Source organism: Clostridium sp. BSD9I1, assembly GCF_900185645.1.
Classification (GTDB): Bacteria; Bacillota; Clostridia; order Clostridiales; family Clostridiaceae; genus Clostridium_AK.
On sequence record NZ_FYAM01000023.1, the window covers coordinates 749,728 to 806,665 of the forward strand.

Sequence of the window (56,938 nt, forward strand, 5' to 3'; positions counted from 1 at the left end):
ATTGTTTCATCTGTAGTTATGCTTTTTTTAACCTTAGGCAATGCTCTAAATCCATGGTATTTTATAATTTCAGCTGCATATTCGTCAAGTTCATCTAAAAGTTTATTTACCCTTACATATTCATCATAATAATCCTTTGTCGGTCCGTTCTCTATTTCAGCAATTATAAATGGGTTCAGTGCTACTGCAATTGAAATTCCGTATCTATACCCCTCCCTTTGGTTTTCTGGGATATCTTTTAAATCTGCAAATCCAACTATTGAAGCACCTTCTTCAATAAGCCGTTCCCTGATTTCTATACTTAAAGAATTCAATTTTCCCCCCCATTTCATCTATAATTAATTACTACTTTACTATGAATATGACATAGTTATTTAAATCTGCTAAAAACTATGCTTCTATTCTTTCTAATTTATAAATAACTGGATGAAGTCCATCATTACATGAATGTATTGCTGTTCCATCTTGTTTTACATAAGGGCTGTTGCCACCTGAAGCTAAAAGAGCAACCTTACTTTTGAGTCCTTCCCAAGCACCTGCACAAAATTTATCTGGCATCTCACAATTCTTCGATATATACTCATCACCTTCTTGTCCCTTTGCACAAATCACAGGAATATTATCCTTTGCATAATCTTTATGAATATCTTCAACCTTTAATTTCTTTAATATTGTAATTTTAACATCATAACATTTTTCAGTTTCCATATTTATACCCCCATTTTAAATATTACTTCATTATAATTTCTTATAAATATGACTTCATAAAAATTATAGCATATTTTTTACGCATTTCCCAATTACATGAAAATGCAGTTTTTTTAAATATTCATGATTCTAGTGAATAAGACTCTATTTTAAAAGTTTCTTAACTAACTTTAACTGTTTCTCTGTAAATGACGGATATGTAATGGAACTATTTATGCTGGCATGTTTCTTTAATATTCCCCTTCTATGTGAAAATGTAATAAAACTATCCTTACCATGATAAGCACCTATTCCTGCATTACCAACGCCTCCAAATGGAAGGTATGGATTTGCAGTATGCATAATTGTATCATTAACACAGGCATTTCCAGAACTTATCTCGCTTAGCACTTTACTTTCAACGCTTTTATTTCTTGTAAATAAATAAAGCGCTAATGGTTTAGATAAATTTCTAATCTTTGTTATTGCACTATCTAAATTTTTATATGTCATAATTGGAAGAACAGGTCCAAATATTTCTTCTTGCATAGTAGCTGCATTTTCAGAAGATATTTCTATTAATGTTGGTTCAATATACCTCTCTTCTTCATTCCAATGCCCACCAAATACAATGCCACCCTTATCCTTCTCAATCATAGCTTTAATACGATTAAAATGTTTTGCATTTACAATCCTTCCAAAGGAATCATTTTTCTCTATATTTTCTCCATAGTACTCTGTGAGTGCGCTCTTCATTTCCCTAATAAGTTCATCTTTTACCCTCTCATGTACCACTACATAATCAGGAGCTACACAGGTTTGCCCTGCATTAGCTGTCTTCCCCCATATAATTCTTCTTGCTGCTTCTTTTATATTAGCACTCTCTTCCACAATAACTGGGCTTTTCCCACCAAGCTCAAGAGTAACTGGAACTAGATTCTTAGCTGCTGCCTGCATTACTATTTTTCCTACAGCAGGGCTGCCAGTAAAGAAAATATAATCAAATTTACCATTAATTAATGATGTATTTGTATCTATTCCACCTTCCACGCACCCTATATATTCCTTATCAAAGGTATCTTCTATCATTTCTTTAACAACCTTTGATACGCTTGGTGTCATTTCTGATGGCTTTAAAAGGGCTGTATTCCCAGCCGCCATTGACCCTATTAATGGTTCCATAAGTAATTGAAATGGATAATTATAGGGTCCTATTATAAGTATCGATCCATAGGGTTCACTTATAACATAACTCTTTGCAGGCATTAGATAAATTGGTGTTGGCCTTTTTTCAGGTCTTGCCCATTTCTTTAGATTTTTTATCACGTGTGCAATACTATTATATACATACCCAACTTCCGTCATATAGGCTTCATTTTTATGTTTACCAAGATCCTTATTAAGTGCTTTTAATATCTCTTCTTCATACTTCTTTATACTTTCTTTTAGTATCTTTAATTGCCTAATTCGAAAATCAATATCCTTGGTAACTTGTGTATCAAAATATTTCTTCTGTTCTTCTAAAATAAGTTCTACATCTTGTGGACTTAGCTCCTCGATATTCATAATACTTTTCCTTTCACTTAAAAAAATCAACCATCTTATTAATTATTATAGACTATTACTATTCATTAGATACTCTGAAAAAGCAATGGAAATCATCATTTGCTTTTTCCATAAATGAAATAATACAACAATTATAATTGAAATCAGCTCTGGAATTCCAGTTGATTTTTATACCTGTTGAAATTTTATAGATGGCTGCCAATACTGTAAACATTTATTTATTTTTAAAGTCAAAAAAAGATATTTTTTATATGTATGGAAGTCACCTTTTATCAAACTTCTACATAATATATGATATATGAATTTATGAATTTATGGAGTGTGAGTTTATGAAAGGTAAAGTAAGAGATGTCTTCCCAGGAGGAAACACATCAAAAGGTTTTTATTCATTTTATAGGTACATTTTAAGTCAGGAGGAAGCAAGAAGAATAATATGCATTAAAGGTGGCCCAGGAACAGGAAAATCTTCATTAATGAAAAGTGTAGCAGCTTATTTTAATGATAAGGGATACGATGTTGAATTACATCATTGTTCTTCAGATAATAATTCTCTTGATGGTGTTGTAATAAAAGATATTAATGTTGCATTACTTGATGGAACAGCACCACATGTGGTAGACCCTGTAAATCCAGGAGCAGTAGACGAAATACTCAATATGGGGCAATGCTGGAATGAAGAAGGATTTAAGAGCCATAGACGAACTATTATTGACATAAACAAAGAAGTAGGAAAAACTTTCAGACGAGCTTACAGATATTTGGGTGCTGCGAAAATGGTTCATGATGATTGGAGCAATTTTAATAATGAAGCACTAAATATATCAAAACTTAATGCTTTAAAGGAAGACTTAAAGGAAAAAATACTTGGTAAGTCCCCTATTATCCGTCAAGGATTTGATAGGCACTTATTTGCAACTGCCTTTACACCAAATGGTATTATAACCTTTGTAGATACTCTCTATAAAGATTATAAGACTGTTTATGTTTTAAATGGCGGGCCAGGAACAGGAAAAAGCGAGATAATGAATTATATTTCTAAAGGAGCATTAAAACGCGGTTTCTATGTTGAAGTATTCCATGATCCATTTATTCCTGAAAGAATAGAACACATACTTATTCCAGATTTAAGTGTTGCTATTATTTCATCAAACGAAATAAATCAAAGAACCTTTGAAGGAATTCAAATCTCCACTGAAGATTGCCTAAACTCTAATGTTATCAATAAGTACAAGGATGAGATAGAAGTATGTAAAGATTATTTCTATAAGCTTATAAATAAAGCTCTTACGATAATTGCCAGTGCTAAATCACTTCATGACGAGATGGAGAAAAGCTATATTCCAAATATGGACTTTTCAAAGCTTGATTTAGTTAAAGAGGACATCATAAAGAAACTTGAAATGTATGAAAAGGACTATTTAGAAAATAAGTAAAACAAAATGAGGGTTGATTTAATCAACCCTTATTAATCTATCATTTTTTCCACTTATAAAATTCCTCATAATATATGGCTACGTCACCATATATTTTAAATACGTCACAAAAACACCTCAAAAGTTCAATTTGAATAATGCAGTGTTTTTATATCTAAAAAAGATGTAACCCATATTTAAGTAATAAATAAATTCCCAATATAACAAAGACAATGATTGTGCCAATAGCTCTTCCGATAAAAAATCTTTTCACACTTCTATCCCCTTTCAAATCAAATTTAAATACCACTATCCCTACAAAAACAATACCCAAAACAACAATTATTGCTGGCATAAAGTTTGAATGTGAATTTTTGTTTAATGCCATTCCAATAAAAGCTCCAATCAATAATAATGCCGACGTTGCAAGAAATAAATTTTTCTTGATTGAAGATACCACTCTTTTGTCATCAAATTCTGTTGGAATTGGCAAAGTGTGACCTTCAAACTCAAGTTTACAGCTTTCACAACTTTTTAAATGATTCGAAACTAAATTAATGCTGTCCTTGCTAGCAACGCCATCTTTTACAAGCGGTATTAAATCCAATATAACATCACATGATATATTCATATTAATTCCTCCTTTTTCAATATGGATTTAAGCCATTTCTTTGTTCTAAAATCTATTACTCTTGCCGAGTTTTCAGAAATACCTATCTTCTCTGATATTTCGCAGTAGCTTATCCCATCAACACGCATATTTACTATTTTTTGAATTTGAACATCTTTCATTTTTAACAGTTCACACACTCTATCGGCTATTTGCTTTGTACTAAGGATATCAAAGGTGCTATCTGTAATATATAGCTCTAAAAGGTCGCTATATTCTACTGTAGGCCTATCCTTTCGCAAATTTTGCAACCATAGATGACGAGCAATACTAAATAGCCATGTTTTAATTGATGAATTGCCCTTAAAACTACCAATAGAATAAATAGCCTTTACAAATGTTTCAGAAAGCAAATCCTCTGAAAGAGTAGGATTATGAGTTATACTCAACAAATAATTATATATATCTTGCTTATATTCTAAGTACAGTTTTTCTATATGATTCACTTGAATCCCCCTTTCATATAATTAGTCACATTAAGACACAAAATATTACACTACTTTATATAAAATTTTCTATTACTTATTGGTGATTATATCATGCACCTGAAATTAATATATTAAACCTAATACAACAAGTAAAAAAATTATTATTAAAACACCGCATTATTCAATTTTCAAAGAACATTGTTCGTATTTTCATTTTTAGTAGTTATGTCGTGCTATTATCAATTTACGTATTAATCTTTAATCGGTCTATAAACTGTTCCTGTGTAATGCATTAAATAAACATATAACTTTAATATCTGTATTATTCTTAATTGATTTATTTTACATAAATCTCGCTGAATTATAATAAATTATACTAAGTGGAAAAGTGTCTATTTGTTAAGGGAATAGTACTTGCTTCTATGTTTAAAGACTTTATAAATAGCTAAACTATCAAGTGTAGTAATTATGTAAAAACAAGAGGTGATAATATGTTCAAGAAGATTTTTACCAATAATATGATCTATAAAAATCTTTACAATGGTAATTGGATTGAAAGCTCATCAAATAAGTTAATTGAAATAAAATCTCCTGTAGACGGCTCCTTAGTTGGAAAAATTCAAGCTATGAGCAAAGAAGAAATTGATCGTGCTATAGCAAACTCTAAAGAAGCAGGAATACAGTGGGCTGAAACTCCTATTAACAAAAGAGCTGAGATTCTTCATAAGGCAGCAGACATATTAGAAAAAAAGAAAGAAGAAATAGCTGAAATATTAGTACATGAAATAGCAAAGGATAGAAAATCATCTATTTCGGAAGTACAAAGAACTGCTGATTTTTTTAGATTTACCGCAGATGCAGGAAAAAATTTAGAAGGGGAATCAATTATGGGTGATAAATTCCCAGGTGGAACAGAAAATAAAATTTCAATTGTAATAAGAGTCCCCCTTGGAACTGTTCTTGCAATTTCCCCTTTTAATTATCCAGTTAATTTGTCAGGATCAAAAATTGCACCAGCATTAATTGGTGGAAACACAGTTATATTAAAACCACCAACACAAGGTTCTATTAGCGCCTTATACTTAGCACAGGCATTAAATGAGGCAGGTCTTCCACCAGGAGTAATGAACACAATAACAGGAAGAGGCTCAGACATAGGTGATTATATACTTACACATCCTGGAATTAATTTTATTAACTTTACTGGTAGTACGGAGGTAGGAAAACATATTGCCAGCATTTCTACTATGGTTCCGCTGCTTATGGAACTTGGAGGAAAGGATGCCGCTATAGTCCTTGAAGATGCTGACTTAGAGCAAACTGCATCCCATATAGTCTCTGGTGCCTATTCTTATTCCGGCCAGAGATGTACCGCTGTTAAAAGAATACTTGCCACTGATGAAGTAGCTGATAAATTAGTTCCTTTATTAAGAACTAAGATTGAAGATTTAAAGGTGGGAAATCCAGAGGATAACTGCACTATTGTACCTTTAATAGATACCAGATCTGCAGATTTTGTTCAGGAATTAATTGATGATGCAATTAATAAAGGAGCAACCTTAGTTACAGGTAATAAAAGAAAGGGAAATCTAATCTATCCAACACTATTTGATAATGTAACTATAGACATGAGGCTTGCATGGGAAGAGCCATTTGGCCCAGTTGTGCCAATAATAAGGGTGAAAGATATGGATGAAGCCATAGAAATAGCAAATAAATCGGAATATGGCCTGCAGTCTTCTGTATTTACAAAGGATATTAACAATGCCTTCTATATAGCAAAAAAACTAGAGGTTGGTTCTGTTCAAATTAACGGCAAAACTGAAAGAGGACCAGACCACTTCCCCTTTATAGGAGTTAAATCTTCTGGTATGGGTACCCAAGGTATAAAATATAGCATTGAAGCTATGACTAGACTTAAAGGTATAGTTATAAATTTAGATAAGTAAATATTTAAGGTAAGGCTGGTGATAAAACATGTTTACCATCAGCCTTATTATTTTAATCAGTTTTTAAATAATGCTGAGAGTTTTATAAGTAAGAATGTGTTACAAAATATAAATAGTTGATTTTTTCGGAACACTTTAAAAGTTCTACTTAAGTTCTCCTATTATCTCTTCAGCACTATTATTTTTTATAAATTTAACTTGAATATCTTTAGTATTATTGACGGCATACCAGAATCTTTTGTCGCCTTCAACTTCTATTATTTTTGCTTGTTCTTCACCTACCAATACTTTAGAAATAGATTTGTCATTAATTGCTCCCGAATATATATGTGGCATATTACTCATTAAGGTCCAGTTAATAGGCGAATTCCATTTTATTCCTTTTGTTTGCCTCCAATTCCACTTATTATTTTCCTTTTCAAAATATCCTATAAAAATAACATCTTCTTGTGGTCTATTTTCTACAAATACCGCAATAGCATCATTTTCATGAACAACATTCATTTCTGTATGAATGAGTGAATAAGAAAAATTCTTTTCTCCTTCGTGCATCTTCTGTATACTTGTGTTAAAAAAATCCCCGAATGTTTCTTCTTTTGAACACCCAATTAAAAATGCAATACACACTAAAAATATAAAAATAAATTTCTTTTTCATTTTCTCCCCCTGATAATCAATTTTTATAAATTATCTATAACCTTTACATGCTTAAAAAGCAGTAATCTTTTCTTCATAAATAACTTTTCCATCCCTATCTAAACCTTTTAAATATTTTACTTTGCTGCTTTGCATATCTTCATTCCAGTGAAAAATAAACATTTTGCTTTCATCTAAAGCATATCTTAATGTATTTGTCTTACTTTCGTCTTCAAGCAATATTGTAGTTATTTTAGGGTCACTTACATAACCATAAACTTTTGCTATCATTGTATTATCTTTAATTCCTGAGCCAGACAAGCTATAAGATACTTGCTTTGAATGATCTATTGGAGTTCCTGCTACTTGGTTGCCTGGGTACCATTTGATTATTCCTCTTTTAACTGTATTTGCTGAAAACCAATCCTTATATCGGCACAAATATATTTTTTCTCCATCTAAGTCTATAGTTTTAATTATTTTTGAAGGTCCATAATGATATGTCCTTTCTGATTGTTCATGTGCTTTTACAGGTGAAAAATTTCCATAGGAAAAAATTGAATAATTCAAGCATATTACTACAAGTACTATGGCTATAACCCATTCAATAATTGCGCTATGTTTTTCATTTACTGTCATTGTTTTCACCTTCTTTTTCAAGTGAAATTTTCATTTCATTTTTCCTATCATACCAATCAAGTTTAAGTGTTATATACTTTGCGTCTTCATTTATTCTATCAAAACTAATTAATCCATCCTGCCCCCATAGCTTTCCTGAAGACTGTCCTCCATTGTATCGGTACTGATTTCCTTTATCATCAAATATATTAATAGCACCTTCGCTAAGGGACCATCCTTGCTCAAACCTTTCCAATGCGTATCTAATATATGTTTTGTCTTCAGTATTAATAATTCTTTTAATTAATATAGTATCCTTATCTATTTCCATTTTCTTTCCTACTTCAATTACCTGGGCTTTTTTTGTATCAACCAGTGTCTTAAGGCTTTTACTACCATACTTGCTCTCTGGCAAGCTCATAAAAGCACTTATAGTAAGTATACCTAAACAAATTGCAATTATTGTTCTTCTTAATCTTTTAATAACATCCACCACCTTGCTTTTATTTTCCCTTTCCAAATAGAAGTTGTGCTAATTTTAAATTCTAATTTATATAACTTATTATCATGTAATATATTACAATTAATCATTACAAAATTCCATTTATAAGATACCTCGCCTTTTCATAGTCATCCTTACTTACAGAAACAACATATTGTTTTTCATAGTTCATATCGATCCCAAGGCTTCCAAATTTTCCTCTTGTACTACCTGAATGCTTTATGACCTTATAGGTATATTTAATACCTTCCTTTTCTAAAATCCCTCTTACTTTTGATAAATCTTCCATTGAATACCCAATATATACATCTTTCTTATTAAATAAAAACAATACACATATCTCCTTTAATTATCGTTGTTTTATAATACATAGTTATGTCTACACATAAGAAAATTGCGCCTTATTTTTTTATTTTCTGAAAAATATAAGCAACAAAAAATCCCCTATCATCTTGATTTTCAGTATACTCAATTAACTCAAAGAACTTTGTTATATCTTCAAAATCAGTTGGTTGAATTAAATCTTCCTTTCTAATTTTAGAATCAGCTTTATGCTTATGTCCAAAACCACAAACAAATAAAATACCTCCGTCAGTTATATGACTTTCAATATCTTTAAGTTGCTGTTTATTCAATCTATAATGATTAATTAAAATGTTATCGTAAATTCCAATATCATCTAAACAATTTGGCATAGTTAAATCAATTTGAATTGTATTTACTAAATAACTATTTCTTTTAGCAAACATACTCAAGCGTTCAAGCGCTTTGCTGCTAAAGTCTAATCCTGTAACTCTAAAACCTCTTTCAAGTAAAAATAAAGCGTTTCTACCATCACCACACGCTATATCAAGAACAGTTCCTTTTTTAAAGCAATCTATATTGTCAACTATTGATTTTTCTGGACTTAATGGATTGTCACTTCTATTAGCAAATTTTTCATTCCAATATTCTTCATTTCCCATATACTCCATATCATAGCCCCCCGTCTATATCTCTTGCCTTTTTTACTTCTATATTCCAATTATAACATTGTTTTGAAACAATGCCAAAATGCTGAGTCAAGCCATACCTAACTCAGCATCTTTTATTTTTGACTTCTTAAATTAATGAGCGGAACCCTATAAAACTTTTAAAACATAAATATTTTATGTTGCTTAATATATAGTTACGCTTATAAGAATATAATTTATTAGTATAGTTATATATTTAGTAATGCCTTTGAAATTTCATCAAATCTTTCATCAGATATGCCAAGTTTTATCTTAAACTTTTCATCATTCATTCTTTCAACAATTATCTTGTCTGGAGACAACTCCTTAATAACATTTTTTATCTTATTAACAGATTCGTCTGTATCATTATAGCCCTTGATGATTGTTACTTCTAAGATAAATTTTCCTTTATATTGTTTATTAAATAAAATCATATTTGAAATATATTCTTCTAGTTTATATCCTTCAATTGGTCTTTGAATCTTTTGGAAGTCTTCTTCTGAAATTGCTTTTATCTCTCCAATAACTTCATCACACTTATTGGCTATTTGTATATATTCATCCCGACCTAATAAATAGCCGTTAGATAGCAGCCTTACAGGTACTCCCTTACCTTTGATTAGATCAATAATATCACTAACTTGACTATTTACAAGAGCTTCTCCTTTTGAATTAATAAAAACTAATTCTATCTTATTGTTTTCTATCATACTTTCTAATTCTCTTAATGAGTCACCTATTTCATCAAATGATTGTTGTGTATCTACTTTATTATGTGACCTTCCAATAGGGCAGAATATACAGTCAAAATTACAATACTTTTCAGGCAGTATATTTACTTCCAGTACCCTTTTACTATCTTCAATATAAATCTCTTTATAACTAAACCCAGCCATTCCTGTCCCCTCCCAAAATTACTCTATTACTATTTCTTTATTATTAATATCTAAAATTGAAATTTTGCTTGTACCACCTAAATTGTCCTGTACTGCTTTTGCTAAGTCTTTTAATGCGTTTTCAAATTCTGTTACTCTACTTTCATCAATTAATTCAATACATAAAAAAGTATTAGTTGTATTTTCAGTGAGCATTGTTCTTACTGCTTCACGCCAGTTCCAGCACCTGCAAATTGCTCCTTCATTATCTTTATATATTATTTCACCTTCATATGGTGGTTCACTTTTATCTGTTCCTAATGTAACAAAATTTTCATTTCCCTCAGCCGTAGTCAATCTTATACACCCTGCAAATGTATCAATATCCTCACCACCACATGGTAATGCGTATCTTAGTGAAATAGAATTGTAAATATCAACTAGTGGATTAATAGTTCCTATGTGATTTCCATTATGAACTCTTTTTAGCAATGCCTCTATGGATGATCTTGCACCTTTCTTTGTTTTAAATTTTTGGAATGCTTCTCTCCATACTTTTACTACAGCATTTTTACTAAATTCTTCACTTTGTAAATGCTTTAATGCTTCCTTTTCTGCCTCTGAGATCATTTCTGCATATTGATCTTTATCTTTTATACAATTGTCTATACCACGACAAGTGACAATCCCGATCTTTGCATTAGGAAATAGACTCCAAAAGGAATCTTCAATGACAAACTTTTTCATCAAAATACCTCCAGTATTAAAAATTTAAAAATAAAAAAAGCCTATGGAAATATTATTAAATATCTCCCAGGCTTTTATCCTTCCGTGTACACAGTAAACTGTGCGTTTTCTCTCGGACCTGCCAATGATAAATTGCGGAACCCTAGAAAACTAAACTATATATTATTATAATCTGCAAATATAAATGAATTTTAGCATAATATGAAACTTGAATCAATAAAATATTAATTTTTATTAAAATTTTATATGGTGAAATAAAAACATTGAATGTTCAGGTAGTCATTTTATAATAACATCTCACTAATATCCTTAAATAAGTTCCCTTCAGTATCACAGATCTTTACATGAGTTTTATTATTTTCATAGGTGAAGTATAAAATAAGTTTCCTGTTATTATTTTCTTCGTACCTTTCGCTAATTTTAACTGGACCAAATAAATTTTTATCCTCTACAATAACTTTTGGACTTCCGTTATAATTAGCAATTTTTATTTGTCCTTCATGTTTCTCATTATAAGATGTATAGATTAAAGAATAGTCTTCATTAAAGGTAATTAAATTAATAGAAGGAACTGCTCCAAATCTATCTAAGTTAAAAGGAATTGTATCTAATTTTAAAGAACTGCCTTTATTTTCAACATTTCTTCTAATCATAAATATATTTAGTTTATTATTTTCAGAACTATTGCTTAAATTCATTCCAGAATAACCATCACTAAAATGCACTATATCTTTAGTAGTAACAATATTTTTTATAATAGGTTTATTTAACCTACTAACTGGAGTGCCATCATAGTTCATGGAATATAGATGAATTCCATCTTTTTTTAAGGAAGTATACGTTAAATATCCGTCTAATCTATTAGCGGAAACTATATAATAAGGCTTCTTATAATGCTTCATAAAATCTGGTGGTGTACTTTGATTATTAAAGAATGAAAAGCTTCCTCCATATAATTGCTTAACATATATAAAACTATCATCAGGTTTTGTAAAAAAAAGACTACCTTTAAAGTCCATGCTATTTGCATTTTCAAAGTCTTCTATAGTAAGCAAATCATAAGAATAATCTAATTTTTTATTTTCATTTAAGTTAATTTTAGTTCTAATAATACCTTTGTCAAACGTGGTAATTATATCATCACTTGAAAATGAATCATCATGAAATATTGCATTATTTAAAGTTTTATGAGAATAAGATTGATGCAATAATTTTGATTCTCCAGTATCAATATTTAAACAATATAAATAAGACATAGGTGTGCCATTTTCTTCTCTACTGGATAATATTAAAAGAATGTTTCCTGGACGATCTTCCAGCCACGTTATTTCTTTTATTTCTCCAAACTTTTTTGAATTTATATTAATGCTGGGTTGTTTGTATTTAGGTGCTTCTATATTAAAATTCTCATAAGCGTACGATAGAATAGTTAATATAAGCATTATTAATGTAAAAGTGAGCATTCTAAGCTTTTTCATTAAACTCCCTCCATAATGTGGTATAATTTAATTATATTACAAAAAGCTATAAAAATAAAAGGAGAATTCATATGGAGCTAGGAGATAGATTTAGAAGCGGTAGAAAATTTATAAATAAATTTCTTTGGATTATATGCATTCCTATAGTTTTGAATCTAACAGAGCTTTTCTCATATCAACTTATTTATAAAACAAATTATTTGCCAATTACAAAACTATTCATAATAAAGATAGGGATTATCTCAGCTCCTCCAAGTGTAGGCTTCTTATTGGAAGATTTCCCCTCTCCACTACTTCATTATAATGGTATTAGTGGACTTAGAGGCATCATATACGAATTTAATTTGTTTAATGTATTTCTTATGATTACTTTTATTTTGATAACAAGCTTCATAAGTAGCGGATATTTCAGCATCATCAGTGCTAAAGAAGAATCCACACCAGGGATTAAGAATTTTTTTATAAATGGAAATGAAAACTGGTATAAGTTTTTTATACTGCATATTATTGAATTTATACCTTTTGCTTTTGGAATTGTTAATAATAAATTTGTATTCTTAGCGTTTATAAACGTTATATTTATGTATGTAGACTATTCTATTGCTGTTGATGGCGGAAGGTTAAAAGATAATTTTAAGAAAGGAATTTTATTCTTATTCAATAATTTAGGATTAACAATAAAAATGGCATTTTATTATGGAATGATTTTTTCATTATTAAGCATGGCTGTACATTTTTTAGGAAGCTTAGGAACCATAGGAATTATAATTGATATAATCATAGTGGCTTACTTTGGAGTAGCAGTTAATAGAGCGGTTTTAGAAGTATACACTTTTGTGAGCAAATATGATATCAAGTTATTCTTAGACTCAGATGGAGTTTTCTAATGAACTGTTTTTACATTGCTTTGCCTTGTAAAAACAGTTCATTTATAATTCCATATATCTCAGTCCAATTGTAAACTCTTGTAATACCTTCATTTAAGGGCTTCCTATTATAGTTTGTATCTATAAGAAGAACCTTGAAGCCAGCATTTGAAAGCTGAACTGCATTATCATAACTATCTTCTATAAATAAATTACATTTTAATTCTCTAGCTTTATCAACTTTATAATGGCTGCCTAAAACAAATAACTCATTATAATGGATTTCATTTTTTCTTAAGTATGCATGAGTGAGCATTGTAAGGCTTTTATCCCTTGCAGTTACAAAATATATATTATTAAATAAGCTAAGTCTTTCTATAACTGATTTAGCATTTTCTCTAAGTTCCTGCTCTGTGTGCATTTTAACTTTATACTTCTCATAAAACCTTTCATACTCCTTATCCTCTACACCTAATATCTTGTGTACAGCATACTCTGTTACCTGTTCTTCGCTAAAATTGGTTTTTATAACTTTGACAAAACCCATTTTGCCATATTTCTCACATTCTCATTTTCATCCTTACATGCCTTCTGAATGAATGGCAAATACTCAGGTTTGTACCCATTTAGCATTGCATTAAGTGCATTGGTTTTATAACGCCAAACCTTTTCTTGTGGAATATACCAAAGTTTTGGTTGTACAACATTTTCTAAAAAATCATAATCCGCTTCAATTATTTCCTCAAGGGATAACCTTTCACTGAGTTCAGAAAGAAACGGAAATTCTTCATCTTCTGTCCATGAATTTTTATTAAAAGGACAAGCATCTTGACAAACATCGCACCCAAATACCCAACTTCCCATCTGCTTATTAAATTTTTCATGTGGTAAATCCCAACCTTCCCATGTAGTAAGACAAGAGATACAACTTGATCGGTTCATAGTATAGGGCTGTGATAAAGAAAAGGTTGGACATGATTTAATACATAAATTACAGTGTTCAGGACATGGCTTCAATGTTGGTATTTCAACAGATTCTAATTCCTTGTCTATAATCCATGCCTCTAAATACACCCATGAACCGGATTCTGTATAAAAGAAATTATTTTTACGAACTAATCCTAGTCCAGCTTTTAATGCCGCCCAGCGTAATGCAGTAATCCCAAACTTCCTTTCAGTAGCTGTTTTAAGCCCAATTTTTTGTATATATGCTTCAAATTTTAAACTATCTTGATAATCTTGAGAGTTTTCATCCCTTCTACTATCTACTAAATAATACTTAGCAATAGAACCTTCCAAATGCTCAGGGATATGATATTTTCCATATTGTCTTACACAGATAACAATTGATTTTGCCCAAGTATATGTATCCTGCAAGTGAGCAAAACGATAAAATCCCTCGTAATATGGCTTCACTTCTGGAACACGCTCAATTCTTTCATTAAGTTTTTCCTCATAACCTAACATATCAGATATTTTAATAATACCGCACTTTTCATATCCCATGCTAAGTGCTGCACTTTTTATTTGTTCTGCTAATAAGTTCATTTATCTACACTCCTTCCATAAATTAATCCTATCAAACAACTATATATTTGTAAAATTGATATATTCGAATTGACAATTCATTTTTTTAAATATATTATTTATAATATGTAGAATGGAGTGAAATAAATGGACATTAGGCACTTTAAAACATTTAAGAGCATTATAGAGGAAGGTAATTTTTCAAATGCTGCAAAGAAACTGGGCTACACACAGTCTACTGTTACATCACAAATTCAGCAGCTAGAGCAGGAGCTCTCAATCAAGCTATTTGAAAAAATTGGGCGTAACATGGTATTAACTGCCTTAGGAAAAAAATTAATACCCTATACAAATGAATTACTTGATACGGTAAAAAAAATAGAGAGTATCGGCAAACATGGTGATAAGATTACAGGAGAGTTGAAAATTGCAGTTGCAGAATCATTGATGTCTTATAAGCTGCAAAATGTACTGAGCCTATTTAAAGAAAAAGCTCCTAATGTAAAACTTTCTATCATTTCACTCAATTGCTTTGCCATAAAAAACATCCTATCTAAGGGTGAGGTAGACCTTGGTTTGATGTATGATGTAGGGAACCAAAATGATAGTTTGATTACTAATAAAATAGCTGATTTCACTTTAGCTTTAATATGTTCACCTTTATTAGAGAAGAATAAATTTGACTTTTTTAAATCAAATCAAGAAATAAATACAAGCCTTATTGTTCATGAGGCTGAATCCGTTTATCGAAATATAATTGAAGATTATTTTTGTGGTAATGAGATATTATTAAATAATACAATTGAACTTGGCAGCATTGAAGCAATCAAAAGATGTGTTGCAAGCAATTTAGGAATTTCTTTCCTGCCTCGTTTTGCAGTGGAAGAAGAACTGGAAAACGGTAGGCTAAAAGAACTTGAGATAGGCTGCTCTGATAGCAAAATCATAGCAATTTACGCTTATCATAAGAACAAATGGATTACTCCTGCAATGTCACTATTTATGCAATTAGTGAGAGAAAACTTTAATATTGATTAAAGTGATTTCATAATATTCTAATAAGCTGATTATTGATACATTATAGTATATATGCTACAATATAGGCCATATGTACAAGTTTGGGGGTCGTAAAGTGATTGTCTCAATTAAGACAGCCTTCTAAAATCAATCAACGAAACTTTTTAGGAGGCTAAAATTATGAAATTTAATTTAATAGATACTGAACATTGGAACAGAAAACCATATTTTGAACACTATTTAAATTCTGTTAGGTGCACTTATAGCATCACAGCAAATATAGAGATAACAAATTTATTGCATGATATTAAGCAAAAAAAACTTAAACTATATCCTACATTTATTTATATCATTGCAACTGTGGTTAATACTCATAAGGAATTTCGCACTTGTTTTGATGAAAGTGGTAATTTAGGATACTGGGATAGTATGAGTCCAAGTTATACTATCTTTCATAAGGATAACGAAACATTTTCAAGTATCTGGACAGAATATGATAAAAGTTTTTCATGTTTTTACAGTAAGTATCTTCATGATATTAAAAACTACGGGGACATTATGAGTTTTACTCCAAAGTTGAATGAACCCGCCAATACATTTCCTATATCCTGCATACCTTGGGTGAGCTTTACTGGATTTAATTTAAATATATATAATGATGGAACCTATTTAGTTCCTATTTTCACAATTGGAAAATACTTTAAACAGGATGATAAAATACTTATTCCTATATCCATACAAGTTCATCATGCAGTTTGTGATGGTTACCATACCAGCAGATTTATTAATGAGGTACAAGAATTAATATTAAATTATCAAACATGGTTAAAGCATAAATAAACTATGCCATTCTTATAATTAAAATAAGGGAAGCTAGATAGCTTCCCTTAAAAATTGATTACATAATTATATTTTATTTGTTTTTTCCATTCTCGCCATTACTCTGTGCCATAGATCTTTCTCCAAGAAACTTCCCTCTACATTTTCCTCCATATCTAAAAACATCTTGTAAGGAACAGAAAATGAAAGCATATCAGCTTCGACCATAGGACGTATCGTAATATCAATCCCACTACTGCTCTCGGGTTTTTCTTCTTAGATTCAGCATATGGAAGAAGAAAAAGAGACTGACATCCTGATGAAAATGGCATCATAACATTTTCATATCCAGGTCTATAATAGTTTGCAAGTACCGTAAGTGCTGATAACTGATTAGTATTAACGTAAAATATAATTACCTCAGGGTTTTCTTTAGTAATATCAACTTGCGACAAAGGTTTGAATATACATACTGGTATGGAATATCAGTTATTGGCAGACACTTAACAAAGCCATCTCCTAGTTCTGATTTTTTCATATATCCTTCCCCTTCAAATTTACCTTCTTTACCACTGTCAAAAAATATTCAATTCCACCTGGATAATTAGGAGGTTACCCAAAACCCGTTGAATATTACTCCTATATATTTTCTATTTGCTATAAATAAGCTTTACAATATGAGTTTCATTAAATTATCCATCTGTTCATCTTCACCCAATTTGAAAATGTGTGTATCAAATTTATTAAATCCCTGCTTTTCATAAAATTTTATCGCATTAATGTTGTCTTCCCATACACCTAACCAAATGTAATCAAGATTATTAATTTTGCCAATTTCTATAGCCTTTTGTATTAGCAATTTGCCAACATGTTTACCCTTGTATTCCTGCAATACATAAATTCTTTGAACTTCTAATGTATTATCATGCCCTGCCTCTGTTTGAGCTTTGTCAAAATTAACTTTCATATACGCAGCTACTTCTTCATTATTTTCTACTATGTAAAATTTTGAACCATTATTTTTGATTTCGCTATCTAACTTCTCATAAGAAAAATTTTCTTTTAAATAGCTTTCCATATCTTCTTTTGTATTATCATTGGAAAATGTTTCATAGAATGTTTTTTCACCTATATATTTAATTTTTTCTATATCCTTTAAACTACATTCCTTAATTACTAAATTGTCCATAATCCTTATTCCTCCAATTGCAATGAAATATGATAATTCTTCCAATGAATATCCGATATATACATCCTTCTTACTTAAATAAAAACAATACTGAGTCTCCTTTAGATATCATTGATTTATAATATATAGTTATACTATTACATTATAATAATTCCAATATCCTTTATTTTTTAACTGCTAAGCAATAATTTACATTATCAAATGCTGTGATTGGATGTTCTGGATTTGCTTCATTATACTTTTTGAAATACTGCTCTGTTATTTCATTTGGTGTCAAATGCTCATATATCAAGAAATTGTTATCAGCTAATATCTTTTCCAATTCCATATAAGAATAACTCGCAAGCATTTTTTCATTTGCCGCACCAGCCATTAATGCCTGCCTTTTGGCTCGTTCTCCCGCCTTGTCAGTATAAGTATATTCATCTGGATAATCGAAAACTATACTACTACCTTCTGGCACAAATTTTGAAATCGTTCTGATTATTTCTATAAAAACCTGTTTAGACAAATAGTAGCTTATTCCAAGCAAACTGCAAAAGCTTATTTTACTTTGATTAAATTGTGTACATTCAAGCAATTTGCTCTGCCAGTTGTCTTTGGTAAAATCTGCAGATATATAGTGTAAATTTGCAGGTTTATGTATTACTAATGACTGAATGCGTTTTTGTTTGTCTGCACCAGTAGCAAGATGGTCAATTTCAAAGATTTCAATTTTTGATGCCCAGTTGGGTTGTCGATATGCAAACGTGTCATATCCTGCTGCAAAAATCAAATACTGCCTTGCACCCATACGAACAGCATTTTCAAGCAGTCTCTCTGTAAATACTGCTCTTCCTAGTGGAGAAGGAGATAACTGATTATCAACAACCCATCGCAAAGCCTCGTCCTGTGTGCCCACAAAAGTTGGATTGAAGAAACCAATTCCTTTTGACATATTACTTTCTATTTGTTGGTACTCATGCTCCGTTAAGATTTTCCTTGCCAAATAATCATCAAATACTTTTACTTTCTCTGTATTTTGTGTTGAATGGTAAGCTCTTGAAAAGGCACTTACAAGTGCTGTCAAACTTTTTTGTTTCATAAAATTATCACCTCTAATACTTTATACTACTTTGATACCCCTACTACAATACTTGACTTTTTTTGAATTTTATGGTATAGTAAAGACATAAAAATAAAAAAATATGTAAAATTTTTAAGGGAAGCCATTATGACTTCCCTTAATTTACTTCCTAGAATATTTTAATGCTAAATGATTTCTTTACGTTATGGCCAAAAATGAAATAAATCCAGTACAGATGTAAGAATTCCATTACGCCAACTTTTATAAAGCCCTATACCGAAAGATATCGCACCAACTATTGTTAATGGCACCCCTAATGTTGCATTTGTGTTATCTTGAAATGCAAAGTAAAAGCAAATCATGCCCAGAGCAATAAATGATAAACATACAATTACTTTCTTCATTAATACATTCCCCTTCTAAATTATTAAGCAATAAATTCCCACTTATACGTTAATTATAACCTTAATTACAATTTAATGCATATAACTAAACAAATGTAAGATTAACAAGCTCTTTTTCATTTCTACATTCCATACAATTAAAATTTTCTTTGTAATTCTTACAACCTCCACAATATAAACCACAAGATAATAATCTTCTACTTTTCCCAAAGAAGAACTGCTTTTGAGGAATCCTTTAACACTTCTTCTTTAATCATATTTGTAGACATTTTTCTCATATCTGGGTAAACCATAATTCACAGTTTGAATAGAGTTGGATTTAAAATCTCATTCTCATCATAAATAAATAATATAATATACCAGGTAACCCCATCACAGATAGTATTGTGATTACATTATGTACTTTTTTCTCATTTCGTAATATAAGCAATAAAAGTTTATACCCTAAAATACCAATCAATCCACCCAGACAATTTAGAATTATATCATCAATGTCTGATGCTCCAATACCTAAAATCCCCTGAATGATTTCAACAAGCAAACTCACTATAAATATAAACAACAAATTGGTTATTACTCTTTTATCATTTTTCAATAATGACAAATATGTACCAAGAGGAATAAAAATAACTATATTGCCAACCACATTACCAAAAGCAAAAGCTTTTATATTTGCAGAACTACCAGATACATATTCCATTATACTATAAAAAGGGATGAGATTTATAGACCTCTGCTCCAAATGCGAAATTCTTGATAAGAACAATATTTTAATTAACAAAAGTATGTAACAAATGAAAACACCATATAAAAAGACTCTTTTAATTCTCTCCCGTTTATTCATAATACCCCCATCTTTCATTTAATCTCTGCTTATTCTGTGCTGATATTATTTAAACACAGAATAAGGAGCTATGTTGGAATTCTATCTTATGAATTTCTTAAGATTTTCTTATGACGGAAGCTTTACTGTAAATGTAGTATTTTCCGAGTTACTTTCCACAGAGATTGTTCCATGGTGAGCTGTGATAATTTCTTGTGCGATTGCCAAACCTAACCCTGCTCCACCGGTGTTTGTGGAACGTGCAGAATCTAATCGATAAAACTTTTCAAAAATAGTTTCAAGCTTTGCCTGCGGAATTGGATTTCCCTGATTCGTAAAAGTTATAACAATATTTTTGTCCTGCTGCTGAGCAGAAATGTCAATGACGCTGTTTTCATAGCTATAGGCTATGGCATTTTTCAGGATGTTATTGAACACACGAGCCAGTTTGTCTGCGTCTCCACATAAAGTGAGGCCATCAGGCACATTTACGGAGACCTGCTTTTCCTGTGGAGTAAGCATTGGATAAAATTCATCTGCAATCTGCTGGAGCATGAAAAGTAAATTGATTTTTCCCTTATCCAAAACAATAGTTTGAAGATTAAATCTTGTGATCTCAAAAAACTCATTTATAAGCTGCTCTAATCTATAAGCTTTTTCCAAGGTAATACCGACATATTTTGCCTTCTGCTCAGGAGGCATATCAGGTGCTTCATCAAGAAGACTTAAGTATCCTATAACAGAGGTCAGAGGTGTCTTTATATCATGCGCCAAATAAACTACCAAATCATTTTTGCGCTGCTCGGCTTCAAGTGCAGCTTTCTTTTGTTTTTCCAGGTTGTTTTTTATCTGATTAAGCTTATTTTCCATAAAATCCAATTCTGGTGATAATGTAATTTCATCATCGAATTCATCAGCAAGTCTATCCATTCCGCTACTTACTTCATCAAAATATTTAGTAAACCAAGAAATTAAAACTTTAAGTAAAATAACCAAGAATACGAGAATCACAATAAGTGTAATAGCTTCCATATTATTAAGAAATAGAAGATGAGAAATCATTACAGCATCTCGGTCACGCATATGAAACGTATTTTTTAGAAATTGTACAATACTATCTCCAACACTGAAATTTTCTTGAATGAAAAAACGCAGAAAGTAAACTGTTGCAGCTGTGGTAAAAATAATTAGGAGCATTCGGAAAAATATTTTTCTTTTTATTTTTGTATAGTCATTTCTTCTTTTATCCATCTTACTTTTCAATTTTATAGCCAACTCCCCATACCGTTTTGATATATTTGGGATATTCTGCGCTGTCATGCATTTTTTCCCTTAAATGCCGTATATGAACCATTACCGTATTGTTGCTGTTGGTGAAATACTTATCTCCCCATACCTCACGGAACAATTCTTCCGAACTTACCACCCTTCCGCGATTGGAGCAAAGAACCCAAAGAATTGAAAACTCTGTAGGAGTGAGAAATAGCTTTTTTTCATTCAGTGTACATTCATGGGTATCCATGTCTAGTACCAAGCCGGAAAAGGCAATCAAGTGTTCTTCCTGATTTGGCTCTGAAGAATTATATTTGGTAAATCTACGGAGCTGTGCCTTTACACGGGCAACAAGTTCTAAGGGGCGAAACGGTTTAGTGATATAGTCGTCCGCACCTAATGTCAGTCCGGTAATCTTATCGATTTCTTCTTCTTTAGCTGTCAGCATGATTACGGGAAAATTATGTTTTTCCCTAATTTTCTGACACAGAGTAAAGCCATCAATATCCGGCAGCATGACATCTAGTATCGCAAGCTCTAACTGTTCCGACTCAACACACCTTAGCGCATCTTTACCGTTATAAAATTTGTATATTTTAAAACCTTCATTTTTTAAATAAACTTCAATTAGGTCTGCTATGGACTGCTCATCGTCTACAACCATAATATTCATACTCATGAGTTCTATCCCTTCTTTCTGCTTATAAATAAAAACGCCTATTATTATAGTACCGTTAAACAAAAATTTATATAATAATACTTTTCTTTTTATATTTCCATAGTTTTTGCTAATTCATTAAGTTTACTTAATGTTTTCCAATTACGCACAGTTATTGGTACATCTAATTTATAAAGATTATTAGCGAGTTTTGAATTACGAATACTACGATGAAATAAAAGATATACCTCTCTTCCTATAACTTGACACTTATCACTTTCACTTCTGTAAACATCTAAGCACTCAACCTTTTCTTTTAAAGGATTATGTTTCATTAACGCAGCATACAGAGTCTCTACTTCGGATGACGCCTCTGCTTCTATTACTTCATCCTTCGAGAATGGGCAATTCAAAATAATCTGTTCTAACTCAGTAGATGTCCTTAAAATAACTTTTACAGCAATCCCAAAGACAGCCTCAATCTCATGTTCAATTTTGTTGCAAAGAGACTCCTCTACGTCATTTGATTTGAATAGAACATTTCCACTTTGAATATATGTTTTTACTTCACAAAGTCCAATTGATTCAAATACTCGTTTCAAATCTGCCATCTTAATTATATTTTTTCCACCTACGTTAATACCTCTTAACAATGCTATATAAACAGTCATATTGTAAACTCCCCTTTATATGAAAATAAATCGTAATATTATACAAAGTCGCCTTGATTATATGCAAAAAACAAGGCTAACTTTCTCACAGTTAGCCATAAAATCATTATTGAATTCTAACTTACCTTCTATTTAATCTTCAAATTCCTATTTGCCCTTATGCCAATTATAAAAGTCTTTTAGATTTGCTTTACGTTCCTGTGGTAACTCTGTTTTCTTAACACCGTGAATTGCCCCTTCCAGTGCTAACAATCTATGAATACATGCAGAAGCATCAATTTCTTGTATCTTCAGCCATGCCTTTTCTGTACCAATATCTTTTAATTCATCATAAGTAAATATACCTACTTTATTCAACTGCCTTTCAACTTCTTTTCCGATATTAGGCAGATTTGATAATTCTCCCATAATAAAACTCCCTTTCAAAATAAGATTCCAAACAAAGCATTATGGTTCATATCCTCACCTTATAATTACATTTTACCAAATTCTTATTTTATATTCCATAGTTCTTCAGACTTAAAGAGTTTATATAAAATATACCTTCCCAATACGTCTATCTATTCAGCATCAAAATCAATAAAGTAATCTCTCTCTGATGTATGTATCGTGAGGGTTGCTAAATTAATATTGTCCTCTAAAATATCCACTCTGTATTCGAACATGATATCATCATCTTGCTTCTTCATGAATAAGTAACTTCCTTCTTCTTGATCCTCGGCCTCATCACTTATTTCAGCGTAGATTTCTTCGCCACTGACTTCTCCAGGATATCCTGACTTTCTTATCTTTTCCTCTATTGCTTTAAAAAACTTTTCCATTTTTTCGCTCTCTTTCTTTTTTTTAATACCTATTTCTCTTCTAATCAAGTATATATTATATTTCTAAATAACAGTACCCCTAATTATTATTAATTAATGATCAGAGGAAAACCTCACTTATCAAACTCACATGGTTCTCAATGACCTCTAGGCTAATAATTACTTCATATTTTAATTATTCAATTAGATTATTATACCTTCAAAATGATCCATTTCATGTTGAATTATTTGTGCTGTAAATCCAGTAAACACTTGCCTTTGCTTCTTAAAATTTCTATCAAGATACTCCACTTCTATCTTTTCATATCTCTTTGTTTTTCTAAAGCCAATTAAAGATAAACAACTCTCTTCAGTTTCATAAATCTTTTCTTTATTTAATATAACTGGATTTATCATAGGCACAATAAGGTTTCCTACAGCAAATACTAATATACGCTTTTTTACTCCAATCATATTACCAGCCAATCCAACACAATTCTCAAGGTTTGCTCTTAATGTATCTATTAAATCATCAATCACTACTATATCATTTTTAGTTGCATCTTCTGATTTTTGTCCTAAAAACAATATATCTTTTATAATTGGTTTTATCATAATTTATACCTCTTTTTCAATTATATCTTTTATAAATCATACTATATCATATATAAAATTAGCACGTCTAGTTCAAATACCAAGTTAGCAGTTCTCAACCACTTATTTAATTATTTATTCTGCAAAAATATGGCCCGCAATAATCTTCATGTGTGTGAACAAATGTCCAAGACATGTTATTATCAACTATATAAATATCATGTTCACTATTAAAATCTTCAGCCTTAATATCCTTTGAATTCGCTAACTTCAGAGCTTTGTCATCATTTTCATAGAACGCATAGCATTCCTCTTTCTTAATGTTATTAAACGCATCTATAGCGTCTTTTCCGCATAGGTGTTGAACCTTTTCATAACTAAATATATGCCATAGATATTGATCTAAGTATATCTTATGCTTTTGGGAATTATTCAAATCACCTGCAAACTTCTTTTCCCATTGTTTATGCAAGTGTTTCCCTATATTCTCCAAAGTCTCAACATGGACATTTTTTAATTCTAATTTATCCACCAAATCCATTCTCATCCCCTCAACCAAACATCACTCTATTAAGAAAGCATGATTTATTATTCATATTCTACTATTTTGTGCATACAAATATGTTCTCAAATCTCATTGAAAGTTCCTTCGATTATTCCATTCTTTCCAAAACTTGATATATCCATCTCGGTCAAAGTCATCGTCTGGAATATTCTTTGCTTCGCTCTTCTTATAAAACTCCTCTACTTTATCAACAAAGTTGAATACTGTTTTAATATAGTCATTAAGACAAATCATTTTTCAAAATCTGATATATTCCAATTCCATTTTGCATTAATAGTGTCCATAAATGTTCTAATTTGTTCTTCAGTTAAATTCTTTTCGCCAGTTAAAATATTACAATATGATTTTAGTTCCCAAGTTTTATCATAAGGCTTTTGAGGGGCTTTCCACTTTACACCAAATCTATAATCTGTTCCATCAATTCTAGCTTGTAAAGATAATATATCTCCATGAAGTATAAATTTACTCATCTCCATTCTACTTAAACCTCCAATAAAATCACTATAATAATGCACGATTAATCATCTAACTTGCTTCGTCATATATTACAATTGTTTATCATTAAAAAATGTAAACTACTTATAGTTAATAACTCATCTGAATTTCTCACTATATTTAGTGCTTAACTTCCAAAGTGCTTTAGTTGATACAACATTTCTGCTGCTTGTAAAAAAGATACTAAAATAATTTATAAATATATTTATCTTAAAACCTTTGATATTAATACAATTAAAAGCCCTATAATAATTCCGATATCCTTTGGAATACTGCTATCATTTTTACTCTTTTTAATTACAGTTAATATTTTTCCTAGTATGATAAGAGTAAGTGCTGTGCTAATAAGTATTTTGCTAACAAAGGAACTGAAAGCAATTTCGGTAACAAAAACTATAGTTATAGGGATAAGGACCAACAATGCAGCAATTATATATAATACGTAACTTAATCTGTTAGTGCTAATGTTAACCTACTCCTTTCTATCAAATGCTCCTTTTATATAAGGTGTGGTAAAATAAATTGCTACTACATATCAAAATTTTAATATCATGAATCAATTATCACATTATGTTAATCGCTATTTTTTTCAACTCCTAGTTCTCCAAACGTAAACACAAAAGAAAGAATTATGGAATTGACAATCCTATCCGTTATTCTTAATTCACCTTTAATTAAGTAAATAAATAAAATATTTAAAAACCATAAAGTAAATGATCCAATAATAAATTTTATAAACACCTTTTTTATTGTACTCCATTTGGATTTTCTGATATTTAAAAATGCAGTAACTATAAAATATAATCCTACCAATAGCAGACATATTACATATCCCACTACGAATTGAAGAATAAAAGGAAATTCTATATTCTTATAAACGATAAATAATACCATTACAGTCCATATTATAAATACAATATACATACACTTTTTTATATTATCCCACATATTTTGCCTACTTTCATCTTTAGTAAATAGTTTAAACTTTATGAGCTTCTTCAGTATTTATAAATCATATCTTAATTTCTATATTTCAAGATATAAAGATTGTAAATTATATTGGCTTCTTAAAGCTAATTTAAATTGTAAATCCCAGTAAACTCTATTTTTTTATTACGTTCTTTTGCAAATTCTAAAACATATCTTAAATCTGAAAGAGAAAACCATGATACTGGAAATATTAAATATTTGCTACTATACTTATTGCCATATTTTCTACGCTTGATGATTACATAAGATAAGGGATATTCTAAAGAAACTCGACCTATGCGTATTGAATCAATATCTGTTATTAAAATTTTACGTTTAATAAAAACTTTATTAATTTGAATTTCCTTTTCTTTGACTTCTAATTTAATTCGTTTCAGAAAAAGAAATATGATTGTAGTAATAAAATAGAGAGAAATTAAAATCAAAGATAAGTATATAACAATACTATAAAAGACCTCACTTATACTTAAATTATCTGTTAAATTCCCACTGCCACTTAAGTATCCTAGGTATGTACAAAATGCGATTATAAGTAAGCTTAAAATTACGTAACTTGTATATTGTTTTGGATATATTATTCTAATTATTTCATTTGAATGTTTTAAGTTCTTATTTTTCTTCATATAAATCACCATTTTATGTTTAACTATTTTATTTATTCTATAAGAATTATTTTAGATTACCTCGAGATATTCCTCCATTTGTTTTACGGCATTTTTCAGCTTCTCAGTTATGAACTAAGAAGTAAGGTTATAATTTATATGTATTTTCAGTAATAAAATCCTTATAAAGAGAAGTGCAAAATGTTTTAATTGCAGTCTGGTCTGTGGGAAATGTAAAAGTTAAACTATGCTCTATTGAATCTCCATATATTGTTCCTAATATTTTTATATGACCTGTTTTATCTAAATAAAATTGTATGTTAGAGCCATAAGCAATATCATATAATTCAACTTTATTTAATTTAAAATTATATAATTCTCTTATTTCCTTAATAAAAGAAATAAAATCTTTAATGTTGTATTCAAATTCAGCAGTACCTGCAAAATCTCCAGAAATTACTTTAACACTAAAAGATGTATTATAGGGATTTCCGTTATTGAAATCATCGTAGGAAACTCTAATATTACTAATAATTAGCTGCTCATGGGGGTTTCCTGTAGCAATAGAGTATTTCTTCAAATTTATCACCTCTCAAATCTTGCATTATACTGGTTTCATCAAATGTATTCTTACATCTTAGTATAAGAAGATTGTGTATTAGAATTTATTGAACCATTTTTGAAATAGTTTATTTAAACTTTTCTATAAATTCAAGATTTAACTCCCATTGTTCTCTTATAGGCACTATTCTTCTACTACTCAAAGAAATAGAACCCTGTTCTGACCATAAAGGAGGATAGAAGCTTAAGCCCTTATCGCAAGGAATTTTTGTAATATCTTTTGCCCAATCATCGCATCTTAAACCTTTATAGAATGTTTTTAGATTATCATCTAAAATCCATCTGATAAAGTCAGTATATCCCATCGTCATGTCTTCCCACTCCAAAGTATCAGGAGCCAAATAAAAGATATTACCTATTTCACCTTCAAATGCTCCGCCATTTATAGAAAAAAATCCTCCAATAATGTCATAAGCTACAATCATTGAATTTCTGACAGTTCTAATGATATATGAGCTTTTCATGCAATTCCAATAAAGCAAATCGCCGAAAATTTTTTCATTTCCTGCCCCAAGTATTTTTAGCCATCCATAGTCTATCAAAATGCCACCTGTTTTATAGGCTATTGCTCCTAATGTTGATTTAGTTGTTACTTGTAAATTATAAAGAGTCTTTTCAGATTCTTCTTTAGAAGTATCAAGAATTTCATAATTAACAGGACTCGCCTTAAACCAAGATTGCAAAAGTTCCCATGTTTTCTCACTTTCACAGACTAGCTCCTGTAATGTTTTTTTAGTCATATTTATATCTCCTAAAACAAACTAATATGTTTCGTAGTAACTTAAAATAATTTATAGATACATTAATCATTTTGCGTTAATAGTAATTTTTATATCTTTAGCTATTACATATCCACACAGGCCAAGGCTTGAATTAAGACCAAAAACTTTATATTTCTCATTTTTTAATTCTCTCATTAGCTCATCACAATTTCCTGCCTTCATTGATGGAAATCCAAATTTTAAAGCCTCTAATAGATTTTCATTTTCTGCCTCAATAAACCATTCTATTGCCATTTGATACAGTCCAAAAATTATATTTAGGTTAACAACATTTTCAAATTTATGTGCCAATAAACCTGTAAACTCAATTGTTGTATTTTCTTTATCCTGCCAACAAGTATTCATTTTTAATATATCATTGTCAAAATCAATAAAATATGATTTGATTTCATTATCATGCACTTGAGAACTAAAGTCTGCAATATAATTATTCATTGTACCTCTCCCTTATATTTATCTTTGATTATGCCATCCAAAATCATCTTTGAATTTTCTACTCATATTTATTTTCTTTTTTCTCCCAGCAATCATTAATACTTTTTCTTGTAGCAAACCACCCTGAAGGAAGGTCAAATAATTGATTTAAAGTATCATCTAATTCTATACTTTCTTTCATATTTACTAATGTTCTTTTTCCTATTCTTCTATCTAAGATTACTAATATTTTTACTAAAGGGTTTTGGCTTTTAATACAATCATCTATAGAAGCATTAAAGTATTTATGTACTGTTTCAATAAACTCTACTTGTGAATACGTTCCCTCTACTGGTGTTCTATAATAATCTCTCTTTAAAGTACACATATTGTATACTTCTTTATCATCTACAGTTATATAAGTTCTGCCTATGCCATCGTGCATTCTATAATTTGAACAGTAAAAGCTTACTCTGCATTTTAAGGAACTACATAAGAAACTTTCCAATTGTTTTTTTGTTTTGCTCCACATAATAATGTTATCTCCCAACTTGTACATATTGTTATTCTAGTGTCGTTTTCATCAATAGACTCAATATAAATACACTTGTAATATAAGAATATTGCATCATAAAATATTATTTTTTAAAACTAGCCTTTAATAAGGATTGTTATGAAAATACACCCATAGATCAATATTCCATAAATATTATAATTGATAGGTAGTATAAGAGCACTGCGATTTAAATTGCTGCAACGTTTATATCTCTGTACCAAATTCCCATATTTAAATGACATACATCAATTAATATCTTGTATAGTTGTCTGCAAACTTCTTCTATTCAAATGTCCATTTTTCCTTCCAATTCATAATTACAGACAACCAATCTGCATTTTGATTCATAAAATTACTAGCAAACTCGTATATTAAACTTTCGTGAGGTTCATTAACTAATTCTGCATAAGCATTTACAATATCTGAAACTGCAATAGTTTCTTGTTGTCTCTCTTTTATCTTTCCACCTAAACAATATCTTCTTCTTAGCTCGACCACTAAATCATAAACTATGTAAACTTGCTTTTCTTCTTTATTATCAGCATCTTTTTTATAATTTAAAAATATCTTTAATGTGTCTGCCAAAATCATTAGCTTAACACTTTGTGCATTCTGCAGCTGAGGCATTCCTTTAACTTCATATTCTGTAATATGTAAACACTTTTTTATTTGATATTTAAGGGCATCAAACCCGTTCTCAAGAACAACAATTCGAGCAGGCCTGTATTCTTGACCAAGTAAATTAATAACTTCCTCTATCTGAGAGCTTGTAATAAATCTTTGATTGTTTACTATCTCCATAATATTCACTCCTTTCTTGCGAAAGTATTTATATATATTAAATTAGATTTAATGTTTTTATTATAACTTTCATATATTTAGAAACTTCCACTAACTTTATTATTCCTTCTATTACTGTCGTGATATACGTAATCTTACCATCACTCCCAGCGTTCATATCGGAAAATACTATTGTAGTTGTTCATATTCTACATATTTGTGATTGATGAAGAATTTAAGGTATTGCTTATTAATCCTTATTTATTACGTGGTCTGGGTTATTGGGTAAGGTCATTAGTTTTTCTTTTAAAAAACTTGGTCTTATATCTAAGCTGTTTAATTCATCAAAACTAAACCATTTATATATTAGTCTCTTACCTTCTACCCCATTAAAGGAATGCTTCTGATTCAGTAACCTTGATTCCTTTTCAAGATTCACAAGGTATATTGTTGAAATCTCATAATACTGTTTGTCTCCAGATCTAAAGAAATTTTCTACCATCCATAGTAGTCTATTTATATAAATAATCTCGCCTAATTCTTCCTTAATTTCTCGTTTTATTGCACAGTCTGATGGCTCTAGCATTTGTACCCTACCACCAACAAGCGCCCAAAAATCATCATCTTCTCTTGTATGCAATAATATTCTTTTGCCGTCAGATATAACCCCACATGTCCTATAATTAAAAACAGTACTGTCGCTGTTATAGAAGGTAATATCCATATATTCTCCTCCCTTTTATCCAAAGTAATTTGGTTCACATTAAATTACTGTTGTTCAACAATATAAGAAAATTGTTCATTACCTTAATTCTTATTATCTTTGGTAATTTTCTTATGGTAAGTATAAGCACCAGCAAAAAAACAAATACTTGCAATTGCATATAAAACTGGTACGAGAATAAATTGATTACTTTATAATGTTATAATAGTGCTTATTATTAAACAAAATCCAGCAAGTAACGATAGGTTTCGAGAACGTCTAAAATTCTTCATAAAATCCCCCTCAAATTTTGTTGCATAATATTTTACTGTTATTCAACTTTTAAATAATAGTGCGTAGATAAAGGTATATAACAAAGGAAATAACTCCTAAGATAATTCTTAGCATTCTACTTTTCTTGCTTATTGCCGTTTCAATAAATAATACAGCCGTCAATAAAATCCATATCCTTTCAATTAAAAATGCTCCCCAAAGTGTCATAATTGAAAAGCCAAATATAGGAAGCATCAAAATTAATGATACTATAAAAAGCACACCTAAATAGAATAATCTTGTCTTAAGGGAATATCGTTTATAATATGAAAATGCCAAGAAACATATATTAATTAACAACGGTATCCATTGAATAATCATGTGAGAACCCTCCACTTTGTTAAATTCCTAATTATTTTTCTTATTTTTATACCATCTATATATTTTATACGGAAACAGGTATGTAAAAAGTGAAAGTATTATTAAATCTATATCTCTCTAAGAGTTGGCACCTGAAAAAATATTGAGTGAATTACCATTTATTAATTTTATTCGATAAATCAATCAGAATGTCTTTTATAGCACTTCTTATAATAGGATTATGATGGCTTTCATATCTAATAAAAATTGGTATATACTTATGATTGCAAGTATTGCCTAATGCATATAAGGCATACTCAAGTAATTCAGGTTCTGACTCCAACTCGTCTATCCTTGTAGCTAAATAATCTAATGATTTAGTTGCATAGTCTCCTAACAATTGGAGAATATCCTCTTTAACTTCCTTAATATTAGTCAAAAACAAATGCTCTTGAAGAAGTATAATAATATCATCAAAATAAGGTAAATTATATCCATAATAGGGGTCGAGATATTTATCTAAACAAAATAATAAACTTCTTTTCTCTGCTTTATCTGTACCATTTAAAACTTTATTTACTGCTTCTATGCCACCCTTTACAATACAACTATGCTTATTTGTATATGTTACAAAATCAACCTTATCTTCGATCACTCAGCACACCTCGCATAAGTTTATGTTTCTTGTTCGTTTTATAAGCAAGAATGTTTATAATACAATATTATTTAAGAATATTTTACTGCTTTTTTTGATGCTTTTACTTGTCTTCTGCTCACGCCACAAGACTGTCTTTCATACTTACATTTTCTGCATATGTTACCCAATCCGTATTTTCCTTTTTTCTCTTCTGTAAAGTTTTCGATTGTAGCATCAATTATTCTTTTACAATAAATACACTGTTTTACTCTTCTATCTTCCATCTATATGAATCCCCTTACAAATATTTTTGCAATACATGGATTTATTCTCTAATTCTAAAATTCTTTAATTTTACATCATAAATAGTATTATATCGTTGTATATCTTAAATATAAAAAATAACTATAGCATATAAAGTTTTATGTTTTATTTTTATATTATAAAGCGATATACCCGTTACTATAACTTTCTATATCCATAAATAATAAATGCACCATTTTCCTCTTCATAAGGTATAGAATGCTTTTCTAAAATATCTATGAACATCTCTGTTTCGTCAACAATTTCACCATCAATTAAATATCCTCTATCTTTAATATATCTTGGTCTAACTTTTATCCATTCTATGTTAAATAACGGCAATAATAATTCATCATCCCAATTACCAGTATAGCAAACATCTTTATCAAATGGTTCTGGTTCATGAGTATCAGTTACACACTTTATTTCATATGGAGGTAGAAATGGTAACTTGATTACAGACCTTTGCAATTCAAGCCATTTAGTGTTATTCATAATAGAAGTCATACTTTTTTGTTCTAGGAGAAATGTTACCTTTTTCTTTAACTTTTTTATCGTAAATTCTACTTTATTACTATTCATTTCAATACTCACCTTCTTATTGATAAGTTTAATTCATATTTTCAATTTATTACATAAACATTGCTTCATTTAAATTTTATGAATGTATCGTTGTAATCCCATGGACAATACATAATTGAAAAAAATAAAATGCTAATAAGAAGAACCATTAAGTTACTTAAATCAAAGCTTGAAATAAATGCTATTAGACTTAGTAGGATTGTTACAATGTATCCATACATAAAAAACTTTCCAACAAAAGTAAAGAGCTTGCTTTTCTCTTCGAATTTGTCAATCCAAAATATTTTATGTAAAAGCATTTTTAATTTCATTACTATATTCATATATCTAATAACCTCCATAAATCAGATATGCGCCACTAGCCAGTGTAATTGCAGCAATGGCAACTAAACAAAGAACATAGAGAAAACCATATTCCAGTTGCAAAACTATAATAAATCCACATGCAAATTACTAACAATAGTGATATTTTAGATTCAATAGCAACTACTCTTTTAATTAAGTATATATTTTTTTCTGCCATTGATCCTAAATACATCATCAAAGCCAAAGGAAAAAATATAGCGAAAATTAAGGTAAATTATTCCAATGCATATCCCCCTTTGTTTTTTACACTCCACTAATTTAGCATGTTCTACTATCGTAACTCAATATGAGGAAGAAATGTCTTGTTCATATTGTTAGACACATCAAACTCCAAAATAATATTTAATCCTCAGGTCTCCAGTTGTTGTCTTTTTCTCTTCCACCAATTATCCAAGTATATTGATAACTAATGGAGGTAGTTGAAGTATCTGATGTCCCCCATAATATATCTATAAGAATACAAATTGCAGCTGCAAATTCAGGCTTTAATTTACTATTATAAAGAACTTCGTATCTATCTCCATCTCCTATTTTCCAATGGTCATGTGCTATTAAACCTTCTTGTTTATCGTTTAGAAATATGGAGTATTCTTCTCCAGTATGGCTATGTATGTAATACTTGTCATTATGAATTTCACATTCTATAGATGAGTCTATATTTTTTCCCCACCTATTTTCTTTAATAATCCCCTGCTTTATCCCACTTATATAGATGTTATAGGGACACGAAAAATAATCAAACCAACCAATTATTGGCACATAGGAAAGAATAAACTTTATTTTATCCTCCTGTTTTAATATACATACTTCTTGTCCATTTAAATCAGTTATGGTTATTTTTCTAAATTTAGGTGCAATTGTGCGATTAACTGTAGCTGTATACAGTAAATTACCGCTAATGTATATATTATATTTATAATTAAATCTTAATTTGTCTTGTTCAATTATTAGCCTCATCTTTACATCCTCTATTTTTATATAATATAATTATCAATTACCTTTAACTACAATATTAAAATCTATATATTACTTTTTAGACTATGAAAACAAATCTATAACTTTACACTTTTTAGGATCATGGGTACTTACCATTACTTTAATCAAGTCACCTTTAAATACCACATTGATGTTTGTTTAGCAGCATTAACAAGTGCAATTGGTATAAAAAACACTATTGTCATTAATTTAAGGTAGCTGCTACTGCATCTGGAACAATGTGTATTAACTATATCAAATTCATAGAAAGTCCATCCCTATACTTCTTCCTGCTCAACAATGTAAGAATATTGCTCCCAAATCTAATAAAATGCTCAGAATTTTTTTGTTTGTAAATATATTAAGTTAAATATAAAGTAATGCTCTATGGTATCTTTTGTGCTTTTAATCCAAGATTAGTATTAGGTAAATACCATATTATATATTCAGAAGACTCATCTATTTTTTTATATTCATGTTCAAAGTTTATAAATATATATTTGTTATCTAATTTATTAATAGCTGCAATATATTGTACATGCCTAAGACCACTTTGGTAAGTAAAGTCATTTGATTCGACGAAGCACTCTACTTTTGAATAATTTCTACTTAAAACATACGGTAAGTCTTTAGTCATTAATATAGCTTCATTAAAAGTAAAGCTTCCTATCCATATCCAAAAGGCAATAGTTGGAATAACAAGTAAGTAAACAACAGAAAGAAATTTATTTTGTCTTTCTCCTTCTTGCCTTAAATATAGCAAATTATTCATCAATGTAGAATTAGTATCTCTCTTTATTTTTTTTACATATATGATAGTTCCCAGTATTGAGACTATGATGCCTACAATTGATACAATTAAAACTAATAAAGTGTTTAAATATTTACCCCAAAAGAATATACGCTTTGATAAAAAAGCATATGAAAGCAGAAATAAAAATAAACATATTAGAGCTATCTTTTTCCATAATGAAAGCATAAGATTTCCTCATTTCAATTTAATCAAAAGAATAGTATATAGCAACTGCATCTCAACATTGTACAACTTGCTCTCTATTCCTGAGCTTGTTCTCTACTAACTCGTCCCCTAAATGCTCCAAAACCAAAGCAAACAATTGCAGCAATAATTACAATAATTTGATCTGATGGATTTTGTATTAAATACTTAAAATATTCATTTACTATAATTAAAATATCACTTCCCGTAATGTCAGCTCTTTCTGATATTATAATTGTTAAAATAATTGCAGCAGGTACTTGAATTAGGCATATTAATCCCATCAAAAATCTTATAATTAAACTAAATGATTGCTCTAAATAATATTTATTAAAACCTGCAATAATTAAAAAACATCCAAATATAGGTATCATTAAATAATTTTTCTCTAATGCATAAATTGTAACTCCATAGACAGCAGTTGTAATAACACAAAATAAAACTGCAGCAATTATTGCTTTAATTATGTTATTATCCAGCTCTTCATTATCCTCATCTAAACTTTCAATATTGATTTCATCCTCTATGTAAACCTTATTTAATTGCTCTCCTATAGTTAATAGTAATCTTTCATTATCTATTTCACTAAAAAACCTGAGTGGTATTTGAAAAGACTGTGGAGGAATGCCATATAGTGAGGTAAAGTTATTAGATATGGTCCTTTTCTTCTTTTTATTTACATCTTTCTCAAGTAAGATTGCGAGCATAGTATTGTTATTGTATTCATATATTTGTGCTTCATGAATCTCCCTCCAATAAGCCGTTTTAGATTTAAAAGGCATGGAAACTCTTATATATTCTTCTGTCATTTCTATATAAAACCTTTTCAAAATTCTTACAGCTATAAGTATATAAGCAAAGTAAAAACCTATTCCAAGCATAAACAGCCCCACAACTAATCCTAGGGCAAACTCTTCTTTCATAACAGTTACAAGCACAAAGATGCCTCCACCTGCTGTAAAGAGAGTAAGCAGCAAAAGTATAAGTTTCATATGCCACTTTAAGCTTGATTTTTGGTGAAACGGGATATTGTATTCTTCCATAATAGACCTCCATTAATGTAATTAATTTAAATTGTTTAAGTATTGCAGTTTTAATATTAGTAAGCCATAGCTTGTCTTATAATTTAAAAATTTCTAACAAAATTATGCAATATATTACAATTATATAAAGAATTGTTTCTAAATTCTACAAGCATTTTATACCAATTATATTCTTTCATATCTATAGTTTTATTATATTTAAAATTCCCCTCTTAAACTTTATATGTTCTGTAAAATACTGATACAGTAATATACAAAATATGTTATAATTTTCATATGAATCATAAAAGAGGATTTATATGCTAAAATGACTGCTTAATATAAGCAGCAATAAAAAAATAATTATATGGAGGTACTATGAGCGAGAATAGTTTATTTTCAGAATTTCCCCTTATTAAAACAAGTGAGATTTCACTAAGAAAAATAGAAAAATCAGATTTGGATGATCTTTACTCTATATATAGTAATAAAAACTTGTTCAAATATAGACCATCTGAAGCCAAAAAGAATAAATCTACTGTTGAAAATATGATTTCCCATTTTGAAAGAGATTTTAACAAAAGAAAAACAATCTTTCTTGGAATTTGTTTAAATGAAGATTTAAGCAAAGTTGTTGGAGTTGCTGAAATATTTGACTTTGATGCAAAAGTAAACATGGTGACCATCGGATATACTTTAAATGAAGATTACTTCGGAAAAGGTATCGCCGCTAAAACAGTAAAGGCATTACTTGATTATTTGTTTAATACTGTTGGTGTAAATAGAGTACAAGCCTATGTTATGCCAGATAATATAAAATCAAAAAATGTATTAGAAAGAAATGGTTTTACAAAAGAAGGAACCATAAGGCAGGGAGCAATTTGGACAGGAAAAGGTGTTGTTGATTTAGATTTGTATTCATTTTTAAAATCAGATTTATAAACAGTATAAATTTAAAGAGTAAAATAGTTTGTCTACCCTTGTTGAATATAATTTAATAATATATGTTCAGGTAAAGTAAACAAACTATTATGCTATTTATTCGAAACAATATATCTTTAATTAAAATTCATATTCTTCATAGAAGTTCTACATATCCTTCTTTTCCATTAATTCTTATTCTCTGTCCATCTTTTATTAATTTTGTAGCATTTTCAACACTTACCACTGCAGGCAGACCGTATTCCCTTGCAACAACAGCTCCATGAGTCATCATACCCCCTACTTCAGTAACCAAACCTTTAATTGATACAAATAATGGGGTCCAGCTAGGGTCAGTAAATGTTGTAACTAAAATATCTCCTTCTTCTATCTTGGCATCCTCCATCTTTAAAACAACCCTTGCACGCCCTTCAACAACACCTGATGAAACAGGTACTCCCGCTAAGGCACCTTCTGGTATTTTATCTGTATTATACTCACCAGTTATAATCTCTCCATCGGAGGTTATAACACGAGGAGGCGTAAGCTTTTCGAAAATTTCATATTCTTCTTTTCTCTTGGTTATTATATTGTAATCTAATCCACTTGTTTTAATAGCATCCTTAAGTTCATCAAAAGTTAGATAATATATATCCTCTCTATTTTGTATAACACCCTTATTAACTAAAATGTCCGCTTCTTTCATAAGTGCCTCTTTTATAATCCATTCATACCATATCAAAGTGTACTTGTTGAATTCACGGTAACCAACATAATTGCGTAAAACGCTGATTGCTTTCTTTGTCTTCTTAGCTTTTCCATTTCCACCAGGCAGCTTCTGGAGCCTCTTTAAAATTTCCTGCTCTTTCTTCTTTGCTTCCTTAAGTCCCTGCTCAAATTTAGCACTGTGTGCATTTGGGGCAAAAACTTTTATATTGCTAAGAATTGCTGGAATAAGTATAGTAGGATTTTCATTCCATCGAGTCCTTGTGATATCTATTTCAGCTGAACAACGCATACCATATTTTTTAAGAAATGCCTTAATTGAATCACTAACAGCTAGGCCTCCTTCTAAACTCATCAAATCCTCAAAAAAAGTCTCTTCCGTAGGATTTTCAAAATACTCGATTACTTCTGGATACTGCCTTACCACATCGGAAACATCCAAAAGCTCAAGTCCCATTTCAGATGTCACATTATTAGATACAGATTGAGCTAAAATATCAGCTACATTCTTTTCACCTAACCACTTTTCAATATTTTTATTTATCCAGTTAGATGCATAAGCTCCTGCAAAAACTAATCCATAGCTATCTAGTACAATATCTTTTATTTGATTCATACTCTTAAAAATGAAGCGGAATAGTTCATCCCCCGAAACTTTAGTAATGCTTTGCTCCACTTCCATCATCAAAGCCTTATTATTATTCATCTGCCTTTCAACAATAGCTGGATCGTTTGCTCTGTAGTCTTTTATGGTATCCCTTAGCCATTTAATCCCCATTGCCTTTGAAGGCATAGCTGTCTTTCCTTTATGAAGATTTTTGATGAAATCCTCTCGTTTCATTAAGTTAATAAGTGCATTTTTCATTAAAACATCTACTGTATCAAGACCTTTAATAAAAAGCTTACTTCTAAGGGGTGAGGAAATTTCACGGGATGCATCCATATACAACCTTCCACCCATTTCAATCATCCTATAGTTTACCATCTGCTCAAATAAATCTTGAAAGAAGGATAATCCCAGTGGTCTCATAGCTTCAGTCATCATCTGTCTATGCCCAAAGGAAATATACACATGATTCTTTCCATCATTAATTTCTGGCGGTATAGGATATAGCGTTGTGATAGGCCTGCTCTGAACAATATAGAAATTATTTTCATATAGACACCATTCTATATCCTGTGGACAGCCAAAGTATGCCTCAATTTTTCTGCCTATGCCCTCTAGCTGTAAAATACTATCATCTAAAAGAGTCTGAGTATCCTGCTTTGCATCTTCAAGTTCTTTCTCCTCTGTACCTCCATTTTCAGCTTTATAAATTGCCAGTTTCTTCTTAGATATCTTTTTATCAATTATTCTTCCTTCCCGTACTTTATAGATATCTGGATTCACTAGACCAGATACAAGGGCTTCTCCAAGTCCAAAACTTGCATCAATGGATACAACTTTTCTATTAGATGTTATAGGATCTGCAGTAAACATTATTCCTGAAGCCTGTGGGAAAATCATCTTTTGTATTACTACAGATAGATAGACCCTGCGGTGGTGAAAATTATTTTGTATACGGTAAATTACTGCCCTATCTGTATATAGTGATGCCCAGCACCTTTTAATATGCTTAAGTATCTCCTCTTTCCCTATAATGTTTAGATAGGTATCCTGCTGACCTGCAAAGGAAGCCAGCGGTAAATCTTCTGCTGTAGCACTTGAACGTACTGCATAGGCATTTTTTTCACCAAGCTTTGAAAGATGCTTTATAACTTCTTCCTCAATATCCTTTGAAATGGCTATTCCTTCTATTACCTCTCTAATTTTTTTGCTAAGCTTCCCAATTTCTTCTCTGTCATCTACCTTTAAAAGTGATAATTTATCTATTAAAACATTAAATTCCTCACTGCTTTCAACAATTCCTTTATATGCTTCAGTAGTTATACAAAAGCCATCTGGAACACCTATCCCCTGAATTTTGGATAGTTCCCCAAGATTGGCACCTTTACCTCCCACAACTTGAAGCTTTGATTTATCAATATCTTTAAAGTCTAATACATATGAATTCATACATATTCCTCCTTATAAAAATTGTTTCTAAGCAGGTCTATGAACTCCTCAAACTCCTTGAAAAAAGCCTCATAATCAACTTCTTTCCTGTTTGATATTTGATTCATATAACCCTCAGCGAGGCAAACAAGCATTTTCATAACCAGCTTTGGATCGATACCTTCCTTAAACTTGGAATAATCCATACCATCAAACGCAATTTTACTTCTAAAGCCTTCACTCTTTGCTAAAATAGTTTTTATATCTTCATTTACTTCCTCGTCAGCTTCAAAATACATACTTGTTAAAAATGCTGGAATTGCAGGATGTTTTTTCATAACTGAAATTTTAATATTAGCTGAAATCCTAATCCTTTCAAAGAAATCAGTTACTTTATAATCAAATTTTTCTTCAATCTCATTCATAATAGTGTTGCCGCATAGCTCAATTAAATAAAGATATAAAGCTTTTTTTGTACCAAAGTAATGAAACACCATGGCTTTAGAAATTCCCGCAGCTGAAGCTATATCGCTTACTGAGGTTTTCTTATAACCATTGGCAGCAAAGGACTTAAGTGCAGCATCTATAATTGTCTTTTGTTTATCTACAGGTAAATTAAAAAATTTCTCCATGGCTTTCACCTCTTAAAGTTTTTAAACCGAATCGGTTTATGATATTATCATTATATTCCCATAAACCGATTCGGTCAATACTGTTCTAAGAAAATATTTTTAGCTTTAAATTTAAACTTTAACATATAATAGAAAATAAAAATGGCTGTCTCATTAAGGAATGAAACCATAATATATTGTTTGAGAATTTAAAAATCTAATACAATATATTATAGTTTTCATTCTTGATGGACAGCTCCATATCAACATAATTTGCTACTTTGGTACAGGTGTTATTATATTAAAGTTTTGATTTATAGTATCTTGAAGGGATAAGAACATATTCCATTTGTTAATCTCCCCCTGTACTTTTATCTTTGAAGTATCTGGCTTTTCATTAGTTGTTGCCAGCTTATATAAAACTTCCTTTGGCATAGTAACGGTAACTTCAGCATCTTTTGAAAGCTTATCACTTATATATCTAAATATTCCTCGCTTAACTTCTGCCAAAGCTGCTTCATTTCTGTCTGGAATAATAAAGTTGATTTTATAATTTAGATCTCCAGCCTTTACCCCTTCTATTCGTATGCTAAGTAAGTAAAGAATATCCTTTAGAGGTAAATTGTTTAGCACATCCTCTGAAATAAATGAACCACTAACTGGAATAACTCCATAGCGTAATTCCTGCGCTCCCATTAGATATTCATTTCTCCAAGGACCAGATTCAGCAATATAGCCTAATTGCTCCAAAGCATCAGCGCAAATAAGCTTTGCCTCTCTATTATTTGGATTTGCATATATAACTTGTTTTGTAACCTCAGCAACCCACTGATATTCTCCGTCTATGAAGGATTTTTTAGCTTTCGTTAAAACAGCATCTTCTCCCCCCATATACTCTACATATCTCTTTGCTGATTCTTCTGGGAGTAACTTATTTAAATCTACTGGATTTCCGTTATACCATCCTAGATACCTTTGATACACTGCTTTTGCATTATGAATAACAGTTCCATAAAATTCACCATTGTACCATTCATCTGAAAGACTTCTTGGAAGCTTAACCATTCTTCCAACCTCTTCTATTGTATGTCCTTTATTTATAAGCCTCAAAGTTTGGTCATTTATATATTGATATACATCTCTTTGTTTTTCAAGATATTCAATGGATGCTTGATTTCCAAAACGAGGCCAGTTGTGAACTCCAAATACTGAAGTTAATGTACCTCCCCATAAATCAATTGCCTTTTGTATATTTTTTGCCCAAGCAACTGCATCTCTGACTTTAGCACCTCTTAAAGTTAATAAATTATGAATGGTTGCATTACAGTCTTCCGCAATACACAAGGAACGTTCACTTGGTATATATACAAACATCTCTGATGGTGCTTCAGTATCTAAAGCCAATTGAAACTCCATTTTAACTCCATCAATTATATATTCTGCATATTCCTCATTAATTTCATTAATATTTCTCGTAAAGGTTACTGTTCCAATTGATTGTCCCTTTCCAATACCATTATCTATCTGCCCCTTCTCACCTTTAGGCAATTCTACACCGTACATGTATATACCTCGGCGTGCCATTGCAACACCTACGTTTACATTCTCTTCTAAAGCTGAATCAACAAAATTTTTTGGAGCATAAATCTTAACATCTTCTTTTACAAAGCTATCTAGGACACCTAAAATTCCTCCATAATGATCTTCATGGGAATGAGTGATGATAACTGCGCTTATAGGAATTTGTCCAAAATAATCATTGACAAAATTTATTGCCGCTTCTGCCGTTTCTTTTGAACTTAAACAATCAATTATAATCCAGCCAGTATTCCCTTTAACAAATGTCATATTGGCAAAATCAAAGCCTCTAACTTGATATATGTCATCTGTAACTTTAAATAAACCAGTATTTAAATTTAAGTTTCCCTGCACCCAAAGCTTTGGATTAGTTGTGTAAGGTATGCAGTTATTATATAAAAAACTATACCTTCTTAAATCCCACACAGGAATCAATTGATCTTCGCTTTTAATTACAGGCAGGTTCCCATCAACAAGCATTCCTGTCTTTGCTAAGTTATTTTCAGTGGTTATTTTTCTCCAATTCATCTTTTTATATGTTTCTTGATTTATTAGCATAGTTTTGCAAGTGGCATTTTTTCTTAAATCACTGATCTTTCTCTCTTTGTCTTGGCTACCATTGGGCTCCATAAAATACCTCCATAAATTATCCTATCATGATAATTTATGAAGGTTTATATGTAGTGGTTACTTATTTGTGCGGAATAAGAAAATTTGATAAGTGATGTATTAGAAATTTATCCAACATACTACTACCGTTGATATATTGAACAATGAAATATAATTACTTCAGATACATTCTTATTCATTTTTCATAGTTACATCATTAAATAAGGAAATTAGTATAGTTATAAAGATCAAGTAGTTTACTGATAGGCGCACCCAACGCTCTTAAGTATTTTATTGAACTCAATCGTTCAATACAACCTCCATTTCACTGCACAATGTCATACTTCCTTCTATCTCCTCTATTTTTTTATAACAGCTATCCAAACCTCTTGATGATTTTCCTGCATATAACACTCAATAATTGGAAGGTCGGCTAATTCATACCCTGAATTAGGTAACCACTCTGTATAAAATTGTTTATAAACCTTCTGTGTTGCTTCCGGCAATTCTCCATTAGCTTGAAAAATTGCCCATGTTGCTGCAGGATAAGCAAGTTCCTTCATTCCTCCGAGTACAGGAACATGTTTACAGTTTAGTACATCTACATAATTTGTCACTGCTATTATATATTCCATATCCTCTGATTCACCCCACTGCCCTCCTTGGGCAATTCCTAAAAAACCTGCTGGCCTGTAGTCAGGGAATTTTTCCATGAACCTATTCATAGTTCCATCCTTCCAAGCGTTTTCCCAAATCTGTGGAACGGTTTTAAATGCTGTTGCGGTTTTTATTTTGTGTGATACTCCCATTACTCTAAATGCAGGCCATTGCTCAATTTGATAATTCATATGATTTTCTCCTTTTATTGTAATTTGGAAGGAGAGTTTGGGACAAGATTTCAACTGAACTGTTTCGTTCCGTACACTTGAAGGCAGTACCCCATGAAAACTCTTGAAAGCCCTGGTAAATGAGTCTTGCGATTCATATCCATACTTTAAAGCAAGATCAATTATTCTTTCTTTACTATTTAATAAATCAAAGGCTGCCATAGTTAAACGTCTATTTCGAATATACTCAGACAACGGCTTGTCCGCTATATATGAAAACATCCTTTGAAAATTATAAATAGAACATCTTGCAATTCTTGAAATAGTTTCATAGGATATTTCACCTGCAAGATTTTCCTCTATATAGTTTATTGATTCATTTAGTTGCTTAACCCAATCCATTCTTCTCACTCCCATTTCAATCATATCTTCTTATCAATAGCTAAACTCGATATTCTATGCCGTATTCTGTCGGGTCACCATTCCCAATATTTATCTAGAATGATATTGTCTGGAACTTACATAATTATAAAAATAATAATATCAGTTATTATTCTCAATTTAAAAACTGACTTATTTTCCCTTGTGATATTAATAGTGTGGCCTGTTATAAGAAAAAATGTAAATACGATAAATATAGTTAAAACTGATTTTGAATCAAATCTAATTGTTTTATTTATAAGTAAAATATTAAAAATTAAGATTAAGAAAAATGAAAAAGAGTTACTTTTCAGTACATTCTTTAGCATTTTTTCACCCCATCATGTTAAGCTTAGATATATGATTTAAAAATTCGCCTACTAATCTTTCTGCTTCTTTAGATGATTGTATACAATAGTCCTTAGAAAATGGATTACTAAATCCGTGTTTTCCCTTTAACATATAAATGTCAATGTCCAGTTTTTCCAAAAAATTAACTAATTCTTGTACATTAAATGAATTTTCTTTCCTAGGGAAAATCAGTAAAGCTGGACATTTAGGAGTAATATTTTTATAATCTCTAATTCGTGAACCATAATATCCTATGATACCATTACACATCTTTTCTTCACCGCTGCATAACCATGCAATTGTTGCACCTATACTATAACCTAATAAATATACATGCTTGTACTGCTTTTTTGCTTGTACAATCAGCTGCTTTACTTGCTGGACTGCTAAATCAAATCCTATATTATTCATAAAATGCTTATAAGCTTCTTCCTCTAAATTGTAACTAAATGGTTCACTCAGATTAATTAGGTTTGGACAAATAATATCATATCCGTCATTGGAAAATTTTTCACAAACCATCTGTATGTGTTGATTAATTCCATATATTTCATGTAATATTATTATTACAGAATTAGAATTATTAATAATTTTCATCTGATCTCCCCTTATTAAATCGATTAAAATCAACTCATTCTAAGTAATTTGATTTTAAAAAAACTATCCACTCTTTAAATATTTCATTTTCAGTTTTGCCAAAGGTTTGTAAATAGTTCTCAGTTTTTATTAACTGCAAAACCCTTTCAATACCATATGTTTTATCTAGATACTCAATATAAGTATAAGAAATTGGATACATATTATGATTTCCAAAAGTTATAGGATTTGTAATTTTAGTATCTTCATATGACGGAATGTTGTTGAATTTAACAGAGGGTTTTGTATTACCAGAGATATATCCTGCCATACCCTCATTAATAAATTTTGATAATCTTGGATTAATACTCCACATTAAGGTATGTATATATTCATGTAGAGCAGCATCAGCAGTATCCTCATAATTATGCTGCTTTCCGGGAGAATTTGGAGAGACAATAATAACCTTATTTTTTATATTATCTCCAATATACCATTCAGGAGCAATAATTTTACCAACCAGTCCATATTTTTTAATATGAAACTTATCTAAGGTACTGTAAATATAAACTTCAGTTTTATAGTTAGGACTTATGCTAATTGAGTTAGCAACCAGATTATATCCTTTTTCTAATCTGCTGATAATATCAATTGCTGCATTTTCATCTTTTCTTTCGTAATAAACTATAAAATGTGGTTTTTCTATAGATGTCATATCTTTAGTTCTTAACCTTAATGTTGGAATAAAATTCAAAAGAAATATTATAATCAAACTTATAAGGATTTTAAGTAAAATTTTATATTTTCTCTTCATTTATTTTCCCTTTCCCCCTAATATTTATTTTAATAAATGCTCAAGATACATCGCACTATCACTAAACTTTTTAACTCATATTACATAATATTTCACAATTTGAACTATCTCATATACTTTAAGCTCTCTGAAACAGCCCATGCTTGATGCTCTAAAAACAAAGATTTAATGCACTCATTAGGTTCAAGCCATATCAGTTTATGATCTTTCTCAATTGGTGCAGCATAATAATTTTCTAAACTTACAATATAGAAATAGCCAATCCCTCGCAAGTATTGCTTGGTCTTTGATATGTGATATAAAGAGGCTCTTCCTATGAATTTTTGTATTTCAATTTTATATCCCGTCTCTTCGATAAACTCTCTTTCAATACATTCCTTATGGGTTTCTTCATTCTCCATCCCCCCACCAGGGAGAAAATATCCTGCTGGTGTTTTTATTACAGCAACTTTGCCTTCACCATCAGTCACAATTCCATATACAGCAATTCTATCAATATATCCTACTCCATCAAGCTTTTTACCAAATATTTTTTCATCATTGTTTAAGATATTCTCTATCATTATTTACCCCCAATTTATAAACTTTCTTCAAGCATTACTTTAACTAAACCACACACTATGCTCGTTTTGTTAAATAATTGATTACTGATCTATAAGTAATTTAAGAAAGCTATGAACTAACCTTATTATTTATTTTTATCCATAGATACTTATTTTTAAGAAATGTTATATAGATAAGTGTAAATAAAATTTTCCAACCACTCATGGAATTCCCACATTCAAACTCTATTGTTTCGTTGTTAGAAACATAAAAATCTATTTTGTTACTTCTGCACCAATCTATTTTCAGATAATAAGTTGAATATAAAGATACTAATGTACTTTATATTGATATTTTATCTTATATTCACAGCTTATATCGACATTGTTTTTCACCATGTTCCAAACAGGACATGCATATTCCTCCATATTTTTTATTACACTTTCAATATCATCTGGTTGTACATCATTCGATGCAAGTTCAAATCTTAATTGTATATTTTTAAAATATTTCGGTAATGTCTGTCTTCTTTCACCTGATGCAATTACGCTTAATTCAGACACATTCTTATTCATCCTTCTTAGTAGTAAAGCCAATGTCATTCCACTACAGGTTGCTAAACTCATAAGAAACAACTCAAGTGGAGTATATCCATCTCCCTCGCCTAAAGGTTGTACAGCATCTATAAATACCTGATTATTATCACGAGATACCCCTGAGAATTTCACCTCGCCATTTATCAAATCCGCTGTTACTGTTAATTTGTTGCTCATAATAAAACCTCCTAATCATTTCATCTTATAGTTCGCCATTTAGTTGAATTGCCACGTAAAAACACTGTAAAATTCAAATTCGAATAATGCAGTGTTTTAGCAAATTGTTACTTTTTTCAATTGTAACACTAAATATAACGTAAGTGTCGTAGGCTATATGAATTATTTTCTTTTTACTTTTTTAAGTATTTCAACTAAATACTCTTTTGAATATTTTTCAGCTTCAGTGTGTTTTATTAGTTCGGGTGTTGCATGATACTCTCTTAGCTCTAAATAAAATTTAATTATTGCTTGCAGCGTTTCGATGCAACTTTGAGCATCATAGGTAGGTATTGTCTTTAATAATAATGGTAAATCATAAGGTGCGTCATATTCAATTTTTCTTACACCACGAGGAAGTTTCCCATTTTTCATTAATACTAATGGACCTATTACAGTCTGTCTTATGAACGATATGAAATCTATTGCTTCAAATATCTCATTTCTTCCTATTTTGGTTGCACCATAATGTATCCAAACCCAAAATCTATCTTCGATCCACTGCAAGTTAGGTGTTGGGAATTCAGCTTTACCTAATATTAAATTATTTGTAATTGCATTATCTCTTTCCCACAAAACAATTGGATCTTCAACTCTAATACCAATATCCTTTACTGCTACGAACTTAAAATCCACATGTAGCAGTGGTGGCCCATATAAGCATATAACTAATCTTGGTTCGCCAACATGTTCACCAGTAAATGCCGATAATACCCTTCCTAAACTTTCTACTATTTTAAACCTTTCATCCATTACAGACTCATAATGATTAGGATCTACAGCTATAACAAGGTCAATATCTGAGAATTCATCCATTTCATCTGAAATGTATGACCCTCCTATGGCTATACCTAAAATTCTTAGATCATTTTTTAGTATTTCGATTGAATGATTAATAAAGTCACTGTGTATACTTGGTACCATGCAAGTCATCCCCTTTTTTTATAGCCAAATTAAATATATAAAATTAGGCATTACACCAACATATCACATTCTTAATCTCGATACAAGATTTTTTAAATTAGAACAAGTATTTAATTTATTGGTAAAGCACAATTGTTTTATACAATATCTTGCAAGCGTGACTTTAATAATATTAAAATCATCCGATATTTTATAAAAAACATGGAAATTTAAAACACTGTATTATTCAATTTTCAAAGATGCTCATTTTGTTAAATAATTGATTACTGACTTATTAGTAATTCTTAATTGTTCAGGAAATTCATTTGTCCTTTTTGATAGGAGTGCAAAGTATCCTTCTTCCTGAAAATTCTCTTCAAGTCTTGCATTTTCGAATCCTAACCCTGTTATTAATTCATTATAAAAATCCTTATAATTAACTATGTCTTCTGATGCTAAATGAAAAATCCCCTTTAAATTGTTATTTATTATATAGTATGTTTGTCTTGCTATCATCACATTAGTATTTGTATTGCAATAAAACTTTGGATATACAATAATACCTTTATTGTTATGAATGGAGTTTAATAATCCCTTCATTCTTGGAGAATCTTTGTCCCAAACTTGAGCAATTCTTAATATGAAAGCATTATCCTGTAATATTTCAGATATTTTCTTTTCACATTCTATCTTATATTGTCCATAATCTGTTTGAGAATTTGGTAAGTCATCTTCATAATGGGGTTTACTCAAATCATTATCAAAGACATTTGTTGTAGAGAAAAAATATAAACTACCATCATTTTTCTTTAAATATTCAGCAGCTTTTATGTGTACAATCAGTTGTTTTTTAAAATCTCCTCTTAAACATGAAATTATAATTTGGGGCTTTAAAGTATTTAATATTCTATTTATATTATCTTCCTCTTCGATATCAAGTTTAAAACACTTACCTTTGTTCAATAATATTGGATTTTTAAAATACGTTGAATAGACATCAAACTCGTTATATTTGCTTATCTCATTTATTACTGCTGTTCCTACAAGTCCACTCCCACCCAGTATTAAAACCTTTTTCATAAAAATCACTCCTCCCATAACAATATTATTCTTGTTTGGTATATATAGGATTAATCCTTGCCATTAAATACTCATTTTCATATTTCCCTTTTCTGATAGCTGCAAGACGTTTTAGCCCTTCTTTTTCAAATCCAAACTTCTCATATAAATGAATTGCTCTTTCATTATCCTCAAATACCCCCAATTCAACTCTGATAAGCATAAGCCAATTGTCGGCAATATCTATGATAGCTTGCATTAAAGCTGTTCCAACTTCCATATTTTGATAGTCCTTATGAATCATAATTCCGATGCTGCCACTGTGACGTGTACGTGGGTTAGGATTAACTGTTAATCCAACTGTCCCAATTATAATATCCTCACCATTTTGAGTTTTTGTTACTGCAACCAATTGATGATGATTACTATCCATATTCGTGATAAAATCTTCACTGCGCTTCACTCGTTCAGATGGAATGCCAAGAATATTTTCAAATACTCCTGGCATCCTTCTGAGCTCATTAATACCTTTCCCATCACTAATTTCTATTGGTCTAATTAAAAAATCCATTTCCATCCTCCCCATCATAAAAGCAATCTTATCTCGTCATAATATACAACTACATCTTTCTTATATCCTAATTATAACATTGTTTTAAAACAATACCAAAATGCTGAGTTAAGTTATACCTAACTCAGCACCTTTGCCTTCATTAATTAATCACAATTCCATCAATATATTCTACTTCATCAAGTTTTTAAGCAAATATTTTCTCTACTAAAGTTTTTCACATCCCCTAATAAAGTAATTTTGCTATCATGAAAAATTAGTCCCCCAGTATTTGTAATTGCATATATTTTATCTCTTTTTTCATTTAACACTTTATTTATATATTTGTTTTGTATTTCCGTTTCTTCATAATGGACTTCAATATCAAAATCTTTAATCAAATTTAGTCCTACATTGTATGTAAATTTATTATAGTCTTCATCAGGAGTAATGTGGTATTCTGCTATTTGAATCATTGCTCCTGCACTAATACCAATAACAACACCTGTAAAGCTTTCAATATCATTAATCAAGCCAAATTCCATTAGTCGTAGCATGGTTTTGTCTGGTAAGCCACCAGTGAAAAATAGTATACTGCTATTCCTTATCTTAGCTTTTGCATTTTCCTTTGTATCTTTAAAATAATTTACCCAATCTATATTTTCTTCTCTAATTCCATAATTCAAAAATGGCGTAACAATACTTCCATAATATTTGCCATTATCCTTACTATAAACATTCTGCCACTCATTATCGCTACTTATTTTATCACCGAAGGAAAAAGGAATTATTAATACCTTATCATTAAAATTTATATACTTTGAAACAGCATTTCTTGCCCAATCTTCATGAAAATTATATAAACTAAATAACATATTTACCATTAATATTATCCCCCATTAATTTATCAAATTGTACTATTGTGACACATTTTAAGAATAATGCGTACTAACCATGTGGAAAAAAGTCATAAACAATCAAGTTAACGGATTCCGATTAGAGGTTTAAAATTAAAAAATTTCAACGAAACCACAGTTGTAAATTTAACATTTTAAAGTAAGAGCATTTCTTTGTAATGAGAAATGCTTTTTATTTTTGTTAAAATCCCTTAATTGTAAATTGAAATAATATAATAACAATAATAATACAATGTAAAGCGATATAAATTTATTGTAAAACAATAAATTATGTGTTAAAATCATTTTATCATTAAATTAGTGAGGTGCTTTAAATGAATGTTAAACAAGGTTCAACCACTTTCTTAAAGGTAATCATTTTTATGATTGGGATTGCTGTATTTGCTTTATGTATCTATTGGCTGCCTGTGATAGCCATTAATGATGCAAAATCTCATCCAGGGGACTACTCTCTATATCCCCTTTTAGTATATGCGTATGGATGCTTTATTGCGCTTTCTGTTGCATTGTATCAAGTATTTAAACTATTAACATATATTGAAAGGAACAATGCTTTCTCAGTGTTATCACTTAAATCTTTGAAGGTTATAAAGAAATGTGGTTTAACAATCATTTTCTTCTTCGTGTTAGGGATAGTAACCTTAAAGGTAATTGCTAATGCCACAGGAGATGACTCAGCAGGTCCTATAGCATTAAGTCTAATAGGTATTTTAGCAACAAGTATCATCACAGTAATTGTGGACGTGCTCCAAAAACTATTAAAAAATCTTCTAAATACAAAACCAGAAAATGCTTAAGGGTTTGATAAAATTCAATTAGTGAGGTTATTTTTATGCAACAAGTTACAACACACTTTTAAGACTAGCTGTTATTTTTATAGCAACCTTAGTTCTTGCATTGTGCATATTTTTCGTGCCTGATCTGCCTTTTGCGATATCTGATTTTTCAAAGGTTAATTTCTTAAAATATGTTATTTACACCATTTTATATGGAGCTACGATACCTTTTTACTTTGCTCTGTATCAAGCTTTTAAACTTTTAAGTTATATTGGCAAGAATAAAGCTTTGTCGGAACGGTCATCCCTTTTGCTTCAATGGTTATCACCGTTTTTGCTGCTATCCTCCAACGGCCTCTAGAAGAAGCTATTAACATAAAATCAGAAAATGATTTGACGGTCTGACAAGAAATTTACTTAACTAACGGGAGTCGACAGAGAATTTAAGGGATAGCCATTAAGCTGTCCCTTCTTTTTCAAACCCAAATACCCTAATCCTAACATTCTAATCAGTTTGGATAAACATAGACCTCTGACTGCCACTTATCTACCCATCCATCATATACAAACCCCAATTTAAGCAGCAAATTTTTCGAAGGGATATTTTCTTTTTCAGTCATGGCTACTATTTTACAATCAGAATGACATTCTTTAAGTTTTAGTAATAAGGCTTTCAAAACTTCAGTTATGTATCCTTTTCGTGAATAAATTGGATTGATAGAATATCCAATTGTAATAGTTTTTTCTTCCTTTAAAAGATACAAATCTCCTAAAAGATTATCTGTGGTTTTATTTACAATAGCAAGCTGCATTCCCTTTTCCAAATTTAAAGGCACTAATAAGGCTTTTCTATATTCGTCTTTTGTTAAATTCTTAAAACCTTGATACTGCATCCATTCCTCATTATTTCTATAAGTCATAAATGACTCTAAATCTTTTTCTTCAAAAGGTCTTACTATACATCTGTCAGTTTCAAGCACTAAATCACCCCATTAATTTTTTTGTTCACCAGTTATATTAAAATTGTCTCATTAAACAAGAATTAAATTTAATTTATTACTCTAGTACACTATATCTTAATATGGTTTTTAATTTATCTTTTTCTACTTTTCTTGTATCAGATAAATATATTTCCCTGTGAACTAAAGTTTTGATCTTTAACCCATTATTCTCTATAAATTCTTTCATCTTATTAAATGACTCCGGCTCATTATCATAAGAGCCTATGTGCATTATTTGTACAGCCAAACCATCCTCTATCTCATCAAAATATACTTCTTTAAGTAATGGATGCGGCTTTTTCTTGTTTGCAATTTCAAAGGCTTTTTCTACCACTTCATCATTAACAAAGTCAGGTTGCCTAATCATTATGGTATATAATAATTGATCTTTATTTAAAACTTCACTTTTCCTGCCTTCTTCTGTTAAATCCCATAGTCCTTCTAAGGGATAAACAGTATATTCAAAATATCCATCTGGTGTAAATCCATTTTTAGGCATCATTCTAATTGCATAAGCAAGGGAGTACAAAACACCTATCCTTTCAGAAAAATCCTTATCATTAGGATTACCTGCACCCTTTATACAAAGAAATTTTTGTTTAGGAACTCTTACCAACTCTGCTTTATTCTTAGGACAATAAAGTTCTTTTTCATGTTTTCTATATTCATGCTTCATTATTCCATCTCCTCTTATAAATATTTATTTAATAATTTCAAAAACTCGAGAATGAGGGCATAGTGGATATTGTCTGGTTGTTCACTACTCACACTTCATTGATAATTTAAATAAGCATTTTTCATCAGGAAATCTGATAAAGTCATTTGCAATACTATCTATATACAGAGGGCCTTCTGTAACTATTTGCTTCAAAGATAACAGCTTAATGAATAAATTGATAGCTTCAGCAATCTTTCCATTTGGCACACTCTGATATATGCAGGCATAGGTACCAGCAGGTTTAATTGCATTACTGTCATTTATACTGTTTGCTTTTCTGAATATATATTGTGGGCGAGGGCTCACTTTTTCATTGATGATAACACCAAGAGTATATCCATTTGTAAGATAATTTACATAAAGAGGACCTTCCTCTTCTATTTCTTCTGTAATTAAATAAGTATCCTGAATCTTTTCTATAAAAAATTTGCCACAGCCAATCTCTAAATAATGTTCCAGCTGTTCCGTGGTCTGGCTAAGAATTTCTTCAGCATTTTTTAATTCCTCTTGTTTTTCTTTAAGCAGGGCTATTTGATTATTCAAAACAATTTTACAGTGAAGCAAATCATGCTCCTTCATTAATCTCTTTATATCACCAAGAGACATCCCTACAGATTGTAGTGCCTTTATCATGCTCATAGTTTCAAATTGTGCTGCACAGTATATTCGGTATCCATTTTCATTTACTTCAATAGGTTTTAACAAGTCTATTTCATCGTAATAATGCAATGTTCGTTTTTCTACCTTGCACATATCGGCAAATTGTTTTGTACTAAGTTTATCTTGAATCATAAAAACACTCCTTGACTATAACGTAACGTTACACCCTATAATTTCAATTATAGCAAATAATAAGAGGGGTATCAAGAAAATGGATATAAGTATTGGAAATACAAGAAAGACATTATTTAAGTTTGCTCTGCCAATGATACTAAGTTTAATTACTCAACAATTGTATACTGTAGTTGATATGATAATTGTTGGTCAATATTTGGGAGTAAATGAACTTGCAGCAGTAGGCAATGCTGCTGCGGTAGTTCAAATTTTGATAACATTATCAGGCGGACTGGAAATGGGTAGTGAGGTTATCTTCGCAAAATTTGCAGGCGAAAAGAAATATAGAGATATTGTCATAGGAGTAAAAAGTATATTGTTATTCGGCTTAGCCAGCGGCTTATGTATAACTATTATAGGTCTTTGTATTAAGTCACCTATACTTTCCTGGATTAATATACCAGGCCAGCTCTATAAAGATACAGGAACTTACATCAGCATTTATATATCAGGTATTGCCACCATATTCATATATGATATTTCAAGGGCAATTATAGTTGCATTAGGTGATTCTAGATCTTCTATGATTTTAGTAATATTTACTTCATTTTTAAATGTCGTGTTGGATTTGTTGTTTATTTGTGTATTTAAAATGGGAGTTGGAGGAGCAGCATTTGCCACAATTCTTTCTCAAATTATTGGTATGATGATATCTCTGATTATGCTAAGAAGAAAAGTGGTACTATTTATTTTAGACCATGAACCTATTATCTCTATAGAATTAAGCAAAATCAAAGAAATTTTATCAATTTCAGTACCAACAATAATTCAACAGTTAATTTTATCTTTGTCCTCACTAGTTTTACAAGTATTAGTTAATCCCTATGGAAGTGAAGTAATAAGTGGATATATGACTGCGAATAAGATAATGTTATTTCAAATGCTTATAATAATAGGAATTTCTCAAGCATTATCTATTTTTATATCTTCTAATTTTGCTGCAAAACAAATAGACCGTATCAGAGAAGGATATCGAATTAGTTTAATATTCTCCGCCATATACTTGTTATGCATTGCAGCCTCAAACTTTTTAATTCCAAAATATTTGATTGGAACATTCATTGATATAAATAAAAGTCCAGCAGCTTATGAATTTGCAAAGAATTACTTGCAATTCTCCTTCCTTACCTATTTATTTTATGGATGGAAGATACTTAATGAAAGTGTACTTCGTGGGCTTTTGATGATGAAAAAATATTTATATTCTAATTTATCTGACTTAATGGTTAAGATTGTGGCCACATATTTTTTGATATCACAATTTTCTTTGGGCGGATTTTGGATTGGAAATATGCTTGGTAAAGTCATTTCTCTAATTATTAGTATTTTGGCTATTAGATATACTATTCAGCGGCAAAGCCAAGCAGTATACTCAAATGAACACTCATGCTAATCCTGGTTTCAGGGGTAGGCTGTGACGGTGCAACCCGTTATAAGCTATAGAGTATACAATTGATAAAATGATAATGTTTCTTACTGGTTCTTATACCATAAAAGATGCTATAGCATTTCCTCTAATTAAAAGATAATAATAAAATAATATATACAATATAAGAAAAATGACTCATATCACTGATAAAAAGTGTTGATATGAGTCCTTCTGTTGTTATATGTTATTTAATTTTTTATATGTACTTTTAGTTACAAAAAAAGTTAATCTCCATCTGGAACCTGTAATGTAGCATCATTTAATATCCATTATTTTAATAAATTTTGCTGGATTACCACCTACCATAGTATTAGCTGCAACATCTTTGCATACAACTGAACCAGCTGCAATTACTGCATTATCTCCAATCGTCACTCCCGGCAATATTGTACAATTGCCACCAATCCATACATTTTTACCAATTTTAACAGGTTTTCCAAAGCAAGTTGGTGTATTTCTTTCATTTGGATCAAGTGAATGACAAGCAGTATAAATACATGTGCGCGGTCCAATAAAGCAATTCTCTCCTATATGAATTTCACAAGTATCAAGCATTATGCAATCAAAATTTATTATAATTCTACCTTCAAAATGAATATTAAAACCAAAATCGCACTTAAAATCTGGTTCAATAAATGTCATATCAGTGCAGCTTCCAAATAACTGCTTAAGTATTTGAATTCTTTTTTCTCCTTCCTCTGGAGAAGTGTTATTATACTGCTTTGTAAGCATTCTAGCACGAACGCTTGCTTGTACCAATTCCTTATCAAATACACTGTAAACTTCACCAGCAATCATCTTTTCTTTTTCTGTTTTATATTTTTTTATTGTCATTCTCTACACCTCTATTTTAATTTAGTAATTCAGCTTATGAGAATATTGTTTACTAAATTAAGTTTAGTTATTATCTGATATTATAGCAAGTATCTGATGGTCTTCCCATTGGCCATTAATCTTTACACCCTTTTGTTCTATGCCTTCTCTATGAAAGCCTGACTTTTCTAATACTCGCATTGAACCAATATTTCTTAACATTACACCTGCCTCAACACGATGCAGGTGTAATTCATTAAACGCAAATTCTACTGCTAAAGAAACTGCTTCCGTGGTATATCCTCTACCATTATATTGTTTGTCCAACGAATAACCAATTAAACATTTTTGGAGTGAGCCTCGATATATGTGATACAAGGATACATCGCCAACCAATTTCCCGTTATCTTCTAAAAATATACCAAAAGAATAATTTTTATCTTCTTCTCTTTGCTTTACAGAATTGGCGATATATTTACGTTTTGAATCAAGTGTGTAAAAGTCATCACCAAAAGTTGGGGAATACTTCTGAAAAAACTCACCGTTTCTTAAATGCAAATCGAGTAAAGATTCTGCATCTGCATCTTGAAAAAAGCGAATAAAAATTTTGTTATCCATAAGACCCATATTAATTTTACCTCCTGTATATAAAACCTCCTTGTGACACTATTTTCTCAGTTCATTAATTCACAAGGAGGTTATTTTTTCATTATTAAATTTTTACTACTTAAGCTTTATATTCTTTTCTAATCCATATCATTATTGTCATTAGAATTTATATTCTCATCTGTATACACATAGTTTCCATTAAGCTGAGTTTTTT

The 56,938-nt window shown here is 30.3% G+C and carries 70 protein-coding genes, 2 pseudogenes and 1 riboswitch (2 of these 73 running past the window's edge); of the genes and pseudogenes, 9 read left to right on the forward strand and 63 right to left on the reverse strand.

Annotated features, from left to right (window positions below; all coding sequences use genetic code 11):
• The 3 genes from BSD9I1_RS11170 to BSD9I1_RS11180 form a co-directional block, all read right to left on the reverse strand.
• Positions 1 to 314, reverse strand: partial view of a 4Fe-4S double cluster binding domain-containing protein gene (locus tag BSD9I1_RS11170; RefSeq protein WP_242966461.1) — the 5' end (the start) only. Its footprint begins 397 nt before the window's first position; the window shows 314 of its 711 coding nt (coding positions 1-314); it begins with the start codon at positions 312 to 314; its stop codon lies beyond the left edge, outside the window.
• A 76-nt stretch (positions 315 to 390) separates the two neighbouring features.
• On the reverse strand, positions 391 to 708 hold the full coding sequence (locus BSD9I1_RS11175) for a TIGR04076 family protein (protein ID WP_035305233.1): 318 nt from the start codon (positions 706 to 708) through the stop codon (positions 391 to 393).
• Between the two features lie 144 nt (positions 709 to 852).
• On the reverse strand, positions 853 to 2,253 hold the full coding sequence (locus tag BSD9I1_RS11180; RefSeq protein WP_186430367.1) for an aldehyde dehydrogenase: 1,401 nt from the start codon (positions 2,251 to 2,253) through the stop codon (positions 853 to 855).
• Positions 2,254 to 2,582: 329 nt separating this feature from the next.
• Between BSD9I1_RS11180 and BSD9I1_RS11185 the strand changes: the two genes are divergently transcribed.
• Positions 2,583 to 3,686 (forward strand): PRK06851 family protein, encoded by a 1,104-nt coding sequence (locus tag BSD9I1_RS11185; protein ID WP_186430368.1) that lies wholly within the window; start codon positions 2,583 to 2,585, stop codon positions 3,684 to 3,686.
• Positions 3,687 to 3,840: 154 nt separating this feature from the next.
• Here BSD9I1_RS11185 and BSD9I1_RS11190 read toward each other — a convergent pair whose 3' ends face one another.
• Positions 3,841 to 4,296 (reverse strand): zf-HC2 domain-containing protein, encoded by a 456-nt coding sequence (locus BSD9I1_RS11190; protein ID WP_186430369.1) that lies wholly within the window; start codon positions 4,294 to 4,296, stop codon positions 3,841 to 3,843.
• Positions 4,293 to 4,781, reverse strand: coding sequence for an RNA polymerase sigma factor (locus BSD9I1_RS11195; protein WP_186430370.1), 489 nt, complete (start codon positions 4,779 to 4,781; stop codon positions 4,293 to 4,295). Before BSD9I1_RS11195 ends, BSD9I1_RS11190 begins: the two co-directional genes overlap by 4 nt.
• Positions 4,782 to 5,254: 473 nt before the next feature.
• Between BSD9I1_RS11195 and BSD9I1_RS11200 the strand changes: the two genes are divergently transcribed.
• Entirely contained in the window at positions 5,255 to 6,712 is a 1,458-nt protein-coding gene (locus BSD9I1_RS11200) for an NADP-dependent glyceraldehyde-3-phosphate dehydrogenase (protein WP_186430371.1), read from the forward strand.
• A gap of 144 nt (positions 6,713 to 6,856) precedes the next feature.
• Here the strand turns inward: BSD9I1_RS11200 and BSD9I1_RS11205 are convergent, their stop codons facing one another.
• From BSD9I1_RS11205 to BSD9I1_RS11240, 8 genes are all read right to left on the reverse strand, one after another.
• The gene (locus BSD9I1_RS11205) at positions 6,857 to 7,369 is read right to left on the reverse strand and encodes a hypothetical protein (protein WP_186430372.1); all 513 of its coding nucleotides are present in this window, start codon (positions 7,367 to 7,369) and stop codon (positions 6,857 to 6,859) included.
• A 51-nt stretch (positions 7,370 to 7,420) separates the two neighbouring features.
• Positions 7,421 to 7,987, reverse strand: coding sequence for a hypothetical protein (locus tag BSD9I1_RS11210; RefSeq protein ID WP_186430373.1), 567 nt, complete (start codon positions 7,985 to 7,987; stop codon positions 7,421 to 7,423).
• A complete protein-coding gene (locus BSD9I1_RS11215; protein WP_242966462.1) occupies positions 7,974 to 8,486 on the reverse strand; it encodes a DUF5643 domain-containing protein in 513 nt (170 codons plus the stop codon). Before BSD9I1_RS11215 ends, BSD9I1_RS11210 begins: the two co-directional genes overlap by 14 nt.
• A gap of 70 nt (positions 8,487 to 8,556) precedes the next feature.
• Positions 8,557 to 8,799, reverse strand: a complete 243-nt coding sequence (locus tag BSD9I1_RS11220) for a hypothetical protein (protein ID WP_186430374.1) — start codon at positions 8,797 to 8,799, stop codon at positions 8,557 to 8,559.
• Positions 8,800 to 8,869: 70 nt separating this feature from the next.
• Positions 8,870 to 9,442 (reverse strand): bifunctional 2-polyprenyl-6-hydroxyphenol methylase/3-demethylubiquinol 3-O-methyltransferase UbiG, encoded by a 573-nt coding sequence (locus tag BSD9I1_RS11225; RefSeq protein WP_186430375.1) that lies wholly within the window; start codon positions 9,440 to 9,442, stop codon positions 8,870 to 8,872.
• Positions 9,443 to 9,669: 227 nt separating this feature from the next.
• Positions 9,670 to 10,359: a radical SAM protein gene (locus BSD9I1_RS11230; RefSeq protein WP_186430376.1), complete on the reverse strand. Its 690-nt coding sequence runs from the start codon at positions 10,357 to 10,359 to the stop codon at positions 9,670 to 9,672.
• Positions 10,360 to 10,377: 18 nt separating this feature from the next.
• Positions 10,378 to 11,085 (reverse strand): B3/4 domain-containing protein, encoded by a 708-nt coding sequence (locus tag BSD9I1_RS11235; protein ID WP_186430377.1) that lies wholly within the window; start codon positions 11,083 to 11,085, stop codon positions 10,378 to 10,380.
• 61 nt (positions 11,086 to 11,146) lie between these two features.
• A riboswitch (guanidine-I (ykkC/yxkD leader) is annotated at positions 11,147 to 11,242 on the reverse strand.
• 127 nt (positions 11,243 to 11,369) lie between these two features.
• Positions 11,370 to 12,563 (reverse strand): hypothetical protein, encoded by a 1,194-nt coding sequence (locus BSD9I1_RS11240; protein WP_186430378.1) that lies wholly within the window; start codon positions 12,561 to 12,563, stop codon positions 11,370 to 11,372.
• 71 nt (positions 12,564 to 12,634) lie between these two features.
• Between BSD9I1_RS11240 and BSD9I1_RS11245 the strand changes: the two genes are divergently transcribed.
• Entirely contained in the window at positions 12,635 to 13,450 is an 816-nt protein-coding gene (locus BSD9I1_RS11245) for a hypothetical protein (protein ID WP_186430379.1), read from the forward strand.
• Between the two features lie 10 nt (positions 13,451 to 13,460).
• On the opposite strand, the pseudogene BSD9I1_RS11250 reads toward BSD9I1_RS11245, so the two are convergent.
• Positions 13,461 to 13,955: pseudogene (locus BSD9I1_RS11250) on the reverse strand (hypothetical protein); the annotation flags it as partial.
• Positions 13,955 to 14,977: an epoxyqueuosine reductase gene (locus BSD9I1_RS11255; RefSeq protein ID WP_186430381.1), complete on the reverse strand. Its 1,023-nt coding sequence runs from the start codon at positions 14,975 to 14,977 to the stop codon at positions 13,955 to 13,957. The pseudogene BSD9I1_RS11250 and the gene BSD9I1_RS11255, both read right to left, overlap by 1 nt.
• A gap of 126 nt (positions 14,978 to 15,103) precedes the next feature.
• Here BSD9I1_RS11255 and BSD9I1_RS11260 point away from each other — a divergent pair, with 126 nt between their 5' ends.
• Together BSD9I1_RS11260 and catA are read left to right on the forward strand one after the other, a co-directional pair.
• Complete coding sequence (locus BSD9I1_RS11260; protein ID WP_186430382.1) at positions 15,104 to 15,994, forward strand: LysR family transcriptional regulator; 891 nt, start codon at positions 15,104 to 15,106, stop codon at positions 15,992 to 15,994.
• A gap of 159 nt (positions 15,995 to 16,153) precedes the next feature.
• Positions 16,154 to 16,813 (forward strand): type A chloramphenicol O-acetyltransferase, encoded by a 660-nt coding sequence (gene catA / locus BSD9I1_RS11265; RefSeq protein WP_186430383.1) that lies wholly within the window; start codon positions 16,154 to 16,156, stop codon positions 16,811 to 16,813.
• Between the two features lie 66 nt (positions 16,814 to 16,879).
• Here the strand turns inward: catA and BSD9I1_RS18925 are convergent, their stop codons facing one another.
• The 30 genes from BSD9I1_RS18925 to BSD9I1_RS11410 all read right to left on the reverse strand — a co-directional run bounded on the left by BSD9I1_RS18925 (position 16,880) and on the right by BSD9I1_RS11410 (position 36,313).
• Positions 16,880 to 17,020, reverse strand: a complete 141-nt coding sequence (locus BSD9I1_RS18925; RefSeq protein ID WP_242966483.1) for a DUF169 domain-containing protein — start codon at positions 17,018 to 17,020, stop codon at positions 16,880 to 16,882.
• Positions 16,969 to 17,247, reverse strand: a complete 279-nt coding sequence (locus BSD9I1_RS18930; protein ID WP_242966463.1) for a DUF169 domain-containing protein — start codon at positions 17,245 to 17,247, stop codon at positions 16,969 to 16,971. The genes BSD9I1_RS18925 and BSD9I1_RS18930 overlap by 52 nt, the downstream gene beginning before the upstream one ends.
• A 215-nt stretch (positions 17,248 to 17,462) precedes the next feature.
• Positions 17,463 to 17,981, reverse strand: coding sequence for a GNAT family N-acetyltransferase (locus tag BSD9I1_RS11275; protein ID WP_186430384.1), 519 nt, complete (start codon positions 17,979 to 17,981; stop codon positions 17,463 to 17,465).
• A 163-nt stretch (positions 17,982 to 18,144) separates the two neighbouring features.
• Positions 18,145 to 19,065, reverse strand: a complete 921-nt coding sequence (locus BSD9I1_RS11280; protein ID WP_186430385.1) for a class I SAM-dependent methyltransferase — start codon at positions 19,063 to 19,065, stop codon at positions 18,145 to 18,147.
• Positions 19,066 to 19,250: 185 nt separating this feature from the next.
• On the reverse strand, positions 19,251 to 19,451 hold the full coding sequence (locus BSD9I1_RS11285) for a hypothetical protein (protein WP_035305180.1): 201 nt from the start codon (positions 19,449 to 19,451) through the stop codon (positions 19,251 to 19,253).
• Positions 19,452 to 19,770: 319 nt separating this feature from the next.
• On the reverse strand, positions 19,771 to 20,295 hold the full coding sequence (locus BSD9I1_RS11290) for a VanZ family protein (protein WP_186430386.1): 525 nt from the start codon (positions 20,293 to 20,295) through the stop codon (positions 19,771 to 19,773).
• A 108-nt stretch (positions 20,296 to 20,403) separates the two neighbouring features.
• Positions 20,404 to 21,549 carry a vancomycin resistance histidine kinase VanS gene (gene vanS, locus BSD9I1_RS11295; RefSeq protein WP_373419354.1) on the reverse strand — a complete coding sequence of 382 codons (1,146 nt, stop codon included), beginning with the start codon at positions 21,547 to 21,549 and terminating at the stop codon, positions 20,404 to 20,406.
• Positions 21,527 to 22,225, reverse strand: coding sequence for a VanR-ABDEGLN family response regulator transcription factor (vanR, locus tag BSD9I1_RS11300; RefSeq protein ID WP_186430388.1), 699 nt, complete (start codon positions 22,223 to 22,225; stop codon positions 21,527 to 21,529). Before vanR ends, vanS begins: the two co-directional genes overlap by 23 nt.
• An 89-nt stretch (positions 22,226 to 22,314) precedes the next feature.
• Positions 22,315 to 22,875: a DUF1697 domain-containing protein gene (locus tag BSD9I1_RS11305; protein WP_186430389.1), complete on the reverse strand. Its 561-nt coding sequence runs from the start codon at positions 22,873 to 22,875 to the stop codon at positions 22,315 to 22,317.
• Between the two features lie 147 nt (positions 22,876 to 23,022).
• Positions 23,023 to 23,283, reverse strand: coding sequence for a TfoX/Sxy family protein (locus BSD9I1_RS11310; RefSeq protein WP_186430390.1), 261 nt, complete (start codon positions 23,281 to 23,283; stop codon positions 23,023 to 23,025).
• A gap of 152 nt (positions 23,284 to 23,435) precedes the next feature.
• Positions 23,436 to 23,696, reverse strand: a complete 261-nt coding sequence (locus BSD9I1_RS11315) for a hypothetical protein (protein WP_186430391.1) — start codon at positions 23,694 to 23,696, stop codon at positions 23,436 to 23,438.
• A gap of 183 nt (positions 23,697 to 23,879) precedes the next feature.
• Positions 23,880 to 24,290 (reverse strand): peptide deformylase, encoded by a 411-nt coding sequence (locus tag BSD9I1_RS11320; protein ID WP_186430392.1) that lies wholly within the window; start codon positions 24,288 to 24,290, stop codon positions 23,880 to 23,882.
• Between the two features lie 106 nt (positions 24,291 to 24,396).
• Positions 24,397 to 24,810, reverse strand: a complete 414-nt coding sequence (locus BSD9I1_RS11325; RefSeq protein ID WP_186430393.1) for a DUF4275 family protein — start codon at positions 24,808 to 24,810, stop codon at positions 24,397 to 24,399.
• Positions 24,811 to 25,064: 254 nt separating this feature from the next.
• Positions 25,065 to 25,310, reverse strand: coding sequence for a hypothetical protein (locus BSD9I1_RS11330; protein WP_186430394.1), 246 nt, complete (start codon positions 25,308 to 25,310; stop codon positions 25,065 to 25,067).
• A 592-nt stretch (positions 25,311 to 25,902) separates the two neighbouring features.
• Positions 25,903 to 26,277, reverse strand: a complete 375-nt coding sequence (locus BSD9I1_RS11335; RefSeq protein ID WP_186430395.1) for a hypothetical protein — start codon at positions 26,275 to 26,277, stop codon at positions 25,903 to 25,905.
• Positions 26,278 to 26,402: 125 nt separating this feature from the next.
• Positions 26,403 to 26,942: a hypothetical protein gene (locus BSD9I1_RS11340; protein WP_186430396.1), complete on the reverse strand. Its 540-nt coding sequence runs from the start codon at positions 26,940 to 26,942 to the stop codon at positions 26,403 to 26,405.
• A 127-nt stretch (positions 26,943 to 27,069) separates the two neighbouring features.
• Positions 27,070 to 27,501, reverse strand: coding sequence for a hypothetical protein (locus BSD9I1_RS11345; RefSeq protein ID WP_186430397.1), 432 nt, complete (start codon positions 27,499 to 27,501; stop codon positions 27,070 to 27,072).
• A 109-nt stretch (positions 27,502 to 27,610) separates the two neighbouring features.
• Positions 27,611 to 28,282 (reverse strand): DUF2625 family protein, encoded by a 672-nt coding sequence (locus BSD9I1_RS11350; protein WP_186430398.1) that lies wholly within the window; start codon positions 28,280 to 28,282, stop codon positions 27,611 to 27,613.
• 66 nt (positions 28,283 to 28,348) lie between these two features.
• Positions 28,349 to 28,759 carry a hypothetical protein gene (locus BSD9I1_RS11355; protein ID WP_186430399.1) on the reverse strand — a complete coding sequence of 137 codons (411 nt, stop codon included), beginning with the start codon at positions 28,757 to 28,759 and terminating at the stop codon, positions 28,349 to 28,351.
• A 58-nt stretch (positions 28,760 to 28,817) separates the two neighbouring features.
• Positions 28,818 to 29,270 (reverse strand): hypothetical protein, encoded by a 453-nt coding sequence (locus tag BSD9I1_RS11360; protein ID WP_186430400.1) that lies wholly within the window; start codon positions 29,268 to 29,270, stop codon positions 28,818 to 28,820.
• 306 nt (positions 29,271 to 29,576) lie between these two features.
• Positions 29,577 to 30,095: a hypothetical protein gene (locus BSD9I1_RS11365; RefSeq protein ID WP_186430401.1), complete on the reverse strand. Its 519-nt coding sequence runs from the start codon at positions 30,093 to 30,095 to the stop codon at positions 29,577 to 29,579.
• A gap of 229 nt (positions 30,096 to 30,324) precedes the next feature.
• The gene (locus tag BSD9I1_RS11370; RefSeq protein WP_186430402.1) at positions 30,325 to 30,798 is read right to left on the reverse strand and encodes an NUDIX hydrolase; all 474 of its coding nucleotides are present in this window, start codon (positions 30,796 to 30,798) and stop codon (positions 30,325 to 30,327) included.
• A gap of 321 nt (positions 30,799 to 31,119) precedes the next feature.
• Positions 31,120 to 31,431, reverse strand: coding sequence for a hypothetical protein (locus BSD9I1_RS11375; RefSeq protein WP_186430403.1), 312 nt, complete (start codon positions 31,429 to 31,431; stop codon positions 31,120 to 31,122).
• A 151-nt stretch (positions 31,432 to 31,582) separates the two neighbouring features.
• A complete protein-coding gene (locus tag BSD9I1_RS11380; protein ID WP_186430404.1) occupies positions 31,583 to 32,065 on the reverse strand; it encodes a hypothetical protein in 483 nt (160 codons plus the stop codon).
• Between the two features lie 71 nt (positions 32,066 to 32,136).
• Complete coding sequence (locus BSD9I1_RS11385; RefSeq protein ID WP_186430405.1) at positions 32,137 to 32,331, reverse strand: hypothetical protein; 195 nt, start codon at positions 32,329 to 32,331, stop codon at positions 32,137 to 32,139.
• Positions 32,332 to 32,509: 178 nt separating this feature from the next.
• Complete coding sequence (locus tag BSD9I1_RS11390) at positions 32,510 to 32,932, reverse strand: DUF6678 family protein (RefSeq protein ID WP_186430406.1); 423 nt, start codon at positions 32,930 to 32,932, stop codon at positions 32,510 to 32,512.
• Between the two features lie 65 nt (positions 32,933 to 32,997).
• Complete coding sequence (locus BSD9I1_RS11395; RefSeq protein ID WP_242966464.1) at positions 32,998 to 33,255, reverse strand: hypothetical protein; 258 nt, start codon at positions 33,253 to 33,255, stop codon at positions 32,998 to 33,000.
• 385 nt (positions 33,256 to 33,640) lie between these two features.
• A complete protein-coding gene (locus BSD9I1_RS11400) occupies positions 33,641 to 34,255 on the reverse strand; it encodes a hypothetical protein (RefSeq protein WP_186430407.1) in 615 nt (204 codons plus the stop codon).
• A gap of 403 nt (positions 34,256 to 34,658) precedes the next feature.
• The gene (locus BSD9I1_RS11405) at positions 34,659 to 35,252 is read right to left on the reverse strand and encodes a hypothetical protein (RefSeq protein WP_186430408.1); all 594 of its coding nucleotides are present in this window, start codon (positions 35,250 to 35,252) and stop codon (positions 34,659 to 34,661) included.
• 74 nt (positions 35,253 to 35,326) lie between these two features.
• Positions 35,327 to 36,313, reverse strand: a complete 987-nt coding sequence (locus BSD9I1_RS11410) for a hypothetical protein (protein WP_186430409.1) — start codon at positions 36,311 to 36,313, stop codon at positions 35,327 to 35,329.
• A gap of 357 nt (positions 36,314 to 36,670) precedes the next feature.
• Between BSD9I1_RS11410 and BSD9I1_RS11415 the strand changes: the two genes are divergently transcribed.
• Complete coding sequence (locus BSD9I1_RS11415) at positions 36,671 to 37,234, forward strand: GNAT family N-acetyltransferase (RefSeq protein WP_186430410.1); 564 nt, start codon at positions 36,671 to 36,673, stop codon at positions 37,232 to 37,234.
• Between the two features lie 136 nt (positions 37,235 to 37,370).
• On the opposite strand, the gene ppsA is transcribed toward BSD9I1_RS11415, so the two are convergent.
• The 12 genes from ppsA to BSD9I1_RS11475 all read right to left on the reverse strand — a co-directional run bounded on the left by ppsA (position 37,371) and on the right by BSD9I1_RS11475 (position 50,511).
• Positions 37,371 to 39,995 carry a phosphoenolpyruvate synthase gene (gene ppsA, locus BSD9I1_RS11420; protein ID WP_186430411.1) on the reverse strand — a complete coding sequence of 875 codons (2,625 nt, stop codon included), beginning with the start codon at positions 39,993 to 39,995 and terminating at the stop codon, positions 37,371 to 37,373.
• A complete protein-coding gene (locus tag BSD9I1_RS11425; RefSeq protein ID WP_035305068.1) occupies positions 39,992 to 40,606 on the reverse strand; it encodes a TetR/AcrR family transcriptional regulator in 615 nt (204 codons plus the stop codon). The genes ppsA and BSD9I1_RS11425 overlap by 4 nt, the downstream gene beginning before the upstream one ends.
• A gap of 255 nt (positions 40,607 to 40,861) precedes the next feature.
• Positions 40,862 to 42,793: an alkyl/aryl-sulfatase gene (locus BSD9I1_RS11430; protein WP_186430412.1), complete on the reverse strand. Its 1,932-nt coding sequence runs from the start codon at positions 42,791 to 42,793 to the stop codon at positions 40,862 to 40,864.
• A gap of 338 nt (positions 42,794 to 43,131) precedes the next feature.
• A complete protein-coding gene (locus BSD9I1_RS11435) occupies positions 43,132 to 44,001 on the reverse strand; it encodes an AraC family transcriptional regulator (RefSeq protein WP_186430413.1) in 870 nt (289 codons plus the stop codon).
• A 351-nt stretch (positions 44,002 to 44,352) separates the two neighbouring features.
• Positions 44,353 to 44,967, reverse strand: coding sequence for a dienelactone hydrolase family protein (locus BSD9I1_RS11440; protein ID WP_186430414.1), 615 nt, complete (start codon positions 44,965 to 44,967; stop codon positions 44,353 to 44,355).
• A gap of 34 nt (positions 44,968 to 45,001) precedes the next feature.
• Positions 45,002 to 45,760 (reverse strand): hypothetical protein, encoded by a 759-nt coding sequence (locus BSD9I1_RS11445; protein ID WP_186430415.1) that lies wholly within the window; start codon positions 45,758 to 45,760, stop codon positions 45,002 to 45,004.
• A gap of 104 nt (positions 45,761 to 45,864) precedes the next feature.
• A complete protein-coding gene (locus BSD9I1_RS11450; RefSeq protein ID WP_186430416.1) occupies positions 45,865 to 46,323 on the reverse strand; it encodes an NUDIX domain-containing protein in 459 nt (152 codons plus the stop codon).
• Positions 46,324 to 46,635: 312 nt separating this feature from the next.
• Complete coding sequence (locus BSD9I1_RS11455; RefSeq protein WP_186430417.1) at positions 46,636 to 47,076, reverse strand: OsmC family protein; 441 nt, start codon at positions 47,074 to 47,076, stop codon at positions 46,636 to 46,638.
• A gap of 162 nt (positions 47,077 to 47,238) precedes the next feature.
• Positions 47,239 to 48,039 (reverse strand): nucleotidyltransferase domain-containing protein, encoded by an 801-nt coding sequence (locus tag BSD9I1_RS11460; RefSeq protein WP_186430418.1) that lies wholly within the window; start codon positions 48,037 to 48,039, stop codon positions 47,239 to 47,241.
• A 243-nt stretch (positions 48,040 to 48,282) separates the two neighbouring features.
• Entirely contained in the window at positions 48,283 to 49,098 is an 816-nt protein-coding gene (locus BSD9I1_RS11465) for a sugar nucleotide-binding protein (protein WP_186430419.1), read from the reverse strand.
• A 25-nt stretch (positions 49,099 to 49,123) separates the two neighbouring features.
• Entirely contained in the window at positions 49,124 to 49,648 is a 525-nt protein-coding gene (locus tag BSD9I1_RS11470; RefSeq protein ID WP_186430420.1) for a GNAT family N-acetyltransferase, read from the reverse strand.
• 179 nt (positions 49,649 to 49,827) lie between these two features.
• On the reverse strand, positions 49,828 to 50,511 hold the full coding sequence (locus BSD9I1_RS11475) for a Type 1 glutamine amidotransferase-like domain-containing protein (protein WP_186430421.1): 684 nt from the start codon (positions 50,509 to 50,511) through the stop codon (positions 49,828 to 49,830).
• Between the two features lie 347 nt (positions 50,512 to 50,858).
• Here BSD9I1_RS11475 and BSD9I1_RS11480 point away from each other — a divergent pair, with 347 nt between their 5' ends.
• Together BSD9I1_RS11480 and BSD9I1_RS11485 are read left to right on the forward strand one after the other, a co-directional pair.
• Positions 50,859 to 51,341: a DUF2975 domain-containing protein gene (locus BSD9I1_RS11480; protein ID WP_186430422.1), complete on the forward strand. Its 483-nt coding sequence runs from the start codon at positions 50,859 to 50,861 to the stop codon at positions 51,339 to 51,341.
• Between the two features lie 73 nt (positions 51,342 to 51,414).
• Positions 51,415 to 51,725: pseudogene (locus BSD9I1_RS11485) on the forward strand (DUF2975 domain-containing protein).
• 104 nt (positions 51,726 to 51,829) lie between these two features.
• Here the strand turns inward: BSD9I1_RS11485 and BSD9I1_RS11490 are convergent.
• The 3 genes from BSD9I1_RS11490 to BSD9I1_RS11500 form a co-directional block, all read right to left on the reverse strand.
• Positions 51,830 to 52,300: a GNAT family N-acetyltransferase gene (locus tag BSD9I1_RS11490; protein WP_207653901.1), complete on the reverse strand. Its 471-nt coding sequence runs from the start codon at positions 52,298 to 52,300 to the stop codon at positions 51,830 to 51,832.
• Positions 52,301 to 52,376: 76 nt separating this feature from the next.
• Positions 52,377 to 52,997: a GyrI-like domain-containing protein gene (locus BSD9I1_RS11495; protein ID WP_186430423.1), complete on the reverse strand. Its 621-nt coding sequence runs from the start codon at positions 52,995 to 52,997 to the stop codon at positions 52,377 to 52,379.
• An 84-nt stretch (positions 52,998 to 53,081) separates the two neighbouring features.
• A complete protein-coding gene (locus BSD9I1_RS11500; protein WP_186430424.1) occupies positions 53,082 to 53,831 on the reverse strand; it encodes a MerR family transcriptional regulator in 750 nt (249 codons plus the stop codon).
• A gap of 79 nt (positions 53,832 to 53,910) precedes the next feature.
• On the opposite strand from BSD9I1_RS11500, the gene BSD9I1_RS11505 reads away from it, so the two are divergent.
• Positions 53,911 to 55,266: an MATE family efflux transporter gene (locus BSD9I1_RS11505; protein WP_186430425.1), complete on the forward strand. Its 1,356-nt coding sequence runs from the start codon at positions 53,911 to 53,913 to the stop codon at positions 55,264 to 55,266.
• 291 nt (positions 55,267 to 55,557) lie between these two features.
• Here BSD9I1_RS11505 and BSD9I1_RS11510 read toward each other — a convergent pair whose 3' ends face one another.
• The 3 genes from BSD9I1_RS11510 to BSD9I1_RS11520 all read right to left on the reverse strand — a co-directional run.
• Positions 55,558 to 56,136 carry a sugar O-acetyltransferase gene (locus BSD9I1_RS11510; protein ID WP_186430426.1) on the reverse strand — a complete coding sequence of 193 codons (579 nt, stop codon included), beginning with the start codon at positions 56,134 to 56,136 and terminating at the stop codon, positions 55,558 to 55,560.
• A 63-nt stretch (positions 56,137 to 56,199) separates the two neighbouring features.
• The gene (locus BSD9I1_RS11515; protein ID WP_186430427.1) at positions 56,200 to 56,742 is read right to left on the reverse strand and encodes a GNAT family N-acetyltransferase; all 543 of its coding nucleotides are present in this window, start codon (positions 56,740 to 56,742) and stop codon (positions 56,200 to 56,202) included.
• Between the two features lie 119 nt (positions 56,743 to 56,861).
• On the reverse strand, positions 56,862 to 56,938 hold the final stretch of the coding sequence (locus tag BSD9I1_RS11520; protein WP_186430428.1) for a hypothetical protein. It continues 79 nt past the right edge of the window; the window shows 77 of its 156 coding nt (coding positions 80-156); the start codon falls outside the window, past its right edge; its stop codon occupies positions 56,862 to 56,864.

Coding starts and splice junctions, on each gene's coding strand:
- BSD9I1_RS11175 (WP_035305233.1), bottom strand. CDS start 708: ATGGAAACTGAAAAATGTTATGATGTTAAAATTACAATATTAAAGAAA.
- BSD9I1_RS11180 (WP_186430367.1), bottom strand. CDS start 2,253: ATGAATATCGAGGAGCTAAGTCCACAAGATGTAGAACTTATTTTAGAA.
- BSD9I1_RS11185 (WP_186430368.1), top strand. CDS start 2,583: ATGAAAGGTAAAGTAAGAGATGTCTTCCCAGGAGGAAACACATCAAAA.
- BSD9I1_RS11190 (WP_186430369.1), bottom strand. CDS start 4,296: ATGAATATATCATGTGATGTTATATTGGATTTAATACCGCTTGTAAAA.
- BSD9I1_RS11200 (WP_186430371.1), top strand. CDS start 5,255: ATGTTCAAGAAGATTTTTACCAATAATATGATCTATAAAAATCTTTAC.
- BSD9I1_RS11205 (WP_186430372.1), bottom strand. CDS start 7,369: ATGAAAAAGAAATTTATTTTTATATTTTTAGTGTGTATTGCATTTTTA.
- BSD9I1_RS11210 (WP_186430373.1), bottom strand. CDS start 7,987: ATGACAGTAAATGAAAAACATAGCGCAATTATTGAATGGGTTATAGCC.
- BSD9I1_RS11225 (WP_186430375.1), bottom strand. CDS start 9,442: ATGGAGTATATGGGAAATGAAGAATATTGGAATGAAAAATTTGCTAAT.
- BSD9I1_RS11230 (WP_186430376.1), bottom strand. CDS start 10,359: ATGGCTGGGTTTAGTTATAAAGAGATTTATATTGAAGATAGTAAAAGG.
- BSD9I1_RS11235 (WP_186430377.1), bottom strand. CDS start 11,085: ATGAAAAAGTTTGTCATTGAAGATTCCTTTTGGAGTCTATTTCCTAAT.
- BSD9I1_RS11240 (WP_186430378.1), bottom strand. CDS start 12,563: ATGAAAAAGCTTAGAATGCTCACTTTTACATTAATAATGCTTATATTA.
- BSD9I1_RS11245 (WP_186430379.1), top strand. CDS start 12,635: ATGGAGCTAGGAGATAGATTTAGAAGCGGTAGAAAATTTATAAATAAA.
- BSD9I1_RS11255 (WP_186430381.1), bottom strand. CDS start 14,977: ATGAACTTATTAGCAGAACAAATAAAAAGTGCAGCACTTAGCATGGGA.
- BSD9I1_RS11260 (WP_186430382.1), top strand. CDS start 15,104: ATGGACATTAGGCACTTTAAAACATTTAAGAGCATTATAGAGGAAGGT.
- catA (WP_186430383.1), top strand. CDS start 16,154: ATGAAATTTAATTTAATAGATACTGAACATTGGAACAGAAAACCATAT.
- BSD9I1_RS18925 (WP_242966483.1), bottom strand. CDS start 17,020: ATGGTCGAAGCTGATATGCTTTCATTTTCTGTTCCTTACAAGATGTTT.
- BSD9I1_RS11275 (WP_186430384.1), bottom strand. CDS start 17,981: ATGGACAATTTAGTAATTAAGGAATGTAGTTTAAAGGATATAGAAAAA.
- BSD9I1_RS11280 (WP_186430385.1), bottom strand. CDS start 19,065: ATGAAACAAAAAAGTTTGACAGCACTTGTAAGTGCCTTTTCAAGAGCT.
- BSD9I1_RS11285 (WP_035305180.1), bottom strand. CDS start 19,451: ATGAAGAAAGTAATTGTATGTTTATCATTTATTGCTCTGGGCATGATT.
- BSD9I1_RS11290 (WP_186430386.1), bottom strand. CDS start 20,295: ATGAATAAACGGGAGAGAATTAAAAGAGTCTTTTTATATGGTGTTTTC.
- vanR (WP_186430388.1), bottom strand. CDS start 22,225: ATGAGTATGAATATTATGGTTGTAGACGATGAGCAGTCCATAGCAGAC.
- BSD9I1_RS11305 (WP_186430389.1), bottom strand. CDS start 22,875: ATGACTGTTTATATAGCATTGTTAAGAGGTATTAACGTAGGTGGAAAA.
- BSD9I1_RS11310 (WP_186430390.1), bottom strand. CDS start 23,283: ATGGGAGAATTATCAAATCTGCCTAATATCGGAAAAGAAGTTGAAAGG.
- BSD9I1_RS11315 (WP_186430391.1), bottom strand. CDS start 23,696: ATGGAAAAGTTTTTTAAAGCAATAGAGGAAAAGATAAGAAAGTCAGGA.
- BSD9I1_RS11320 (WP_186430392.1), bottom strand. CDS start 24,290: ATGATAAAACCAATTATAAAAGATATATTGTTTTTAGGACAAAAATCA.
- BSD9I1_RS11325 (WP_186430393.1), bottom strand. CDS start 24,810: ATGGATTTGGTGGATAAATTAGAATTAAAAAATGTCCATGTTGAGACT.
- BSD9I1_RS11330 (WP_186430394.1), bottom strand. CDS start 25,310: ATGGAGATGAGTAAATTTATACTTCATGGAGATATATTATCTTTACAA.
- BSD9I1_RS11335 (WP_186430395.1), bottom strand. CDS start 26,277: ATGTGGGATAATATAAAAAAGTGTATGTATATTGTATTTATAATATGG.
- BSD9I1_RS11340 (WP_186430396.1), bottom strand. CDS start 26,942: ATGAAGAAAAATAAGAACTTAAAACATTCAAATGAAATAATTAGAATA.
- BSD9I1_RS11350 (WP_186430398.1), bottom strand. CDS start 28,282: ATGACTAAAAAAACATTACAGGAGCTAGTCTGTGAAAGTGAGAAAACA.
- BSD9I1_RS11355 (WP_186430399.1), bottom strand. CDS start 28,759: ATGAATAATTATATTGCAGACTTTAGTTCTCAAGTGCATGATAATGAA.
- BSD9I1_RS11360 (WP_186430400.1), bottom strand. CDS start 29,270: ATGTGGAGCAAAACAAAAAAACAATTGGAAAGTTTCTTATGTAGTTCC.
- BSD9I1_RS11365 (WP_186430401.1), bottom strand. CDS start 30,095: ATGGAGATAGTAAACAATCAAAGATTTATTACAAGCTCTCAGATAGAG.
- BSD9I1_RS11370 (WP_186430402.1), bottom strand. CDS start 30,798: ATGGATATTACCTTCTATAACAGCGACAGTACTGTTTTTAATTATAGG.
- BSD9I1_RS11375 (WP_186430403.1), bottom strand. CDS start 31,431: ATGATTATTCAATGGATACCGTTGTTAATTAATATATGTTTCTTGGCA.
- BSD9I1_RS11385 (WP_186430405.1), bottom strand. CDS start 32,331: ATGGAAGATAGAAGAGTAAAACAGTGTATTTATTGTAAAAGAATAATT.
- BSD9I1_RS11390 (WP_186430406.1), bottom strand. CDS start 32,932: ATGAATAGTAATAAAGTAGAATTTACGATAAAAAAGTTAAAGAAAAAG.
- BSD9I1_RS11395 (WP_242966464.1), bottom strand. CDS start 33,255: ATGAATATAGTAATGAAATTAAAAATGCTTTTACATAAAATATTTTGG.
- BSD9I1_RS11400 (WP_186430407.1), bottom strand. CDS start 34,255: ATGAGGCTAATAATTGAACAAGACAAATTAAGATTTAATTATAAATAT.
- BSD9I1_RS11405 (WP_186430408.1), bottom strand. CDS start 35,252: ATGCTTTCATTATGGAAAAAGATAGCTCTAATATGTTTATTTTTATTT.
- BSD9I1_RS11410 (WP_186430409.1), bottom strand. CDS start 36,313: ATGGAAGAATACAATATCCCGTTTCACCAAAAATCAAGCTTAAAGTGG.
- BSD9I1_RS11415 (WP_186430410.1), top strand. CDS start 36,671: ATGAGCGAGAATAGTTTATTTTCAGAATTTCCCCTTATTAAAACAAGT.
- ppsA (WP_186430411.1), bottom strand. CDS start 39,995: ATGAATTCATATGTATTAGACTTTAAAGATATTGATAAATCAAAGCTT.
- BSD9I1_RS11425 (WP_035305068.1), bottom strand. CDS start 40,606: ATGGAGAAATTTTTTAATTTACCTGTAGATAAACAAAAGACAATTATA.
- BSD9I1_RS11430 (WP_186430412.1), bottom strand. CDS start 42,793: ATGGAGCCCAATGGTAGCCAAGACAAAGAGAGAAAGATCAGTGATTTA.
- BSD9I1_RS11435 (WP_186430413.1), bottom strand. CDS start 44,001: ATGGATTGGGTTAAGCAACTAAATGAATCAATAAACTATATAGAGGAA.
- BSD9I1_RS11440 (WP_186430414.1), bottom strand. CDS start 44,967: ATGAAAATTATTAATAATTCTAATTCTGTAATAATAATATTACATGAA.
- BSD9I1_RS11445 (WP_186430415.1), bottom strand. CDS start 45,760: ATGAAGAGAAAATATAAAATTTTACTTAAAATCCTTATAAGTTTGATT.
- BSD9I1_RS11450 (WP_186430416.1), bottom strand. CDS start 46,323: ATGATAGAGAATATCTTAAACAATGATGAAAAAATATTTGGTAAAAAG.
- BSD9I1_RS11455 (WP_186430417.1), bottom strand. CDS start 47,076: ATGAGCAACAAATTAACAGTAACAGCGGATTTGATAAATGGCGAGGTG.
- BSD9I1_RS11460 (WP_186430418.1), bottom strand. CDS start 48,039: ATGGTACCAAGTATACACAGTGACTTTATTAATCATTCAATCGAAATA.
- BSD9I1_RS11465 (WP_186430419.1), bottom strand. CDS start 49,098: ATGAAAAAGGTTTTAATACTGGGTGGGAGTGGACTTGTAGGAACAGCA.
- BSD9I1_RS11470 (WP_186430420.1), bottom strand. CDS start 49,648: ATGGATTTTTTAATTAGACCAATAGAAATTAGTGATGGGAAAGGTATT.
- BSD9I1_RS11475 (WP_186430421.1), bottom strand. CDS start 50,511: ATGGTAAATATGTTATTTAGTTTATATAATTTTCATGAAGATTGGGCA.
- BSD9I1_RS11480 (WP_186430422.1), top strand. CDS start 50,859: ATGAATGTTAAACAAGGTTCAACCACTTTCTTAAAGGTAATCATTTTT.
- BSD9I1_RS11495 (WP_186430423.1), bottom strand. CDS start 52,997: ATGAAGCATGAATATAGAAAACATGAAAAAGAACTTTATTGTCCTAAG.
- BSD9I1_RS11500 (WP_186430424.1), bottom strand. CDS start 53,831: ATGATTCAAGATAAACTTAGTACAAAACAATTTGCCGATATGTGCAAG.
- BSD9I1_RS11505 (WP_186430425.1), top strand. CDS start 53,911: ATGGATATAAGTATTGGAAATACAAGAAAGACATTATTTAAGTTTGCT.
- BSD9I1_RS11510 (WP_186430426.1), bottom strand. CDS start 56,136: ATGACAATAAAAAAATATAAAACAGAAAAAGAAAAGATGATTGCTGGT.
- BSD9I1_RS11515 (WP_186430427.1), bottom strand. CDS start 56,742: ATGGGTCTTATGGATAACAAAATTTTTATTCGCTTTTTTCAAGATGCA.